Raw genomic sequence first — 56,398 nt, 5'->3', positions numbered from 1 at the left:
GCGCCTCACAGCATCCACCGGTATCGTGGGCGGGTCGGTTCTGGACACCGCGCGATGCGCGGATGGGTTTGTGAGTCCCGAGGGCCGGTTCCGTCGCAGTTCGAGCGGCGGATAGTCACACGTATGTGATCGGCCCCGGCCTGAGACAGCCCGGGTTCTCGGAGTGCACCGCCACGGAGCGGGTGCGCCGTGCTGCATGTACACGAGTTCAACCCAGGAAACACCACGATGCCCAAGAACAAGAAGCCCGCCGGCGGCCGCCCCGCCCGCGATTTCGACCCCGCCCGCGGCAAGCGCTCCGGCGGCGCCAAGGCCGGCTCGCGCAGCCCCGGCCACCGCGGCTACCGCCCCGACGAGGCCCCGAAGAAGGCCCGCTGGACTCGCGACGAGCGACTGGATGCCGGCCGCTCGCCCCACCGTGCAGACCGCGAAGGCCGCGGCGAGCGGATGCCGGAAGGTCGCCGCACCGGCGGCTCCGCCCGTCCCTCGTACGATCGCGCCGACCGCCCCTCCGGCGGGCGCGACGCCCGCGATGGGCAGCGCGACGGCCGCCGCTTCGACCGCGACGAGCGGCGCCCGTACGACCGCGGCGACCGCCCGGACCGCTCGCGCGGCGACCGTTCCTTCGACGGTGCCCGCGACGGCGGCCGGCGTTCCTTCGACGACCGCCCGCGCCGTTCCTCCGATCGGGACGACCGCGCACGTTCGTACGACCGCGGTGACCGCCCGAACCGGTTCGACCGGGACGACCGCCCGGGCCGCTTCGACCGCGACGACCGCCGCCGCTCGTACGACCGCGACGACCGCCCGCGCTCGTACGACCGCGACGACCGCCCGCGGCGTTCCTTCGACCGCGACGACCGTGCGCCCCGCACCCGCGACGAGCGCCCGCGCTCCTACGACCGGGGCGACCGCCCGCAGCGTTCCTTCGACCGCACCGACCGGACCGACCGCCCGGCCCGCTCCTTCGACCGCGACCGCGCCGATCGCCCGCAGCGCGGTTTCGACCGCGACGATCGCCGTCGCTCCTTCGATCGGCCGGGCTTCCGCGACTCCGAGCGTCGCCCCTCCTCCTACTACCCGGCGAAGGGCGAGCAGCGCTCGTTCGGTCCGGAGGACGACGTGGTGCTCGAGCGCCTCGAGGCGCAGGCCGTGCAGGCCGACGCGACCGAGGGCACGAGCTTCGCCGATCTCGGTCTCGGCCAGAACATCGTCCGCACCCTCGCCGAGCTCGGCGCCGAGTCCCCGTTCCCGATCCAGGCGGCGACGATCCCCGTCGTCCTCGAGGGTCGCGATGTGCTCGGCCGCGGCCGCACCGGGTCCGGAAAGACGATCGCCTTCGGCGCCCCGACCGTCGAACGGCTGATGCAGGACTGGGCCGCCCGGCAGCGCGACGCCGGCGGAGAGCGCGACGCGGCATCCACTGCGGGGCTCGGCAAGAACGCCCGCAAGCGCCGCGAGATGGGCCGGGCGCCGCGCGCGCTGATCCTGGCGCCCACGCGCGAGCTCGCCCTGCAGATCGACCGCACCGTGCAGCCGATCGCGCAGAGCGTCGGCCTGTTCACGACGCAGATCTACGGCGGTGTGCCGCAGGGCCGCCAGGTCGGTGCCCTGCAGCGCGGCGTCGACATCGTCATCGGCACGCCCGGCCGCATCGAGGACCTCGTCGAACAGGGCCGCCTCGACCTCTCGCAGGTGCGGATCACCGTGCTCGACGAGGCCGATCACATGTGCGACCTGGGCTTCCTCGAGCCCGTGCAGCGGATCATCCGCCGCACCGCCGACGGCGGCCAGAAGCTGCTGTTCTCGGCGACGCTCGACACGGGCGTCGCGGCGCTCGTCGACGAGTTCCTCGTCGACCCGGCCGTCTACGAGGTCGCCGGCGAAGACCAGGCCTCGTCGACGATCGAGCACCACGTGCTCGTCATCGACAACCGCGAGAAGCGCGACATCGTCGCCGCCCTCGCCGACCGCGACGGCAAGACCCTCGTGTTCTCGCGCACGCGCGCGTTCGCCGAGGATCTCACCGATCACCTCGAAGACGCCGGCATCGCCGCGGTCGCCCTGCACGGCGACCTGAACCAGTCGCGCCGCACGCGCAACCTGCAGCAGCTCACGAGCGGCCGCGTGGATGTGCTGGTCGCCACCGATGTCGCCGCCCGCGGCATCCACGTCGACGACATCGACCTCGTCATCCAGGCCGACGCGCCCGACGAGTACAAGACGTATCTGCACCGGGCCGGCCGCACGGGCCGCGCCGGCAAGGCGGGCCGCGTCGTCACGCTGATCCCGCGGAACCGGCAGCGCCGCATGGCCGAGCTCCTCGGCCGCGCCGAGATCGACGTCGACTTCGAGGACGTGTACCTCGGCGACCCGCTGCTCGCGGAACTCGCCGAGGCGCCGCTCGCGCCGTCGCCCGAGCCCGAGACTGCGCCCGAGGTGGATGCGGCTGACGCGCCCGATCCCGAGGACGCTGCTCCGTCCGCGGTGGATGCCGAGCCGCGTTCCGCATAACCGGCGCCGCGCGTCCCGCGCGCTCCATCTCTTCCGGGGGTCGTTATTCCCGGGTCTCGATACGGCGCTGCGCGCCTCCTCGACCGACGAGCACATCCGCCGGTCGAGTAGCGAGCGTCAGCGAGCGTATCGAGACCCGGGGACGACCCCCGGAACCGTTTCCGGGTGCCGCTGCCGGGTGCCGCTGCCGGCGCCGGTGCGCCGCGGCATCCACTCGCGGAAGGCGCGATCAGGCGGGCAGGCCGCGCTGGGCGCTCCAGCGACGCGCGGCCTCGTGCGCGGCGTCGTCGATGAGGCGGTCGATCTCGGGGGAGCGGCGCACGGCGAACGACACGTAGGCTCCGCGCCCGCCGGCGACGGGGCGCCCGTAGGCCTTCGCGGCGAGCGTTCCGTCGGGCAGGAGCCGCACGGTGATCGACTGCAGTTCGAACTCCTCGTCGCGGCGCGTGTCGCGCCAGCGCAACTCCTCGGGAATCGCGACGTTGAGCGCGAGCGCGGCGACCTCTGCCATGCCCTCAGTGTACGGCCCGCCCCGCCCGCCCGCCGCCGAGTGGCGCGCGGCGCGCCCGTGGGGCATACTTACTTCCTGAACGATCGGTCACTTATTCGCGGGTGCGCACGGCGCCGGCGACGACCCGGCCGGCGACCCGCGGCATCCACTGCGGGCAACGGCCCGAACACCCCCACCGACAGCGCAGTCAGGAGCAGCATTGGCGTCAGAGTCCCCCCGAACCGAGGCCTATCTCGTCGGCGGCGTGCGCACGCCCGTCGGCCGCTACGGCGGTGCTCTCGCCGGCATCCGCCCCGACGATCTCGCCTCGCTCGTCGTCGGCGAGGCCCTCACCCGCGCCGGCATGCCGGCCGAGGCGTACGGCGAGATCGACGAGATCATCCTCGGCGCCGCGAACCAGGCGGGGGAGGACAACCGCAACGTCGCCCGCATGTCGGTGCTGCTGGCCGGGCTTCCCGACAGCGTTCCGGGCATCACGGTCAACCGCTTGTGCGCCTCCGGGATGTCGGCGATCACGATGGCGGGGCAGGCGATCCGCGCCGGCGACGCCGACCTCATCGTGGCCGGCGGCGTCGAGTCGATGACGCGAGCGCCCTGGGTGCAGGCGAAGCCGGATCGCGCGTGGGCGAAACCGGGCGAGGCGTACGACACGTCCATCGGCTGGCGTTTCCCGAACCCGAAGCTGCTCGCCCGTGACAAGGCGACGTTCTCGATGCCCGAGACGGCCGAGGAGGTCGCCCGCGTCGACGGCATCACCCGTGCGGAGGCGGATGCCTTCGCGCTCCGCAGTCAGCAGCGCGCCGCCGCCGCGATCGATGCGGGCCGGTTCGAGGCCGAGATCGTGGCGGTGCCGACGAAGGCCGGCGATGTCGCGGTCGACGAGGGGCCGCGGCGCGACACGAGCCTCGAGGCCCTCGCGCGGCTCCGCCCGGTCGTGCCCGGCGGCGAGGTCGTCACGGCGGGCAATGCGAGTTCGCTGAACGACGGCTCCTCGGCGATCCTCGTCGCGAGCGCCGCCGCCGTCGAACGCTACGGGCTCACCCCGCGCGCCCGGATCGTCGTCGGCGCGAGCGCGGGCATCGCGCCCGAGATCATGGGCCTCGGCCCGGTTCCGGCGACCGAGAAGGCGCTGGGGCGTTCGGGGCTGACGGTCGGCGATCTCGGTTCGATCGAACTGAACGAGGCGTTCGCGACGCAGTCGATCGCGAGCATGCGGCGCCTCGGCCTCGACCCGGATCGGGTCAACGCCGACGGCGGGGCGATCGCGCTCGGGCATCCGCTCGGCTCGTCGGGCTCGCGCCTCGTCGTGACCCTGCTCGGCCGCATGGAACGCGAAGCCTCCCGCTACGGCCTGGCGACGATGTGCGTCGGCGTCGGGCAGGGCCAGGCCCTGATCGTGGAGCGCGTCTGATGCCCGCGGTGGATGCCGGAAGCGCCGCAGCCGGGGCGGCACGCGAGCCGGAGGCGACCGCACCCCTCCTCATCGAGCGCCGCGCCGACCGGGTGGTCGCGACCCTGAACCGCCCCGAAAAGCGCAATGCGATCGATCGGGCGACGATCGACGCCCTGCATGCGCTGTGCGCGGAGCTCGAGGACGAGCCCCGCATCCTGATCCTCGCCGGCGCGGGCGGCGTGTTCGCCTCGGGCGCCGATATCGCGCAGTTGCGGGAGCGCCGCGCGGCCGACGCCCTCGAGGGCATCAACGCGAACGCGTTCGTCCGCATCGCGGAACTGCCGATGCCGGTGATCGCCGCGCTCGACGGCTACGCCCTGGGCGGCGGCGCCGAGCTCGCGTATGCGGCCGACATCCGCATCGGTACGCCCGAGCTGAAGATCGGCAACCCCGAGACGGGGCTCGGCATCCTCGCTGCGGCGGGTGCGAGCTGGCGGTTGAAGGAGATCGTGGGCGATGCCCGGGCGATCGAGCTGCTGCTGACGGGCCGCACGGTGCGGGCCGAGGAGGCGCTGGCGATCGGCCTCGTGTCCTCCCTGCACGAGGCCGACGGGCTGCTGGATGCGGCGCACGCGATCGCCGACCGCATCGCCGGCAACGACCCGGCGGCGACGGCCGCGACGAAGCGGGCGTTCCGCGCCCCGCGCGAGGCGCATCCGGCGATCGACGGCGAGGAGCAGGCGGTGCTCTTCGAGAGCCCCGAGAAGATGCGCCGCATGACCGAGTTCCTCGAGCGCCGTGCGAGCGCCCGCGCCGCCAAGGCCGGCGCCGGCACCGACCCCGCCGACACCCCCGCCGACGGCGCGCAGACCAGCGACAGAAAGCAGACCCCATGAGCACCCCCGAAGCCCCCGCGAGCGTCGGCGTCCTCGGCGGCGGCCGTATGGGCGCCGGCATCGCGCACGCGTTCCTCCTCGCCGGCTCCCGGGTGACCGTCGTCGAGCGCGATGAGGACGCGGCGGAGGCGGCATCCACCCGCATCCGCACCTCGCTCGAGCAGTCGATCTCGCGCGGCACGACCGAGCAATCCTTCGAGGATCTCGCCGGCCGGTACGCGTCGGCGACGAACGTGTCGGCCTTCGCCGGCTGCGGGCTCGTCGTCGAGGCCGTCCCCGAGGTCGTGGAGCTGAAGCTCGAGGCGCTCACGAGCGTCGAGTCCGTGCTGGATGCCGGGGCGGCGCTCGCGACGAACACCTCCTCGATCTCGATCGGCGAGCTCGCCGCGGCCCTCGAGCGGCCGGCGCGGTTCCTCGGGATGCACTTCTTCAACCCGGTGCCGGCTTCCACGCTCGTCGAGCTCGTGCAGGGCCCGGCGAGCGATCCGGCCCTCCTCGCGGAGGCGCGCGACTGGGTGCGGGCGATCGGCAAGACCCCGATCACCGTCGCCGACGCCCCCGGGTTCGCGTCGAGCCGCCTCGGCGTCGCTCTCGGCCTCGAGGCGATCCGCATGCTGGAGGACGGCGTCGCCAGCGCCGAGGACATCGATGCGGCGATGACGCTCGGCTACAAGCATCCGGTGGGCCCGTTGCGCCTGACCGACCTCGTCGGCCTCGATGTGCGGCTCGGCATCGCCGAGTACCTCGCGTCGAGCCTCGGCGACCGTTTCGAACCCCCGGCGCTGCTTCGGCGGATGGTCGCCGAGGGCGCCGTGGGCCGCAAGGCCGGCCGCGGCTTCTACGACTGGACCGAGTCGTGAGCGCGTGGATCGCGCCCCGGCATCCGCACCCGACCCCTGAGGAGACCCGATGACCGCGAACACGCCCGAGGTGCTGCCGAGCTACGTGCAGGGCGGGTGGTGGATGCCGGATGAGGCCGCCGCGGCCGGCGCCGCCGTCATCCGCGACGCCGCGACCGGCGAGCCCGTCGCGCGCGTCACGAGCGAGGGCCTCGACCTCTCCGGGGCGCTCGAGTACGCCCGCACGGCGGGGCAGGCGAGCCTCGGCGAGCTGACCTTCCACCAGCGCGCGGTGCTGCTGAAGCGGATGGCCCTCGCCCTCACCGAGCGCAAGGGCGAGCTGTACGAGCTGTCGGCGAAGGCCGGCGCGACGAAGCAGGATTCGTGGGTCGACATCGACGGCGGCATCGGCGTGCTCTTCGCGTACTCGTCGAAGGGCCGCCGCGAGATGCCGAACGGGCAGGTCTACGTCGACGGCGCCCCCGAGATCCTCTCGAAGGACGGCTCGTTCCTCGGCCGCCACATCTTCACGCGTCTGCCGGGCGTTGCGGTGCAGATCAACGCCTTCAACTTCCCGGTGTGGGGGTCGCTGGAGAAGTTCGCCCCCGCGTTCCTGGCGGGCATGCCGACGCTCGTGAAGCCGGCGACGCCGACCGGCTACCTCGCCGTGCACATGGTGCGGATCCTCGCCGAGTCGGGGCTGCTGCCGGAGGGCTCGCTGCAGCTCGTGTCGGGCAGCGTGCCGGGCCTGTTCGAGGCGCTGCGCCTCGGCGACATGGTCGGCTTCACCGGTTCGGCGTCGACGGCCGAGAAGCTGCGCGCGCACGAGTCCGTGCAGACGGGCGGGGTCCGCTTCACCGCCGAGACCGACTCGATCAACGCGAGCGTGCTCGGCCCGGACGCGTCGGCCGGCACCCCCGAGTTCGACGCGTACGTCAAGCAGCTCGTCGCCGAGATGACGTCGAAGGCGGGGCAGAAGTGCACCGCGATCCGCCGGGCGATCGTGCCGGCGGCATCCGTCGACGCGGTGGTGGATGCCGTGACCGCACGCCTCGCGGAGCGCGTCGTCATCGGCGACCCCCGCGCCGAGGGCGTCACGATGGGCCCGCTGGCCTCGCTCGCGCAGCGCGACGAGGTGCTGCGGCAGCTCGGGCGGCTGGTGGATGCCGGGGGCACCGTCCTCACCGGCGGCGCCGCCCCCGCCGAGGTGCGCCTCGCCGACGGTTCGACGGGGGAGGCCGGCGACGGCGCGTTCGTCGAACCCACCCTGCTGCGCTTCGCGGATGCATCGGCCGATGCCGTGCACGAGATCGAGGCGTTCGGCCCGGTGTCGGCGGTGCTCGGCTACGACACCATCGAGGAGGCGGCTGCGCTCGTCGCCCGCGGCGGCGGTTCGCTCGTGACGAGCATCGCCACCCACGACCCGGCGACGGCCGCGCGTCTGACGGTCGCGATCGGCGCCTACAACGGCCGCGTGCTCGTCCTGGACCGCGACGACGCCCGCACCTCGACGGGGCACGGCTCCCCGATGCCGCAGCTCGTCCACGGCGGCCCGGGCCGGGCCGGCGGCGGCGAGGAGCTCGGCGGCGTGCGCGCCGTGCTGCACCACATGCAGCGCACCGCGGTGCAGGGCACCCCTGAGATGCTGACGGCGATCACCGGCGTCTGGCACCAGGGCGCGACCGCCCGGCCCGAGGGCACGCATCCGTTCCGCAAGCCCCTCACCGAGCTCCGCATCGGCGACCAGGTCGTCTCGGGCTCGCGCACGGTCACGCTCGACGACATTGAGACGTTCGCGGCGTTCACGGGCGACACGTTCTACGCCCACATGGACGAGGAGGCCGCGGCGGCGAACCCGTTCTTCCCGGGGCGCGTGGCGCACGGCTACCTGCTCGTGTCGTGGGCGGCCGGTCTCTTCGTGGAGCCGGCGCCGGGCCCCGTGCTCGCCAACTCGGGCCTGGAGAACCTGCGTTTCGTGACGCCCGTGTCGCCCGGCGACGCGATCCGCGTCGAGCTCACCGCGAAGCAGATCACCCCGCGCGAGACCGACGAGTACGGCGAGGTGCGCTGGGATGCGGTGCTGAAGAACCAGCGCGACGAGCTCGTGGCGAGCTACGACGTGCTGACCCTCGTCGCCAAGCAGTAGCCCTCGGGTGCGGATGCCGGTGCGCGCCGGCATCCGCGCCGCGGCCTCCCCGCGTCCGTGCTCACGGGCCGAGCAGCGCGAGCGGCACGACGACGACCCCGTCTCGGCGGCGGTAGGCGAATTCGCCCGTCGTGACGACGACGCGTTCGACGACCCGATCACCGAGCGATTCCTTGAGCCAATTCAAGTGACGGACGTCGTGATCGCCGACCGTGCCGGCGAGCTTCACCTCGATGGCGACGACCTTGAACCCGTCTCCTTCGACGATGAGGTCGATCTCGCGGTCGGAGTTGTATGTGCGCAGGTGTCCGAGGTTCGCGTGTGCCGCCGTCGCGTACACGCGCACCGACTGCGTCACCAAGGACTCGAACAGGGCACCGAGCCAGGTGCCGCCGATGTTGGACGGTCGGTCGCCTTCGCCTTGCAGGAGGCCGGCTCTGCCGACGCCGACCAATCGTGCAGCGAGCGCTGGGTCGACGAGATGGTGTTTCGGGGCCTTCGTGAGTCGTCGTAGCGGCGCGAATGTCGGACTCCAGGCTTGAACCGGATCGACGATGAAGAGTCGGTGCAGTTGCTCGCGGTAACCGTCGAGCGTCTGGCGGGTCGGTTTCTCTGCGAGGCCTGCGGTCGCGGCGTTCAGCAGCAGGCTGTAGGAAGCGTCGGTCGAGGTGGCGGCAGCGTAGGCGGCGAGCCATGAGCGCAGCGCCAGCGGCCTGCGAACTTCGACCCCGTTCTCCGGGAGTTCGTGGGTGACGAGCCGTTCGATGTATCCGTCGAGTTGTGCGCGTCTGGCTTGTTCGGGCAGGTTTCGGATGCCCGGAAGGCCGGACCTCAGGATCTCGTCCGTGTAGTCGGCGAGCCGGACGTCCGTGCGCCCGCCGATGTCGGCCCCGCCGTCGAGGAGCTCTCGGAGGGACACGGTCGGGCGTTCGATATCGCGTTCGGCGACCGACAGAGGGTGCATGCGGAGGCTGACGATGCGGCCGGCTCCGGAGTGGATACGGGTCCCCGGTGCCACCCCGGCCGATCCCGTCAGGAGGAAGCGGCCGCCTGCCGCATCGTCGTCGACGGATCTGCGCACACTGTCCCACACCGGTGGAAGCAGCTGCCATTCATCGATGAGAACCGGAGCCGGCATGCGATTGATCGCATCGGGATCGGCGCCGAGTGTTTCGAGCTGACGTTCTCGGTCGAGGGCGAGGATGGTTGCTGCTCGCTGCTTCGCCGTTGCAGTCTTGCCGACCCCCTTCGCGCCTTCGAGTGCGATCGCCGCGAGGTGCGGGAACAGCTCGTCGAGGGTGTCGTCCACGATGCGGCGGCGATAGACCATGTTCGGCAACCTTACATGTCAACGAGATTGAAACGAACAACTCAACGGCAACCTATCATGCATCTCAACGCCTCGCAGTCGAACAAGTGAACACGGGAGCCGAGCGCGAACAAGATTTGCCGGGTGCGGATGCCGGTGCACTCCGGCATCCGCCGGTCGAGTAGCGACGAAGGAGCGTATCGAGACCCGCTCACCAGGTCTCGATACGGCCGCGAGCGGCCTACTCGACCGACGGGGGTCGCCGGTCGAGTAGCGACGAAGGAGCGTATCGAGACCCGCTCACCAGGTCTCGATACGGCCGCGAGCGGCCTACTCGACCGACGGGGGTCGCCGGTCGAGTAGCGACGAAGGAGCGTATCGAGACCTCCTGTCGAACGCCCAGGCGACGCGATCCGAATCCTCGGATGCGCCCTCCCTGGGGTAATGTGCCCTTTCGTGCCCCGGTCAGGGCTTGCGAGGAGGTGGCGCGATGGGCAAGACGGTGGAGTCGTCGCGCCTCGCCTCCCTCGACGGGCTGCGCGGGCTCGCCGCGGTCGTCGTGCTCGTCCACCACACGCTCCTGCTCGTGCCCGGCCTCGCCGCGCCGTACTTCGGCCAGCCGACCCCGCCCGGGCTCGCGAGCATCCTCGTGCACACGCCGCTGCACCTCGCCTGGGCCGGCACCGAGGCGGTGTTCCTGTTCTTCGTGCTCTCGGGGCTCGTGCTCGCCCGCTCGGCGGGCTCGGCGGGCTTCTCGTGGGCGGGCTACTTCCCGTCGCGGATCGTGCGCCTCTACCTCCCGGTCGCCGCCGGGGTGCTGTTCGCGCTCGCCGTCATCCTGCTGCTGCCCCGCACCGGCCCGACCGAGAGCGCCTGGCTCGCCTCACGGCCCGACGGATACACGCCGGGTGGCATCGTGAAGGACCTCATCCTCATCGGCGGCTCCTCCGACACCGTCAGCCCGTTGTGGTCCCTGCAGTGGGAGGTCCTGTTCTCCCTGCTGCTGCCGGTGTACCTCTACGCGTCGCGGCGGATGCCGGTGGCCCTGCAGTTCGCGATCTGCATCGCCGCCTCGGTCGCCGGCAACATCGTCGGCAACACCTCCCTGAAGTACCTGCCGATGTTCGGGCTCGGGGTGGCGCTCGCCGCCGTGTGGGACCGGATCCCGGCCCTCGTCGCCCGCATCCCGCACCGCATCGCGCCGCTCGTGTGGACCCTGTTCACCCTCGCCTGCCTCGTCGTGGCCGGCTCGTGGTGGTACCTGGTGCCGGTGCTCGGCCTCGGGCGTGCTTCGGCGGTCACGCTCGGCCCCGTACTGCTGGCGATCGTGGGGCTCGTGATCGCGGCAGTGCACGCACCCGGAATCCGCACCCTGCTGTCGAGCCGGCTGTTCCGCCGGCTCGGCGCGATCTCGTTCAGCCTGTACCTCGTGCACGAGCCGCTCGTCATCGCGGTCGGCCATATGCTGCCGCACCCCGAGTTCGCCCTGCTGCTGACGGTGCCGGTATCGCTCGCGGTCGCGTGGGCGTTCCAGCGCCTCATCGAGCTGCCCGCGCACCGGCTGGCCCGCCGGGTGCGCCGCGACGCCGCCCGCCGCGAGCAGCCGGCCCCGGCCGAGGTGCGCTGAGCCTCAGCCGCCGGCGCGGAAGGTCTCGGCGAGCAGGCCGAAGGCCTCGTCGATGAGCGCGATGAGTTCGGCGTCGTCGTCGGCGAGCCAGCGCTCGTAGGCCGAGAGGGTGACGCCGAGGCAGGCCCAGGCGACGGTCTGCGGGGTGAGGTCGGGGGGATCCAGCCCCAGCCGGTCGGCGACGAATTCGGCGACGACCCGTCGCCAGTCGGCGTAGCGCACGGCGGAGTGGGCGACGAGGCTCGGCGAGTTCAGCAGCAACTGCATCCGCTGCTTGTGGAACGGGGTCTCGGCCTCGGGAAAGGTGTTGAAGTGCTGGGTGCCGAGCCGCAGCGCGTCGAGCATCGGCATGTCGGGCGGCACCTCGGCGAAGTAGTCGCGCATCCGTTCGAGGAGCATGCCGAAATCGCCCCACGGCAGGTCGTTCTTCGACGGGAAGTAGCGGAAGAAGGTGCGCCGGCCGATGCCGGCCTCCTGCGCGATCTCGTCGACGGTGACCTCGTCGAATCCGCGCTCGATGAAGAGCCGGAGGCCGACGTGGCTGAGCTCTGCGGAGGTGGTCGCGGGGGCACGGCCGACGCGCGGGCGGTCCGCGGTGGATGCCGTCTGCTCCGCCGTTCCGGGTGCCGCCGCCTCCGGCATCCGCTCGCCGCCATGATCGGTCACGAAGACCCCTTCCATTCGGCACTGGGTGCCATTAGTATCGTCCCCAATCGGACCGGATCGCCAATGGCGGTGAACCCAGATGAGGAGCATCTCATGTCGTACAACGAAGTGAACGTCCCGCAGCGTACCGACGACCAGGCGGTGATCGAGGCAGACTCGCTCGTCGAGGAAGTCTCCATCGACGGCATGTGCGGCGTCTACTGAGACGCCGATGCCGAGCCTCGACCCCGAGGCGGCCTGGCAGTTGCACCCGCAGGTCTCGGTTCGCCCCGAGCCCTTCGGGGCGCTGCTGTACCACTTCGGAACCCGAAAGCTGTCGTTCCTGAAAGACCGCGTGCTGCTCGACATCGTCGAGGGGCTGTCGGAAGCCGCGACCGCACGCGAAGCGTGCGACCGCGCCGGCGTCGCCGCGGAACACCGGGCGACCTACCTGCGCGCCCTCGGCACCCTCGCCGAGTCGCACATGATCCAGGAGCGTGCCGCATGACCCTCGTCGAACCGTCCACCCGCCCCGCAGCCCCGCCCGCGCCGACCCGCCTCGTCGACCACTTCGAGCACGGACTCGACGCCCCCATCTGCCTCACCTGGGAGCTCACCTACGCGTGCAACCTGAGCTGCGCGCACTGCCTGTCGTCCTCGGGGCGCCGCGACCCGCGCGAGCTCAGCACCGAGGAGTGCAAGGCGCTCATCGACGAGTTCGAGCGGATGCAGATCTTCTACGTGAACATCGGCGGCGGCGAGCCGACCGTCAGGCCCGACTTCTTCGAGCTCATCGACTACGCCACCGCCCACCATGTGGGTGTGAAGTTCTCGACGAACGGGGTGAAGATCACCCCCGAGGTCGCCGCCCGGCTCGCCGAGAACGACTACCTCGACATCCAGATCTCCCTCGACGGCGCCACGCCCGAGGTCAACGATTACGTGCGCGGCCCCGGCTCCTACGACACCGCGATCCGGGCGATGCAGAACCTGAAGGATGCGGACTTCGGCGAGTTCAAGCTCTCCGTCGTCTGCACGAGCCAGAACATCGGCCAGCTCGACGACTTCAAGGCCATCGCCGACGAGTACGGCGCGCAGCTGCGGCTCACGCGCCTGCGCCCGAGCGGCCGCGGTGCCGACGTGTGGGATGAACTGCACCCCACCCAGGCGCAGCAGAAGGAGCTCTACGACTGGCTCGTCGCCCACGGCGACAACGTGCTCACGGGCGACTCGTTCTTCCACCTCTCCGCCTACGGCGAGACGCTTCCCGGCCTGAACCTGTGCGGCGCCGGCCGCGTCGTCTGCCTCGTCGACCCCATCGGCGACGTGTATGCGTGCCCCTTCGCGATCCACGACGAGTTCCTCGCCGGCAGCGTGCGCGACGAGAGCGGCTTCAAGGGCGTCTGGCAGGAGTCGGAGCTGTTCCGGAAGCTGCGGGAGCCGCAGTCCGGCGGCGCGTGCACCTCGTGCCAGTTCTTCGACACCTGCAAGGGCGGGTGCATGGCCGCGAAGTTCTTCACCGGCCTGCCCCTCGACGGCCCCGACCCCGAGTGCGTGCAGGGCTACGGCGAACAGCTGCTCGCCGAGCGCGACGCCGAGGCGCTGCCGAAGTCCTCCGTCGACCACTCGCACCGCACCGCGCCGTACTCGAAGTCCGGCAAGGTGTCGCTGACCCTCACCCGTAAGCCCGGCGCGAAGATGCTGCCGGGGCTCTCGGCACGCGATGCGTACGCGCAGCAGACGACGAAGACGAAGCAGGGCGTCGACATGCGCGCGGCCCTCGACATCAAGCCGAACCTCCTGAATCGCACGGGCGGGATGCCGATGAACGACCTCGGCGACGACCCGCTCGCAGACTTCCGGCCGAAGCCGGACTGAACACCCGATGCCGCCGCGTGCGGCATCCGCTCGACGGCGACGGGCGCGAGCCGCCCGCCGCTCCTGCGGTGTACCCCGCGGGTATCCGAAGAGAAGGAGAGGACGCAATGGGGCGTCTGGAAGGCAAGGTCGCGCTCGTCTCGGGCGCGGCGCGCGGTCAGGGGCGTTCGCACGCCCTGCGGCTCGCGGAGGAGGGCGCGGACATCATCGCGTTCGACATCTGCGAGGCGATCCCCGAGAACAGCTATCCGCCGGCGACCGAGGCGGACCTCGCCGAGACCGTCCGGCTCGTCGAAGCGCTCGACCGCCGGATCGTGGCCGAGAAGGCGGATGTGCGCGACGCCGCGCAGGTCACGGCGCTCGTGGATCGCGGGGTCGCCGAGCTCGGCCGGCTCGACGTCGTGTCGGCCAACGCGGGCATCGGCGGCGCGTTCAACCGTTCCGAAGACATCCCCGACGACGAGTTCATGAACATGGTGAACATCAACCTCACGGGCGTGTGGCGTACGGCCAAGGCCGCCATCCCGCACCTGAAGGCGGGCGGCAACGGCGGCGCGGTGATCCTCACGAGCTCCGACGCGGGCCTGTTTCCGTACGAGAACATCTCGCACTACGTCTCGGCGAAGCACGGTGTGATCGGCCTCATGCGCACGCTCGCCCTCGAGCTCGCACCCGACATGATCCGCGTGAACGCGATCTGCCCGACGACGGTGAACACGCCGATGGTGAACAACGAGGGCACGTTCAAACTGTTCCGGCCCGATGTCGAGAACCCGACGGTCGATGACTTCAAGCAGGCGGCGACGACGATGAACGCCCTGCCCATCCCGTGGGTCGAGGCCGTCGACATCTCGAACGCGCTCGTGTTCCTCGCCTCCGACGAGGCGCGGTACATCACGGGCGTGGCCCTGCCGGTGGATGCCGGCGCCGCGATCAAGTAGCCGGACGAAGGACTGGACATGGGCAGAGTCGAAGGCAAGGTCGCCTTCATCACGGGCGCCGCGCGCGGGCAGGGTCGCAGCCATGCGATCCGTCTCGCCGAAGAGGGCGCCGACATCATCGCCGTGGATCTCTGCGACGAGATCCCGAACGTCACCTATCCCTCCGCGACGGAGGCGGACCTCGCCGAGACGGTCCGCCAGGTCGAGGCGCTCGATCGCCGCATCGTCGCCCGCAAGGCCGACGTGCGCGACCGGATCGCGCTGCAGGCGGCGCTCGAGGAGGGGCTGGCCGAACTCGGCGGGCTCGACATCGTCGTCGCGAACGCGGGCATCATGATCATGGCCGAGTGGCAGGACACCACGCAGGAGATGTGGGATCAGACGATCGGCACGAACCTCACGGGCGTGTGGAACACGATCATGGTCTCGGCCCCGCACCTCGTCGAGCGCGGCGGAGGGTCGATGATCCTCACGAGCTCGGCGGCCGGTATCAAGGGGCTGCCGTTCCTGCACCCGTACGTCGCCGCCAAACACGGCGTCGTCGGGCTCATGCGGGCGTTCGCGACCGAGCTCGCCGAGCACAGCATCCGCGTGAACACCATCCACCCGACGGGCGTGAACACGCCCATGGGCGTGGAGGGCGGCGACGGCTACATGGGCTTCCTCGAACGCCACCCGCGGGTGGGCGCCATGATGACGAACCTGCTGCCCGTCGAGATCTCGGAACCGCGCGACCAGTCGAACGCGGTGCTGTTCCTCGCCTCGGACGAGTCGCGCTACGTGACGAGCCTCGAGATGACCGTCGACGCGGGCAACACGCAGTACTGAACCGCGGCGCGGGTGGATGCCGGGAGCCCCGGCATCCACCCCGCCGATCGAAACGCAAAGGAGCGGAACATGACCGGACGGGTCGCAGGCAAGGTCGCCTTCATCACGGGTGCGGCGCGCGGGCAGGGGCGGGCGCACGCGCTGCGCCTCGCCGAAGAGGGTGCCGACATCATCGCGATCGACATCGAGGAGCAGGTCGAAGGGGTGCCGTATGCGACGGCGACGGCCGCGGATCTGCAGGAGACGGTGCGGCAGGTCGAGGCGCTGGATCGCCGGATCATCGCCGAGACCGCGGACGTGCGCGATCTCGCGCGCCTCGAGGAGGTCGTCGCCAAGGGCGTCGCCGAGCTCGGCCGCCTCGACATCGTCGCCGGCAACGCGGGCATCGACATCGTCGGCCCGTGGCAGACGATGACCCCCGAGATCGTGCGCACGACCATCGACATCAACCTGATCGGCGTCTGGAACTCGGTGATGGCGTCGCTGCCGCACATCCTCGCCGGCGGCCGCGGCGGGTCCATCGTCCTCACGAGCTCGGCGAACGGACTGAAGGCCGGCCCCTTCAACATGGCCTACAACATGGCCAAGTACGGCGTGACCGGCATGGCGAAGTCGTTCGCGATGGAGCTCGCAAAAGACAACATCCGGGTCAACAGCGTGCACCCGGGCGGCGTCGACACGCCCATGGCGCAGGGGATCCTGAACGTTCCCGACAGCGGGTTCACCCAGGGCCAGAAGGAGAACCCGAACCTGTTCGGGATGCTGAGCCAGTGGATCCCCGGTTCGATGCCCCCGCGGGAGATCTCCAACGCCGTGCTCTTCCTCGCATCCGACGAGTCGACGTGGGTCACCGGGCATGCGCTCGCCGTCGACGGCGGCATGACGCAGTACTGAACCGATCGAGCACACGAGATGAAAGACGAGGGAGCAATCATGACCGGACGAGTCGCAGGGAAAGTCGCATTCATCACGGGCGCTGCCCGGGGGCAGGGGCGCAGCCACGCGCTCCGTCTGGCGCAGGAGGGAGCCGACATCATCGCGGTGGATGTCGCCGAATCGTTGCCCGGCATGGAGCGGTACTACCCCGGAGCGAGCGAGGAAGACCTCGCGGAGACCATACGGCAGGTCGAGGCGCTCGACCGCCGTATCGTCGCGCGCAAGGCCGATGTGCGCGACTTCGAGCAGCTGAAGGCGGCGCTCGACGAGGGCGTCGCCGAGCTCGGGCACGTCGATATCGTGTCGGCGAACGCAGGCGTCTTCACGTTCGGCGTCGAGTCGCAGGAGGTCACGGATGAAGAATGGGATCTCACGAACGACATCAACGCGAAGGGGGTTTGGCATACGGCGAAGGCCGCGATCCCGCATCTGATCGCTCAGGGCACGGGAGGGTCGATGATCCTCACGAGTTCGACCGCCGGGATCAAGGGCACGCCGAACGTCGCCGCCTATACGGCGTCGAAGCATGCGGTCGTCGGCATCATGCGCACCCTCGCCCTCGAGTTGGCGCCGCACCGGGTGCGGGTGAACACCGTGCACCCGACGGGGGTGGCGACGAACATGATCCTCAACGAAGCGACCTTCCGCCTGTTCATGCCCGACGCCGAGCACCCGACGAAGGAGGATGCCGCTCCGATCTTCGAGTCGACGAACGCATTGCCGACGCCGTGGGTCGAACCGGTCGACATCTCGAACGCGGTGCTGTTCCTCGCTTCCGATGAGGCTCGCTACGTGACCGGCACCGAGCTCAAGGTCGACGCGGGGTACACGGTCAAGTGACGAACGAGCAGACCGCCGAACGGGCGGCGGGTGCGGATGCCGGGGCTCCCGGTTCCGCGCCCGCGGCCCCCGCGGCCGGCGCCGCGCAGGCCGCCGCCCCCGGGATCGTCGAGCAGCACGAGCGCATCGCCCGCCACCTCGTGGGGCGCGAGCGGGAGCTCGAGCTGACCCTCGCGGCCGTCGCGGCGGGCCGCGACATCGTGCTCGAGGGCCCGCCCGGCACGAGCAAGACGACGATGCTGACGGCGATCACGGCGGAGTGGGGGATCCCGCTGCTGTTCGTCGAGGGCAACGCGGATCTCACGCCGGCCAAGCTCGTCGGCCACCACAACCCGGCGCGGGTGCTCGCCGAGGACTACAACGCCGACAACTTCGTCGCCGGCCCCCTCGTCGAGGCGATGCAGCAGGGCGGGTTCCTTTACATCGAGGAGTTCAACCGGGCCCCCGAAGACACGCTGAACACGCTGCTGACGGCGATGGCCGACCGTTCGATCGCGATTCCGCGGGTGGGGCGGATCCGTGCCGTTCCGACGTTCCGGGTGATCGCGTCGATGAACCCGTACGACAACATCGGCACGACCCGGCTGTCGACGAGCGTGCACGACCGGCTGAACCGGCTCGCCGTCGGCTACCAGGACGAGGCGGCCGAGGCGGCGATCGTCGAGCTCCGCACGGGGGCGGCGGGGCCGCTCGGGGCGAAGCTCGTCGCCGATGGGGTCGCCGTCACGCGGGCGACGCGGCGGCATCCGGATGTGCGGCAGGGTTCGAGCGTACGCGGTGCGATCGATCTGGTGCTGGTCGCGAGCGAGCTCGCGGGGCTCCGCGGCATCCGCTCCTCGGACGAGGAGGCGTATCCGCCGCTCGTGCTCGACGCGATGATCGTCGCCCTCTCGGGGCGCATCCACCTGGACGAGGCCGCCGAGACGAGCCCCGAGCAGGTGCTGCGCGAGATCTGGGAGGACCGCTTCGTGCTGGAGCCGCATCAGGCCGCTCCGGGATGAAGAGCCGTCGAGGCCGATAGCCCGATCCGCCGCCGCTCCGAGACGGCGCGGCGGCCGCTGGGTCGGAAGCCGAAGCAGCTCGACGAGGCGCCGACGGTGTTCAGCGCCTCCTCGGGGGCGGGCGGCCTGGTGCTCCGTGCCGAGCGCGGGCCGGGCCGGCCGGGCGGGCCGAAGCGGCCGGGGGCCGAGGCGCCGGGGTTCACCGACGACGCCGGCGAGCTCGTCGTGCCCGACGAGGAGGCTTCGGGTGTGGATGCCGAGGCGCGCGCCCGGGCCCGCCGCATCGCCGCCCGGCTCGCCGTGCCGCGCCCCAAGCGCGATGCGACCGCCCGGCGGGGCGCCGGCGAACTCGGCAGCCTGCCCTACCGCGGCGGGTCGGACGAGATCGACCTCGATCGCACGATCGAGGTGCTCGCCGAACGGCCGGTGCCCGAGGATGAGGACATCGTCGTGCGCGACCGCATCCGCACCCGGCGTTCGGTGGTGCTCGCCGTCGACGTGTCGGGGTCGATGCGCGGCGAACGGGTGAAGACGGCCGGAGCGGTCGTCGGCGCCCTCGCCGGCGAGCTCGAACGCGACGACCTCGGTGTCATCGCGTTCTGGTCGGATGCGGCGGTGCTGCTCGGCCTCGGCGAGCGCATCGAGCCGATGACGTTGCTCGACCGGGTGCTCAGGATGCCGGCGAAGGGGCTCACGAACGTCGCGTTCCCCCTGGAGCTGGCCGCGCGGCAGCTCGCGCGGGTGCCGGCACGGGATGCGCGGGTGCTGCTCCTGTCGGACTGCGTGCACAATGCGGGGCCGGATCCGAGGCCGCTCGCGGCTCGCCTGCCTCGGCTGGACGTGCTGCTGGATGCCAGCGGCGAGCAGGATGCGGAGCTCGGGCGCGAACTCGCCGCGGCCGGGCGGGGGATGTTCCGCCGGGTGCGCGGGTATCGTGACGTGGCACCGGCGCTGAGCGCGATCTTCGGCGGCTGAGGCGGCAGCCGAGGCGGCGGCCGAGCGGCGGCGGGCGGCGCGCCCGGGCATCCACTGCGGAAAGACGAAGGCGCCCCGGGCATCCACCCGACCCCTGTTATTTGGCACCCGGTGCCATTATGATTGACGGTACCCGAGAGCGCGAGCGAACCGCTCGCCGCCTGCAACGAAGCAGAAAGAAGACACCATGGGAACACTCGACGGCCGAGTCGCCTTCATCACGGGCGCGGCCCGAGGCCAGGGCCGCGCGCACGCGGTCAAGCTCGCGAGCGAAGGCGCCGACATCATCGCCCTCGATATCGCCGGCCCCCTGCCGCTCGTGCCCTACGACTCGCCGACGATCGACGACCTGAACGAGACGCAGCGCCAGGTCGAAGCCCTGGATCGCCGCATCATCGCCCGCCAGGGCGACGTGCGCGACCTCGACGGCATGCGCGCGATCGTCGACGAGGGCATCGCCGAGTTCGGCGGCCTCGACATCGTCGTCGCCAACGCCGGTATCTGCATCCCCGCGACCTGGGACGCGACGACCCCCGAGATCTTCACGACGACCATGGACATCAACGTCACCGGCGTCTGGAACACGGTCATGGCCGGCGCCCCGTACCTCGTCGAACGCGGCGGCGGCTCGATCATCCTCACGAGCTCGTACGCGGGCAAGAAGGTGCAGCCGTTCATGGTGCACTACACCGCATCCAAGCACGCGATCACCGGCATGACCCGTGCCTTCGCCGCCGAGCTCGGCAAGCACAGCATCCGCGTGAACAGCGTCCACCCCGGCGCCGTCATGACGCCCATGGGCTCGGGCGGCATGCAAGCCGCCCTCGCCGAGGCCGGCGCGACGAACCCGCCGCTGAACCAGATGGGCACCCCGTTCCTGCCGAAGTGGGCGATGGACGCCGAGGACATCGCCGATGCCGTCGCCTTCCTCGCCTCCGACGCGGCGAAGTTCATCACCGCCGAGCACCTGAGCGTCGACGCCGGCATGCAGTACTTCTGAATCGGCGACACAGGAAGGAAGGCACACCATGCCCTGGAAGCAGAACCCCTGGTTCGAAACCGTGCTCGAGGCGCAGCGGCGCGCTGAGAAGCGCCTGCCGCCCTCGGTCTACGCGGCGCTCGTCGCCGGCAGCGAGCGCGGCCGCACCCCGCAGGACAACACCGACGCGTTCGCGGAGCTCGAGTTCGCCCCGCACGTCGCCGGCCACTCGCCCGAGCGCGACCTCGCGACGACCGTCCTCGGCATCCCGGTCTCGATGCCCGTGATCATCTCGCCCACGGGCGTGCAGGCCGTCCACCCCGACGGCGAGGTCGCGGTCGCCCGGGCCGCCGCGAACCGCGGCACGATCATGGGGCTCAGCTCCTTCGCCTCGAAGTCGGTCGAAGAGGTCGCCCAGGCCAATCCGAACACCTTCTACCAGATGTACTGGACGGGTTCGCGCGAGCAGATGATGCAGCGCATGGAGCGTGCCCACGCGGCCGGTGCGAAGGCTCTCATCGCGACGCTCGACTGGTCGTTCTCGATCGGCCGCGACTGGGGCAGCCCCGCCATCCCCGAGCGGCTGAACTTCAAGGCCATGGTCGACATGGCCCCCGAGGCGATCCGCCGGCCGAAGTGGCTGACGTCGTACCTGAAGTCGGGCACCCTGCCCGACCTCACCACGCCGAACCTGCAGGCCCCCGGCCAGGCGGCGCCGACGTTCTTCGGCGCGTACGGCGAATGGCAGCAGACGCCGCCGCCCACGTGGGAGGACGTCGAGTGGCTGCGCAAGGAGTGGGGCGGCCCGTTCCTGCTGAAGGGCGTCACGCGAGTCGACGACGCCAAGCGCGCGGTGGATGCCGGGGTGCACGCCATCTCGGTCTCCAACCACGGCGGCAACAACCTCGACACGACCCCGGCGACGATCCGCTGCCTGCCGGCCGTCGCCGACGCCGTCGGCGATCAGATCGAGGTGCTGCTCGACGGCGGTGTGCGCCGCGGCGGCGACGTCGCCAAGGCCCTCGCGCTCGGCGCCCGCGCCGTGATGATCGGCCGCGCCTACCTGTGGGGCCTCGCCGCGAACGGGCAGACGGGCGTCGAGAACGTCCTCGACCTGCTGCGGATGGGCCTCGACTCGGCGGTGCTCGGCCTCGGGCATTCCTCGATCGGCGAGCTCTCGCGGGACGACTTCTACATCCCCGAGGACTTCGAGCGCGTGCTCGGCGCGGGCTCCGTTGCCGCCCCCGTTGCTGCTCCGGCCGCGGATTCGGCGGCGGCCGCCGAGGTCTGACACGGTGGAGGCATGAAGCACGACGCCCCGACCGCCGGTGATCCTCCCTCCGGCGGCCGGGGCGTCGGCGTGCCCGGCGCGGGCGATTCCGACAGCGCCGGCGCGCCCGCTCCCGGCGCTCTGCCGCGGCAGGATGCGTCGGGGGAGCCGGCCCGCCTCGCCGATCGCCGCTGGGTCAACGCCGGCGGCGCGACGTTGCTGGTGCCCGTCGGCTCCTTCGAGCAGCACGGCCCGCACCTGCCCTTCGACACCGACACGGTGATCGCCGAGGCGCTGGCCGAGGCGCTGGCCGCGCGGCTTCGGGGTGCGGATGCCGTGACGGCACCCCCGATCGCCTTCGGCGCGAGCGGCGAGCACGCCGGCTTCGACGGCACGGTCTCGATCGGCACCGCCGTGCTCGAGGCGGTGCTCATCGAGATCGGCCGCTCGGTCGACTGGGCCGCCCGCCTCGTCTTCGTCAACGGTCACGGCGGCAACCTCGCGGCGCTCGCCGCCGCCGTGCCGCGCCTCCGCTTCGAGGGCCGCGCCGCCGTGTGGCTGCCCGCCGACCCGGGCCCGGCCGGCGCCGGCGACCTGCACGCCGGCCGCGACGAGACCTCCCTCATGCTGCACCTCGACCCCTCGCGAGTGGATGCCGCGCGCCTCGAACCGGGTGCGCCCGGCACCGCCCGCGAACTCCTGCCCGCCCTGCAGCGGGGCGGCGTGCGCGCGGTGTCGCCGAACGGGGTGCTCGGCGACCCCCGCGGGGCGAGCGCCGCGGAGGGCGCCGCGCTTTTCGCCGCGATGACGGAGGCGGCCCTCGGCCGCCTCGAACGCGACCGCCCCCGCGAGAACGGGTGCCTCGGATGAGCGGGGGAGCCGGCCCGGCCCGGCAGGCCGGGCCGCCGGCCGGCCTCGATCCGCACCCCGAGGCATCCGGCGCGGAGGCGCCCCGCAGCCCCGCGCCCGGCGCCGCCCCGACCGCCCGCCCGGGCCTGCCCGACGGTTTCGTCGTGCGTCTGAACCGCCACACCCGCCGCACCGAAAGCGGGCGGGTGCTGATCGGCGGCTGGCCGACCCGCGTCTCCCGGCTGAAGCCGCTCGCCGCGGCGCTGCTCCGAGGCCGCCGGCTCCGGGTGCGGGACGCCGCGAGCCGCGCCCTGGCCGAACACCTCCTCGAGGCCGGCATGGCCGATCCGGTCGCCGCCGAACTGCCGGCGGCCGATCTCGCCGCCCTCACGGTCATCGTCCCCGTCTACGAGCGGCCCGCCCAGCTCGCGCGCCTCCTCGGAAGCCTGACCGCCGAGATCCCCGGGGAGCGCGTCATCGTCGTCGACGACGCCTCCCCGGGCGCCGCGGCGATCGCCCGTGTCGTGCGGGCGGCCGGCGCCCGCCTCCTCCGGCAGCCCGAGAACCGCGGCCCGGCGGCCGCCCGCAATGCGGGGCTCGCCGCCGCATCCACCCCCTTCGTCGCCTTCGTCGACTCCGACGTCGTCATGGAGCCGGGCGCCCTCGAGACGATGCTCCGGCACTTCGCCGACCCGGCCGTCGCGATGGTCGCCCCGCGCGTGCTCGGCCTCGCCGCCGAGCGCCCGAACTGGATCACCCGCTACGAGAACGCCCGATCCTCGCTCGACCTCGGGCGCGAGTCGGCGGCCGTGCGCCCGCGCACCCCGCTCAGTTGGGTGTCGAGCACCTGCCTCGTCGTGCGGGTCGATCGGCTCGCGGCCGGCCCGGCCGGCTTCGATGAGGCGATGCGCGTCGGCGAGGACGTGGATCTCGTCTGGCGGCTCGTGGATGCCGGGCACCGGGTGCGCTTCGAGCCCGCCGCGGTCGTCCGCCACGAGCATCGCACGACGCTCCGCAGCTGGCTCGGCCGCAAGGCTTTCTACGGCAGCGGCGCCGCCGCGCTCGCCGCGCGCCACCCCGACGACATCGCCCCGGCGATCCTCACCCCGTGGAGCGCGGCGGTGCTCGTCGCCCTGCTCGCGCAGCGCCGCTGGTCGGTGCCCGTCGCCGCGGGTATCGCCGCCGTCACCACGTGGCGGATCGCGAAACGCCTGCCGCCGCTCGAACACCGCGTCGCCGTCGCGACGCGCCTGACGGTGACCGGATTCGTCGCCGCGATCGGGCAGGGCTTCGCGCTGCTGCTCAGGCACTGGTGGCCGCTCGCCGCGCTCGGCTGCCTCGTATCGCGGCGGATGCGGCGCGCCGTCGTGATCGCCGCCCTCGCCGACACGGCCTGGGAGCACTCCCGCACCCGCGCCGAGCTCGACCCCGTGCGCTTCGGCATCGCCCGCCGTCTCGACGACCTCGCCTACGGCGCCGGCGTCTGGTGGAGCGCGATCCGCGCCCGCTCTCCGCGCGCCCTGCTGCCCTCGATCACCTGGCGCCGCCGCTGACCCCCCGAACTCGGGATGCCGCGCGCCGTCGCGCATGTGGTGAGATCATCCCGCCCGGCCCCGACGCCCACCACGGAACCCACCGCCTCCGCCTGAGGCGCCTCTCCCTCCCTCCCTCCCCGCCGTGTGTGTGCGCCGGCACTCTCCTGCCCCTGCGCAATGCAGGAGTGCGCGCGTGTCGCGGGCGGTTCTGCCGCATGGGCGCGGCGACACGCCGTGCGCGTTCCTGCATTGCGCAGAAATCGCGGGGGTGCGGCGCGCGCGGGGGTGCAGCGCGGAATCGGGTGGTGGATGCCCGGCGGCGGGCGGCGGCGCAGGCGGCGGTGGATGCCGGGCGCAGTGGATCCCGGGGCTCAGCGCCGCGGAATCGGGCGGTGGATGGCGGTGCGGCGGATGCCGGGGTCAGCGCCGGGGGAGGAGCTCCTCGACGCGGTTCGAGGTCGGCATCCGCAGGCCCTCGAGCGCGATCGTCGCGACGTCGTCGGCGAGGGTCGCGGCGTCTTCGGGGCCGTTCGGCCGGTACCACTCGACGATCGAGTTGACCATGCCGAACAGCAGCCTCTCGGTGACACGGGGGCTGATGTCGCTGCGGAGCGAACCCTCGGACTGGGCTTCCTGCACGAGCTCGGTGACGGCGCGGTCGAAGGCGCGCCGGCGGGCGACGGCGTCGCGTTCGACGCGGGTGTTGCCGCGCACCCTGAGCAGCAGCGTCACCTCGGGCAGGCGTTCGACGAGCACGTGGACGGCGTGCCTGAGCACCCGCTCGAGGCGGTCGACGGCGCGCGCGGGCAGCGGCCCGGCCGCGCGGGCGCCGGCCGTGCCCCCGGGCGCCGCAGCGCCCACGGGCACGGCAGCCGGGCCGGCCGGGGCGGGTGCGCCCGCGGCATCCGGAGCCGGATCTTCGAGCACCCCCTCAAGGGCCGAGAGGGCCGCATCGAGCGCGGCGCCGAGGATCTCCTCCTTCGACGCGAAGTGGTGGTAGATCGCCGACTTCGACAGGCCCAGCCGGTCGGCGAGCATGCCCATCGAGGTCGCGTCGTACCCGTGCTCGTTGAACGCCGCCACGGCGATGGCCATGACGCGCTGTCGGTCGTAGCCGGGTCGGCCGCGACGGGGTGAGCTCATCGACATGCGATCCAGTCTGTCAGCGGAGGTCGTAGACGCGCTGGTACTTGCCCTCGCTTCGCGGAAGTACGCCGGGCTCTTCGAGCTGCACGCGCACAGTCGAGCCGATCTGCTGCTTGATGCGCTTGGCGAGCACCCCGCCGGCGGCCTCGCAGCGTTCGACGGCGTGCGAGGGGTGGCGCTCGATGCGGACGGTGAGGTCGTCCATGCGGCCGGTGCGGGTGAGCTCGAGCACGAAGTGCGGGGTGAGTTCCTCGATGCCGAGCGCGATCTCCTCGATCTGCGTCGGGAAGAGGTTCACGCCGCGCAGGATGATCATGTCGTCGTTGCGGCCGGTGATCTTCTCCATGCGTCGCATCGCCGGGCGGGCGGTGCCGGGCATCAGCCGGGTGAGGTCGCGCGTGCGGTAGCGGATGACGGGGAAGGCCTCCTTGGTGAGGGAGGTGAAGACGAGCTCGCCGAGTTCGCCGTCGCCGCGCACCTCGCCGCTGTCGCCGTCGATGACCTCGGGCAGGAAGTGGTCCTCCCAGATGTGCGGGCCGTCCTTCGTCTCGACGCATTCGTTGCCGACGCCCGGGCCCATGACCTCCGAGAGGCCGTAGATGTCGACGGCGTCGATCGCGAGGCGTTCTTCGAGCTCGCGGCGCATCTCGTTCGTCCACGGCTCGGCGCCGAGGATCGCGACCTTCAGGCTCGTCGATCGCGGGTCGATGCCGGCGGCCTCCATGGCGTCGGCGATGGTGAGCAGGTAGCTCGGGGTGCACATGATCGCGTCGGGGGCGAAGTCGGTGATGAGCTGCACCTGCTTGGCGGTCTGCCCGCCCGACATCGGGATGACGGTCGCCCCGAGCTTCTCGATGCCGGCGTGGGCGCCGAGTCCGCCGGTGAACAGGCCGTAGCCGTAGGCGTTGTGCACCTTCCAGCCGGCTCGGACGCCGCTCGCGCGGAGGCTGCGGGCGATGAGGTCTGCCCACACCTCGAGGTCGGCCTTCGTGTAGCCGACGACGGTGGGCCGGCCGGTGGTGCCGGAGGAGGCGTGGATGCGGGCGACGCGCTCCATCGGCACGGCGAACATGCCGAAGGGGTAGGTGTCGCGCAGGTCGGCCTTCGTCGTGAAGGGCAGCTTCGCGACGTCTTCGAGGGTGCGGATGTCGACGGGCCGGACGCCGGCGTCGTCGAACTTCTGGGTGTAGAGCGGCACGTTGGCGTAGGCGTGGTGCACGGTCTGCTTGAGGCGTTCGAGCTGCAGTTCGCGGAGTTCGGCGAGGCTCAGGCGCTCGGCATCGTCGAGGAGGGGCGCGGGGGTTGCCGGGGTTTCGGGGTGCTCGGACAGGAGGGACATCGTCGTCGCTTTCGGGGTCGGGGGCCGGCTCAGGCCGGCAGGGTGCGGTTGGTCGTGATGCTGCGGCCGCGGAACTCGGCGACGGTGTCGCCGGTCTCGTCGGTCACGGTCACGTCGTAGAGGCCCGTGCGGCCGCTGCGGATGCGGCGGATCGCGGTCGCGGTGAGGGTCTGGCCGGCGTGCGTGGACTTCAGGAAGGTGATGTCGGCGCCGCCGGCGACGGTGATCTGCTCGTCTTCGTTGCAGGAGATGGCGAAGGCGGTGTCGGCGAGGGTGAAGACGAGGCCGCCGTGGGTGATGGCGAAGCCGTTCGTCATGTCTTCGCGCACGCGCATGGAGACGACGGCGTGGCCGGGCTCGTCGCGTTCGACCATCATGCCGAGGGCGGCGGATGCCAGGTCGCGATCCATCATCGCGCGGTTGGGACTCGGGGCGTTCGCCTGTCCGGTGGGTCGATCTCCGGTCGCGGTGGCCTCGGTCATCCATTCACTCCTCATCGAGTCGGTCCGCGCCGTTGCCCGCCGCGGTGATCCGACTATATACTAACTGAACGATCGGTTAGTAATACCGGTCGCCCGAGAACGACAGGAGTCGACGATGACCACCCCTGCTGACCTCGCCGCGGTGCCGGCGGAGCCGAGTGCCGAAGAGCGCCGCTTCGCCGAGATCATCGAGGCGGATTCGCGCATCGAGCCCCGCGACTGGATGCCCGAGGCGTACCGCAAGACCCTCATCCGCCAGATCAGCCAGCACGCGCACTCCGAGATCATCGGCATGCAGCCCGAGTCGAACTGGATCACCCGGGCCCCGAGCCTGAAGCGCAAAGCGATCCTCATTGCCAAGGTGCAGGACGAGGCCGGTCACGGGCTCTACCTCTACTCCGCCGCGCAGACCCTCGGCATCGGCCGCGAGGAGATGAACGAGCAGCTCCTCGCCGGCAAGGCGCGCTACTCGTCGATCTTCAACTACCACACGCCCAGCTGGGCCGACATGGGCGCCATCGGCTGGCTCGTCGACGGCGCGGCGATCTGCAACCAGGTGCCGCTTTGCCGTGCCTCCTACGGTCCCTACGGCCGGGCGATGGTCCGCATCTGCAAAGAGGAGTCGTTCCACCAGCGGCAGGGCTTCGAGATCCTCCTCGAACTCATGCAGGGCACCCCGGCGCAGCGCGAGATGGCGCAGGATTCGGTGAACCGCTGGTACTGGCCGAGCCTCATGATGTTCGGGCCGCCCGACGACGAGTCGCCGAACTCCGCGCAGTCGATGGCGTGGAAGATCAAGCGTTTCTCGAACGACGAACTGCGCCAGCGTTTCGTCGGCATGCTCGTGCCGCAGGCCGAGGCGCTCGGCGTCACCCTGCCCGATCCCGAGCTGAAGTGGAACGAGGAGAAGCAGGCCTACGACATGAGCGAAATCGATTGGACCGAGTTCCAGGAGGTGCTCGCCGGCCGCGGCCCCGCCAACGCCGAGCGGATGCGCCGGCGTCGCGAGGCGCATGAAGACGGTGCCTGGGTGCGCGAGGCGGCCGCCGCCTACGCCCGCACGCAGGCCGAGCGGAAGGCGGTCGCCTGATGAGCACACCCGGTGAGATGGGAACCGAGGCCTGGCCCCTCTGGGAGGTCTTCGTGCGTGCCGGTCGCGGCCTCTCGCACGTCCATGTCGGTTCGCTGCACGCGCCCGATGCCGACATGGCCGTGCGGAACGCGCGCGACCTCTACACGCGCCGCAACGAGGGCGTCTCGATCTGGGTCGTGCCGGCGGATGCCGTGACGACCAGCGACCCCGACGCGAAGGGTTCCTTCTTCGAGAGCCCCGCCGGCAAGAACTACCGGCACGCCGTCTACTACACGAAGTCCGAGGGGGTGAAGCACCTGTGAGCCACGACGCCCACGGCGACGTCACCGTCGACGTCCTCGAACTCGCCGATGAGCTCGCCGGCGCCGGCGGCACCGCGAGCGAGGAGGCCGCCGAGTACGCCATGCGGCTCGGCGACGACGCGCTCGTGCTCGCCCAGCGCCTCGGCGCGTGGATCTCGCGGGCCCCCGAGATCGAGGAGGACGTCGCGCTCGCGAACATCGCCCTCGACCTCATCGGCCACGCCCGCTCCCTGCTGCACTACGCCGGGACCGCCTCGGGCCGCAGCGAGGACGATCTCGCCTACTTCCGCGATGAGCCCGAGTTCCGCTCCGCCTGGCTCTTCGAGCAGCCGAACGGCGACTTCGGGCACACCATCGCCCGCCAGCTCGTCGCCGCCGTGTACCTCTTCGAGCTCTACGGGCGCCTCACGGCATCCGCCGACCCGACGCTCGCCGCGATCGCCGCGAAGGCCGTCAAGGAGGTCGACTACCACCGCGACCACGCCGTGCAGTGGGTGCTGCGCCTCGCCGGCGGAACCGAGGAATCGCGCCGCCGCATGATCGTCGCGCTCGCCGACATCTGGCCCTACGTCGACGAACTGTTCCGCGACGACGAACTGCACGACGCCCTCGGCGAGGCCGCCGTCCGCCCGTCGACCCTCCGCGAACCCTTCGACGCCGCCATCGCGGCCGTCTTCGCCGAAGCCGGCCTCGACGAGCCGCGCACCTCCATCGCCCGCGGCGGCGGGCGGCGCGGCATCCACACCGAGCACCTCGGCCCCATGCTCGCTGAGATGCAGGTGCTCGCCCGAGCCCACCCGGGGGCGTCGTGGTGAGCGTGCGCGAGCGGCCCCGGGCCGCGGCCGCCGACGGGCGCGACGCGGCATCCACCCGCGCGTGGGAGGTCGCCGCGACCGTCACCGACCCCGAGATCCCCGTGCTCACGATCGAGGACCTCGGCGTGCTCCGCAGCGCCGAGGCCGACGGCGACCGCGCGCACGTGACGATCACGCCCACCTACAGCGGATGCCCGGCGATGGACGCGATCCGCGACGACGTCGTGCTCGCCCTCACCGCAGCCGGCTACACCCGGGTCGACGTCGACCTCGTGCTGAGCCCCGCGTGGACGACCGACTGGATGACCGAGACCGGCAAGGAGAAACTGCGCCGCTACGGCATCCAGGCCCCCACCGGCCGGGCCGCCCACCGCGACGGCCCCGTCCGCGTGCAGCTCGCGGTCAAGTGCCCGCGCTGCGACTCCCTCGACACGCGCGAGCTCGCCCGCTTCGGCTCGACGTCGTGCAAAGCCCTCTACGAGTGCCGCAGCTGCCTCGAACCCTTCGACTACTTCAAGGTGATCTGATGCCCGCCCGCAACATGGGGTCGACGGCGACCCCCGCCCCGGCGCGCAAGCGCGCCCGCTTCCACGAACTCGAGGTCGCCGAGGTGCGCCGCCTCACCGAGCAGTCCATCGAGGTCACCTTCGCCGTGCCCGACGAGCTCGCCGGCGACTACGACTACCTGCCCGGGCAGTACGTCGCCCTCCGCCGCGAGATCGACGGGCAGGAACTCCGCCGCTCGTACTCGATCTGCCGGCCGCCGCGCCGCGGCTCGGTGAGCGTCGCCATCAAACGCGACCTCGGCGGCCGCTTCTCGACGTGGGCGAACGACGAACTCGCCGCCGGCGACCGCATCGACGTCATGAGCCCGCAGGGCACCTTCACGACCGCGCTGGCGGACCTCGACCACCGGCACATCGTCGGCATCGCCGCCGGCAGCGGCATCACCCCGCTCATGTCGCTCGCCCACACGGTCCTCGCCGGCAGCGACACCTCCCGGTTCACGCTCGTCTACACGAACCGCTCCACGCTCGACGTCATGTTCCTCGAAGAGCTCGCCGACCTGAAGGACCGCTACCCGGCCCGCCTCGCCCTGCACCACGTGCTCTCGCGCGAGCAGCGCAGCGCCCCGATCCTCTCGGGTCGCATCGACGAGGAGAAGCTGCGCACCATGCTCGGCACCCTCATCCCGCCGGCCGCCGTCGACGAATGGTTCCTGTGCGGGCCGTTCGAACTCGTCCAGCTCGCCCGCGACACCCTCGCCGACGTCGGCGTGCCCACGTCGGCCGTGCACTTCGAACTCTTCACCACCGACGGGCCCGTGCCCGAACGCGGCCGCCCCGTCGAGGTGCGCACGGGCGAAGACACTTGGACGCTCGAGTTCACCCTCGACGGCCTCTCCGGCCGCGTCGAGAGCCCCGTCGCCGCGCAGGAATCCATCCTGAACGCGGCCCTCCGCGTGCGCGGCGACGTGCCCTTCGCCTGCGCCGGCGGTGTGTGCGGCACCTGCCGCGCCCGCGTCGTCGAGGGCAGCGTGCAGATGACGGAGAACTACGCCCTCGAACCCGACGAGCTGGAACGCGGCTACGTGCTCACCTGCCAGTCGCACCCCAAGGGCGAGCGCGTCGTGGTCGACTACGACGTGTAGCCCGCCCGCGGGGCGTTGCCCCCGCGCAACCCGCTCCGCGCAACCCGCTCCGCGCAACCCGCCCCCCGCAACCCGCCCGCGAGATCCACCCGCGGGGCGCTGCCCCGCGCAACCCGCCCGCCAAATCCTTGCGGGGGTCATTTCCTGCCACATCCAAGCCCGAAAACGCGGAATCGTGGCGGGATTCGACCCCCGGAACGCGGAGAAGGTTGCCGGATTGGGCCGACCGCCCGGATGATGACGTATGACCGAGAAGAGGACCCGATGATCGAACTCGAGATCGCCGACGGCGTCGCGACCGTCGTGCTGAACGCCCCCGAGAAGCGCAACGCCCTCGACGAGACCGCCGTGCGCGCCCTCGACGACGCCTATGCGGAGGCGGCCCGTGCCGCCGAGGCCGGCGAGGTGCGCGCGCTCGTGCTGCGCGGCGAGGGCAAGGGCTTCTGCGCCGGCCGCGACATCTCCGGCGTCGACCCGGCCGACGACGACGTCCTCGGCTACCTCGGCGGCCTTGTCACCCCCCTGATGCAGCGGATGAGCGCGTTCCCGGCGCCCACGTTCGCCGTCGCGCACGGCGCCTGCCTCGGCGTCGGGCTCGGCCTCCTCATCGCGAGCGACATCGTCTATGTCGCCGACGACGCGAAGATCGGCTCGCCGTTCGCGAACCTCGGTGCGACCCTCGACTCCGGCGGCCACGCCCTCTTCGTCGACCGCCTCGGCGCGCACAAGACGATGGATCTCATCGTCACCGGCCGCCTCATGTCCGGCGATGAGGCGGTCGCGTCGGGCTTGTTCTCGCGGGTGTTCCCCGCCGCCGAGGTGCAGCAGGCCGCAGTGGATGCCGCACGCGCCGCAGCCGCCGGCGCCACCGCCGCGTTCATCGCATCCAAGGTCCTCGTGGCCGCCCTCCGCGATGAGCGGCTCGGCCTCTGGGCGTCGATGGATGCCGAGAACCGCGCCCAGGCCGCGCTCTGCGATACCGAGGATTACCGGGAGGGCTTCGCCGCGTTCCAGCAGAAGCGGCGCCCGGTGTTCGCCGGGCGGTGAGGCGCCTGCAGCGCGCCGGTGCCCGGCCGCGCCCTACGTCCCGATCCCGCGGGTGTCGATGTCGCGGGCGAGGACGTCCTCGATGAGCAGGTCGCGGCGGAGGTGCTCGGTGCGGTAGGCGCTGCGTCCGAGCATGTGCGCCGTCATCGGCTGCGTCAGCAGCTGGAAGGTGAGCACGAGGATCGCCGTCGTGATGACGCCCCAGTGCGGGTCGGCGATCGAGATCGCCAGCAGCACCGTCGCGAGGCCGAGCACCTGCGGCTTCGTGCCGGCGTGCAGGCGCGTCAGCACATCGGGGAAGCGGACGATGCCGATGCCGGCTGCCATCGAGAGGAACGCCGACACCAGGACGAGGATGCCGATCGCGAGTTCGGATCCGCTCATGATGCGTCCTGCTTCGCCATGAACCGGGCGATCGAGATCGACCCGACGAACGCGAAGATCGCGAGCACCAGCAGGATCACCAGGGTGTCGGTGTGCCGGTTGATCGCCATCTCGGCGCCGAGGACGCACATGCCGATCGCGAGCAGCACATCGGTGGCGAGCGCCCGGTCGAGGATCGACGGCCCCTTGATGATCCGCCATACCGCGCAGAGCGCACCGATGCCGAACATGATGCCGGCGGCGACGCTGATCCAGTTGAGGAACGTCATGCCTGTCCTCCGTTCGTTCGTTGCCGGGCGCGCCGGGCCCGGCGCTCCTCCCGGACGATCTCGGCCTCGTGATGCGTGCCGATGGCCAGCACGATGCGCTCCTCGGTGCCGAGCACGTTCCGTCGGGTGCGTTCGGCCTCCTCGACGGTGCGCGTGCCGAGGGCGTGCAGGTACAGCACGCCGCGTTCGCGGTCGACGTCGACGACGACGGTGCCGGGCACCACCGAGACCGCCTCGGCCGTGAGCGTCATCACGAAATCGCTGCGCGTGTGCAGTTGCACGGCGACGATCGCGTTCACCGGCTTCCACCACGGATTGATCGCCATCACCGCGACCTGCAGCGACGCGAACACGACGTCGACCATCATCCTGAGGCCGAGGAGCAGGCCCCGCCACGGGTTGAAGCGACCCGACAGCAGCACCGCAGGCAGGTACAGCACGCGCGTGACGAGGTAGGCGAGCAGCAGCCCGGTGACGAGGCTCATCACCGACAGCTCCTCCCAGAGGAGCAGCCACAGCAGCACGAGGGCGAGCAGCAGCGGCAGCTGCCGCCACAGCGACTTCCAGGACGAGAACTCCTCGGGCGACCTCATCGGATGCCCCCCGGGTAGACGAGCCCGACGTAGACCGACGGGTCGAGGAGGCCCCCGGCCGCCCGCCCGGCGAGATCGAACAACGGCCCGGCGAAGACCGTGAGGGCCACCGTGAGCAGCACCAGCACCGCCGTCGCGACCGTCATGAGCGCCGGCGTCGTGCCCGTCGCCGTGCGCACCGCGCCCGTCGGCGCCTCCTGCACCGAATCGAGCAGCACCGACTCGTACCCCTCGAGCTCGCTCCGCCGACGCCAGAACGCCATGTTCCAGAACCGGGTCAGGGCGTACAGGGTGATGAGGCTCGTCGCAGCCCCCGCGGCGATCACGATCCACACGAGCCAGCTCGCATCCTCCGCCCCGGCCAGGAACAGGCCCGCCTTGCCGAGGAAGCCCGAGAACGGCGGGATGCCGCCGAGGTTCAGGGCCGGGATGAAGAACAGGATCGCCAGCAGCGGGCTCGCCTTCAGAAGCCCGGCGAGCCGGGTGATCGACGTCGCCCCGCCGAAACGCTCGATGAGGCCGGTCGTCAGGAACAGTGCCGTCTGCACCGTGATGTGGTGGACGACGTAGTAGATCGTCGCCGTCATGCCGAGCTCGGTGCCGAGGGCGATGCCGAAGATCATGTAGCCGATGTGGCTGACGAGCGTGAACGACAGCAGACGTTTGATATCGGCCTGCGAGAGCGCGCCGAGGATGCCGACGAGCATCGTCAGCCCGCCGACGACGAGCAGCACGATCGAGAGATCGCCGCCGGGGAACAGGACCGTCTCGGTGCGGATGATCGCATACACGCCGACCTTCGTCAGCAAGCCCGCGAACACCGCCGTGACCGGCGCCGGCGCCGTCGGATACGAGTCGGGCAGCCAGAACGACAGCGGGAAGATCGCCGCCTTCACCCCGAAGCCGATGAGCAGCAGCAGGTGCAGGATGAGCCGCACATCGTCCGGCAGTTCGGCGAGCCGTTCCGAGAGCTGCGCGATGTTCACCGTGCCCGTCGCGCCGTAGATGAGCGCGAGCGACGACAGGAAGAACAGCGAGGAGACGAGGCTCACGATGATGTACGTGACGCCCGCGCGGATCCGCTCGCCCGTGCCGCCGAGCGTCAGCAGCACGTAACTGGCCGACAGCAGGATCTCGAACGCGACGTACAGGTTGAACAGGTCGCCGGCGATGAAGGCGTCGAACACACCCGCCGACAGGATCAGATAGCTCGGGTGGAAGATCGAGACCGGCGTCTCGCGGTTGCGGTCGGCGATGCCCTGCCCGACGGCGTATACGAGGACGACGATGAGCACGATCGCCGAGATCAGCAGCATGACGGCCGCCAGCCGGTCGACGACGAGGGTGATGCCGAACGGCGCCTGCCAGTCGCCGATGTGGACGACGAGGCCGCCGGCGGTGTCGACCGTGACGAGCAGCACGATCGCGATGATCGCCACCGCCGACAGCACGGTGCTGCCGACGGCGATCTGGGCGCGCGGATGCCGGCCGAGCATGAGCGACAGGCCGGCGCCGAGCAGGGGCAGCAGCACGACGAGGGGGACGAGCGGGGTGGCGTTCATCGGGTGCTCCCTTCGTCGTCGGGGTGCGGATCGGCCCGCTCCTCGAGCACCGACTCGTCCTCGGGCTCGCGGTCGATCTCGGCCTCCGCGGAGTCGAAGTCGTCGTCGAACTCGTCGTCGAACTCCTCGTCGCTCGCATCGATGAGCGACTGGATCGCCTCGTCGTCCTCGTGCGAGGAGCGCACGAGCTCCTCCGCCTCCTCGGCGTCCTCGAGATCCTCGTCCTCGTCGTCGATGAGGTCGCCCTTGTCGCCCAGTTGCGCCAGCCACCAGGAGCGGTAGATGAGCGCGAGCATGAACGCGGTGATGCCGAGGTTGATGACGATCGCCGTGAGGATGAAGGCCTGCGGCACCGGATCGGAGATCTCGGACTCGTCGACGCCCTCGTGCATGAGGGGGGCCAGGCCGGGCGCACCGCTCATCAGGTAGATGAGGATGTTCACCGCGTTGCCGACGAGGAGGAAGCCGATGAGCACACGGGTCAGGCTCCGCTCCAGCATCACGTAGATGCCGGAGCCGAACAGCACGGCCATCAGCACGAGCAGGGTGAGGGATGCCGTCATGCGGGCACCTCCTCAGACTCTTCCTGCTGGCGGTCGACCTCGGCGCCGAGCGAACGCAGGATGTCGAGCACGAGGCCGACGACGACGAGGTAGACGCCGATGTCGAAGAGGGTCGACGTGCCGATCGAGATCGTGCCGAGCACGGGGATCTCGGCCTCGAACCAGCTCGACTCGAAGACGGTGAGCCCGAAGAACAGGGAGGACGTCGCAGTGCCCGCAGCGAGGAAGAGCCCCGTGCCGAGGAGCACCCCGGCATCCACCGGCGCCGCCTCGCCGAGCTCGTACCGGCCGCCCGCGAGATACCGGGCCACGAGCGCGAGACCCGCGACCAGACCGCCCGCGAAACCGCCGCCCGGCTGGTTGTGGCCGACGAACAGCAGGTAGATCGACACGACGATCGCGGGGTGGAAGAGGAGACGGATGAGCACCTCGATGAGGATCGAACGACGCGAGGGGTCGAGCGTGCGGCCCGCGAGCAGCCACGTCTGTCGGGTCTCGGCGGCATCCGCCCGCTGATCCTCCTCGCCCTCGACGTCGGCCAGGCGCGGCCTGGGCGCGCTGATCGACCAAGCCGGCTCGGGCACCGGGCGGAAGCGGTTGCGGCCGCCCGGCGTCGCATCCAGACGCGGGGCGCCGCCGGCCCGGCCGGTGATGAACAGCAGGCTCGCGATGCCCGTCGCGACGGCGACGAGCACCGAGATCTCGCCGAGCGTGTCCCAGGCTCGGATGTCGACGAGCATGACGTTGACGATGTTCTTGCCGTGCGCCTCGAGGGCGAGCGCCGGCAGGCCCTCCGCGATCGACGGGCGGATGCGGGCGCCGAGCGCGATGAAGCCGATGATGCCCATCACGAGGCCCGCGGCGATGCCGATGACCGCGCGCAGCACATGATGCGTCGCCCGGTTGCGCTGCGCGATCTTCGGGGGCAGGCGGCGCAGCACGAGCACGAAGACGACGAGCGTGATCGTCTCGACGAGCGCCTGCGTGAGCGCGAGGTCGGGCGCCCCCGACATGCCGAACAGCAGCACGAGGCCGTAGCCGGTGACGCTCACCAGCAGCACCGCGGCCACCCGCTGCCGCACGACCGCGGCCGCGATCGCCGCGACGCACATGACGAGGGCGATGAACGGCTGGGCCGGGTAGTCGATCAGGCGGATGTCGTCCGGCCAGGTGCCGTTCAGCAGCACCGCAGTGCCGAGCCCGCCGATGAAGACGAGGAGGGTGACGCCGATATAGCCCGGCAGGCCGCGCTGGGCGATGAAGGTGGTCACGCCGGCCGCGAGCCGGTCCACGACGCCGACGATGCCGAGGTAGCCGCGCGAGGTGTCGATCACCGGCGGCAGCGCGGCCTGCATGCGCGAGACCCGGCGCCGGCCCCATACGAGGAGCGCGGCCAGCGCGAACACCGCCGCCGACAGGCCGAGCGCCGGTTCGAACCCGTGCCAGATCGCCAGGTGCGGGGCGTGGTCGCCGGGCAGCTCGTGCGCGTAGGCGGCCAGCAGCGGCTCGACCCGGGAGATGACGAACGGAAGCACGAGGGTGAGCCCGGCGAGGATCGCCGGCACGACCGAGATCGCCGGGCCCTCGCGGTGCAGCGGGGTGAGCGGCTGGTTCGGGCGGGTGAAGAACGCCCCCCACAGGAACCGGAAGCTGTACGCGGCCGTGAACACCGAACCCAGGAAGACGCCCGCGAGTGCGAGCCACGGCCAGAAACCGCCCTCCACTGCGACGTCGTCGAGCAGCGCGCCGAACACCGACTCCTTCGCGACGAAGCCGAGCAGCGGCGGCACACCGGCCATCGACGCGGCGGCGATCGTCGCGATCGTGGCGACCACCGGCATCCGCCGCCCGAGGCCCGACAGGCGCCGCCAGTCGCGCGTGCCCGCCGAATGGTCGACGATGCCGACCACGAGGAACAGGGTCGCCTTGAACAGGGCGTGCGCGAGGAGCAGTGCGACGCCGGCCAGCGCACCGGCCTGCGTGCCGAGCCCCGTGACGATCACGAGGAAGCCGAGCTGGCTGACCGTGCCGTAGGCGAGGAGGAGCTTCAGATCGTACTGGCGGAGCGCGCGCCAGCCGCCGGCGAGCATCGTGAGCACGCCGAGGCCGATGACGATCGGCGCCCAGACCGACGCATCGTGGTAGCCGGGGGCGAGGCGCGCGACCAGGTACACGCCCGCCTTCACCATCGCCGCCGCGTGCAGGTACGCGCTCACCGGCGTCGGGGCCGCCATCGCCGCCGGCAGCCAGAAGTGGAACGGCACCAGGGCGCTCTTCGAGATCGCCCCGATGAGCACGAGCGCCACGGCCCACTCGCCGGCCGCCCCCGTAACGGGGTTCGCGACGATCTCGGCGAGGGAGGTCGTGCCCGCGTTCGCCGTCATGATGACGAGCCCGACGAGCATCGCGAGGCCGCCGAAGGTCGTCACGGTGAGCGCCTGCAGCGCCGCACCGCGGCTCTCCTTGCGGCCCGTGTAATGGCCGATCAGAAGGTACGAGAGCACGCTCGTGAGCTCCCAGAACGTGAACAGCACGAACACGTCGTCGGAGGTGACGAGGCCGAGCATGACGCCGGCGAACAGCAGCAGCAGCGCCGCGAAGCGCCCGAGCGCCGGCTCGTCGTCGGCGAAGTAGAACGCGCAGTAGACGAGCACCAGCGCACCCACGCCCGTGACGACGAGCGCGAGCAGCAGCGAGAGCGCGTCGAGCCGGAACGAGAGCTCGATGCCGAGCTGCGTGATCCACGCGAAACGCTCGAGCCGCTCGTGCCCGTCGAGGACGGCCGGCAGCCACGACAGCAGCACGCCGAACACGGCCGCCGGAAGCACGGCGATGAGGAGGAACACGCGGCGACCGAGCCAGCGGGTCAGTAGCGGAGTCGCCAGCGAGAGCGTTGCGAACGCTGCGAGGCTGACGATCATCCAGCCTCCTCAGTTTCGCGCGTATGTCCGAAAGCATCCTACCGGAGCGCCGAAGCGCGAGGCCCGGAATCGCCCAGTCCCGTCTGATACATGCGCGCGGCGGCATGGGCAGGGGGGCGGATGCCGGATGCCGGGCGCGGTGCGATGGCGCGCTATGGCCGCTCCGTGGCGAACGGGTCGCCGGGTTCGCGCGGAGTCCGTCAGCTCCGGGACGAACTCGACATCGGCGTCTTCATGCACGATTTCGCCATGACCATTTGATCATTATTTATGATCATGTACGTCGAGTACAGGCCCGCGCGGAACTCATTCGTGGGGGTGCGGATGCCGGGGCGCCCTGAAGGGGGCGGGGCGCCCCGGCATCCGGGTCGGTCAGGCGGCGGCGCCGCCGAGGTAGGCGTTGCGGACCTCGGGCAGCTCCACGAGCTCGGCCGGGGTGCCCTCGAGGACGACGCGGCCGCGCTGCATGACGACCGCCCGGTCGGCGATGCCGAAGGAGGCGCGCACGTTCTGCTCGACGAGCAGAACCGCAAGGCCCTGGTCGCGCAGGCGCCCGAGCACCCGCATGATCTCGGCGACGACCTTGGGGGCCAGGCCGATCGACGGTTCGTCGAGCATGATCGCCTTCGGCGCCGCCATGAGGCCGCGGCCGATCGCCACCATCTGCTGCTCGCCGCCGGAGAGGGTGCCGGCCGCCTGGTTCAGACGGGGCTCCAGCCGCGGGAACAGCTCGAGCACTGCGGCCTCGTCGCCCTTGCCGCCGCGCGCCCAGGCGCCCAGCATGAGGTTGTCGCGCACGGTGAGGGTCGGGAAGCAGAGGCGGTTCTCGGGCACGTGGGTGAGCCCGAGCGACGCCATCCGCTCGGTCGGCTTGCCGGTGATGTCGGTCCCGTCGATCTTCACCGAGCCCGCGGTCGGCCGGATGAGGCCGTTGACCGCGCGCAGCAGCGTCGTCTTGCCGGCGCCGTTCGCGCCGACGACGGTGAGGATCTCGCCGGCGTCCACGCCGAGCGACACGTCGTGCAGCACCCCGAGCTTGCCGTACCCGGCGTGCAGGCCGGACACTTCGAGCATCATGCCTGCTCCTCCAGTTCCATGAGTTCGGCCTCGGCCTCTTCGGCATCCGTGCCGAGGTAGGCGACGATGACCTTCGGGTCGTTGCGGACGGTCTCCGGGTCGCCGTGGGCGATGAGCACGCCGTCGTCGAGCACCGCGACGGTGTCGGCGAGCGACATGACCTGGGCGACGTCGTGCTCGACGAGCACGATCGTGAGCCCCGCGTCCCGCAGACGCCGCAGCAGGGCGGCGAGCATGTCGCGTTCCTTCCCCGACAGGCCCGCCATCGGCTCGTCGAGCAGCAGCAGCGCCGGCTCGGAGGCGAGCGCACGGCAGACCTCCATCATGCGCTGCCGGCCGAAGGGCAGATCGCTCGCGCCCGAGCCGGCGACGTCGCCGAGGCGCATCGCCTCGAGCACCTCGCGGGCGATCTCCTCGTGCGCGTACTGCTCGCGCCCCTGCAGGCCGAGCATGCCGCGGACGATGCCGGCGCGGCCCTTGCGGTAGCGGCCCATGTACACGTTGCCGACGACGTCGGTCGAGGCGAACACCTGCAGGTTCTGGAAGGTGCGGGTGAGGCCCTTCAGCGCGCCCACGTGCGGCTTCCTGCCCTGGATCTCCTCGCCGAGGAAGCGCACGGTGCCCGCGGTCGGGGCGATCGCGCCCGAGATCATGTTGAAGCACGTCGTCTTGCCGGCGCCGTTCGGGCCGATGAGGCCCATGATCTTCCCGGCCGGAACCGTGAAGCCCACGTCGTCGACGGCGACGACGCCGCCGTAGCGCTTCGTGAGGCCGGCGACCTCGAGGATGGGTTCGCCGACGGCCAGCGGTGTCGACACGGCAGGCAGGGGCGTGTCGGGGGTGGATGCCGCGGGCGCGGCATCCGTCGCGCCGCCCGCATCGGGCGCGGTCGACACCGCCGCCGCGGAGGGCGCGGGTTCGGGGGAGGGGGCCGCACCGGCATCCACTCGCGAACCCCGATGCCGGATGGCCCGCCACGCCGACATGACCGCCTGGTACAGGCCGCCCGGCAACAGGATGATCACGAGCACCAGCACGAGGCCGTAGCCGATCAGCTGGACCTCGCCGGTGGCACCCGGGATGAGCGCCGGGATGAGGTCGCGCAGGCCCTCCGAGAGGAGCTCCACGATGAACGCGCCCGCCACGGCGCCCCACACCGAACCGAGGCCGCCGATGACGACCATCAGCAGGATCTCGACCGAGACGTGGAACTCGGCGACCTGCGGCGAGACGATCTGCACCTGGTAGGCGTAGAACACGCCTCCGAGGCCGGCGAACGCCGCCGACAGCACGAAGACCTTCAGCCGCAGGATGTAGGTGTTCACCCCGAGCGACTCGGCGGCCAGCTCGGAGTCGTTCACCGCCGACAGGGCGCGGCCCGCACGCGAACGCGTGAGGTTCAGCGCGAGCACCAGCGCGATCAGCACGAACGGCGCCACGAACCAGAAGAAGAAGCCGTTGTTGTCGATCGGGATGCCGAACACCTCGGGCCGGCCGAAGCCGTAGATGCCCGTCGTGCGGCCCGTGAAGTCCCACTCGCGCACCGCGATCATCACGATGAAACCGAGACCCAGGGTCGCCAGGGCGAGGAAGTGGCCGCGCAGGCGCAGCATCGGCAGGCCCACGAGCAGGGCGGCGAGCATCGCCGCGACGACGCCGCCGATCGCGGCGACCGGGCCCGGCATGTCGAACTTCGACAGCAGGATCGCATGCGTGTACGCGCCGATCGCGAAGAACGACGCCTGGCCGAGGCTGACCTGTCCGGCCAGGCCCATGAGCAGGCTCAGACCGATCGCCGGCAGGGCGAAGATGAGCGTGAACACGGCGATGTTCATGAGCGAGGAGCTCGCCACGAACGGCAGCGCGAGGATCCCGACCGCGAGCAGCACGATGCCGATGATCGTGTTGCGGTTGTTCGGCCAGAAACCCGTGCGCGACGGGACGGTGGACTTGTTGAGGAGCGACACGTCAGACCCTCACGGCGTTCGGGCGCAGCACGAGGCCCGCCGGGCGGATGATGAGCACGAGGATGAGGATGAAGAACGCGACCGCGTCCTTCAGGCCGCTCGCGACGTACCCGGCGACGTAGGACTCGATGACGCCGAGGAGCAGGGCGCCGACGATCGCCGCGCGGAACGAGGTGAGCCCGCCGAGCACGGCCGCCACGAAGCCCTTCAGGCCGAGCAGCAGGCCGCCCGACCAGAGCGAGAGGTAGATGGGGGAGGAGACGACGCCCGCCGCGGCGCCGGCGAACCCGGCGACGGCGAACGCGATGATCGAGGCCACCGCCGGCGAGATGCCGACGATGCGGGCCGCGACCGGCTGCTCGGCGCTCGCGCGGAGCGCCTTGCCCCAGCGGGTCTTCTCGTAGAAGAGCAGGATGCCGCCGCCGACGACGACGAGCGCGCCGAGCATCCACAGCTCCTGCGCGCGGATGCTGACCCCGCCGAGCATGAGGTCCTCGCCGCCGAACGCCGGCAGGCGCTTGCCCTCGGCACCCCAGACGAGCAGCATGATCGCCTGCATCAGGGTCGAGACGCCGAGCGTGAGGATGATCGATACGAGCGTCGTGAGGTGCTTGACGCGGGAGATCACGAGCCGTTCGACGAGGATCGAGGCGGCGGTGACGGAGACGAGCGCGACGAGGATCGCGACGGGCAGCGGGAGGCCGGCGCTGAGGAGCGAGATGCTCCCCAGGCCGGCCAGCGTCGCGAAGTCGCCCTGGGCGATGTTCACGACGTGCCGCACCGTGTAGGTGGCGATGAGGCCGACCGCGAGCAGGGCGTATACGGAGCCCTGCGACAGGCCGGCGACCGTCAGTTGGAGGAAATCGGTCACGGTGCGGTGTTCCCTAGGTGCGTTACTTGACGAGGTTCCAGCGGCCGTCGCGACCCTCGGCGAGGATGAGCGCGTCGGTCGAGAGGCCCGAGTGGTCCTCGGCGGTCATGTTGAACACGCCCGAGACGCCGACGAGGCCCGTCGTGCCCTCGATCGCGTCGCGGAGCGCCTCGGGGTCGGTGCCGGCCTCTTCGAGCGCGGCGATCGCGACCTGCCAGGCGTCGTAGGCGTGGCCGGCGAAGCTCGACGGCGCGTCGCCGTAGGCCTCGGTGTAGTCGGCGACGAACTGCTCGATGACCTCCTTCTGGGGGTCGTCGGCGGACAGCTGGTCGTGCACGAGCAGGCGGCCCATCGGGGCGATGACGCCCGTGGCGGCGTCGCCGGCGGCCTCGAAGAACGCGGCGTTGGCGACGCCGTGCGACTGGTAGACGGGCTTGCCGACGCCGAGCTGGGCGTAGGCGGCCTGCGCGAGGCCGGCCGAGGGGGTGATGCCCCAGATGACGACCGCGTCGGAGTCGGTGCCGCGCAGGTTCGTCATCTGCGCGGTGAAGTCGGTCGCGCTCGGCTCGAAGGCTTCGACCTTGCCGAGCTCGATGCCGCGCTCGGCGCCGAGCTCGGTGATGATCTCGGCGATGCCCTCGCCGAAGCCGGTCGCGTCGCGGGCGAGGTCGACCTTCTTGTAGCCCTTTGCCTTCGCGTCGTCGAGCATGACCTCGAGCACGACGAGGTCGTTCTGGGCGGTCTTGAAGAGCCATTCGCTGCCGTCGACGATCGAGGCGTTGGCGGCGACGGAGATCGTCGGGATCTTGGCGGCCTCGGCGATGGGGCGCATCGCGAGCGAGGGGCCGGTGCGGCTCGCGCCGATCAGCAGGTCGACGTCCTCGTTCTCGATGAGCTCGCTGGTCGCCTTGGCGGCGCCGTCTTCGGTGGACTGGTTGTCCTTGATGATGAGCTCGACCTCGCGGCCGTCGATGCCGCCGGCTTCTTCGAGCTGCTCGGCGAGCATCTTGAGCGTGTTCTGCTCGGGCACGCCGAGGTTCGCGCCGACGCCGGTGATGTCGAGCACGGCGCCGATCTTGATGGGGCCCTCGTCGTCGCCCTTCGCTGCATCGCCGCCGCCGAAGTTGGAGGAGGAGCAGCCGGTGAGGGCGAGTGCGAAGGTCGCCGCCGCAGCGGCAGGGATGAGCAGACGGCGGTGTGCGCGTTGCATGTGAACTCTCCTTTGAGCCCGGTTCGGGTTCTCGTCACTGAGTCGCCGGCATCGGATTTGGTGACCGAACATTCGGTCACTATTACCGGCTGAGACGACGATAGAGTGCGCGGATGCGCGCCGCAAGCCGACGTTATGCAACCGATGCATGATCCGTGCACACCCGCGTCATCGCCGCGTCACGTGGCGGTTCGCCGCCACCCCGCGTTCGGGGGTGGATGCCTCGGGTCGGCCCTCGGGGTGAGCGTGTCTTCCGCGTGTGGATGCCGCGGCTCGGTGCGATGATCGGGGCATGCCCATCCTCATCCGGCCCGACGAGCTCGCCGCGCGCATCGCCGCCGGAACCGCGCCCCGCATCCTCGACGTGCGCTGGTCGCTCACCGCGAGCCGCGCCGGGGCGGGGGCGCCCGTCGGCCGCGACGCCTACCTCGCCGGCCACCTGCCCGGCGCCGTCTTCGTCGACCTCGAACGCGAACTGGCCGGTTCCGGCCCGGCCGGCGAGGGACGGCATCCGCTTCCGGGCGAAGCCGATTTCACCGCCGCCATGCGCCGCTGGGGTCTGGCCGACGGCGACGAGATCGTCGTCATGGACGACCTCGGCAACCAGTCGGCCGCACGCGCCTGGTGGTTGCTGCGGCACGCGGGGCAGGAGCGGGTGCGGATGCTGGACGGCGGCCTGGCCGCATGGCGCGACGCGGGGCATCCGCTCGAGACCGGCGACGTCGCCCCGGCCCCGGGCACCGCGACCGCGCAATTCGGCGCCATGCCCGTCATCGCCCTCGACGAGGTCGCCGCGGCCGCCGCCGACGGACTGCTGCTGGACGCGCGCGCCGGCGAGCGGTACCGGGGCGAGACCGAACCCGTCGATCCCGTCGCCGGCCACATCCCGGGCGCCGTGTCGGCGCCGACCGCCGCGAACCTCGACGAGACGGGGCGGTTCCTGCCCGCCGAGGTGCTGCGCGAACGCTTCGAACGCCTCGGGGTCCGGGCGGATGCCGGCATCGCCGCCTACTGCGGATCCGGCGTGACCGCGGCGCACGAGATCGCCGCCCTCGCCATCGCCGGCTTCGACGCGGCGCTGTTCCCCGGCTCCTGGAGCGCCTGGTCGAACCACCCGGAGCTGCCCGTCGCGACCGGCCCCGACCCCGGCGCGGCGTAGCCGCTCCGTCGCTCCCGCCGCGCCGGTGCTCCCCGCTCCCGCCGCGCCGGTGCTCCCCGCTCCTTCTGCGCAATGCAGGAGTGCGCGCGTGTCGCGGGGCGTTCTGCCGCATGGCGGGTGCGACACGCCGTGCGCGTTCCTGCATTGCGCAGGATTCGGGCCCTGACGGTCTGGTGCGGCGGCGTGGGTGCGGCGGGTCCCCGAGCGGTGGCCTGGGTGCGGCGGTCGCCGCGTGGCGGGCATCCACTGCGCAATGCAGGAGTGCGCGCGTGTCGCGGGGCGTTCTGCCGCATGGCGGGTGCGACACGCCGTGCGCGTTCCTGCATTGCGCAGAGAATCGGTGCGGGTGCGGGTGCGGGTGGATGCCCCGGGTTGCGGACGGCGGGTGGATGCCCCGGGTTGCGGACGGCGGGTGGATGCCCCGGGTTGCGGACGGCGGGTGGATGCCCCGGGTTGCGGACGGCGGGTGGATGCTCCGGGCCGCGGGCCGCGGGCCGCGGTCAGCGGTGGATGCCGGCGCGGCGCTCAGGCCGGGCGGCGCGCCGCGGCGATGAGCATCGTCAGGTCGAGGCTGCGGATGCCCTGATCGGCGAGGGCCGCATCGAAGCGGGACCGCGCCTGGGGGAGATCGTCGGCGGCGACCTCGAAGGCGGCGACCATGCCGGTGCGTTCGGCGAGTGCCCAGGCGGCATCCGCACCCGACGCCCCGTCGAGCTCGAAGCGGCGCGGAACCGCCTCGGCGCGCACCTGCGCGAGTCCGAGCTCGCCGAGCGCGAAGGCGAACGATCCGGCGGTGTCGGCGCCCTCGATGACCGGGGTGATATCGGCCGGGTCCTCGACGGGCGTATCGCCCGTCTGCACCGGCGCGAGGGCGCCGAAGACGAGGGCGGGCAGCGGTTCGAGCGCACCGCGCGCCCACACCGCGAGCACGAGCCGGCCGCCGGGTCGGACGAGATCGGCGAGCCGTTCGGCCTCCTCTTCCGCATCGCCGCCGGCCTGCACGGCATCCGGGATCCCGAGCACCGACTGCACGAGGTCGTACCCGGGCTCGCCGGCCACACGGTCGATGCGCGTCAGCGTGAGCGACTCGGCGGCCTCGGCCGCCTCGGCGACGCCTTCTGAGAGCACTCGTTCGCCGAAGGCCGGCCGGCTGCGCACGAGCACGGCGTCGGCGATGCCCTCGCGGAGGACGGCGCCGAGCGGGTGCGGCCGGGCCGGCGTCGGGGCCGGCGGGGCATCCGCTCCGGTTGTCTCATCGGGTGCGGATCCGGCATCCGCCTCCGAAGCGCCGTCGGTCGCCTCGACGGCATCCGTCTCCCCCGAAGCGGCCTCGCCCGCGGCATCCGCACCCGTCGTCGGCACGTCGGTCTCGCTGGTATGCACCGGCGCCTCCCCCTCGGGGTCGCCGGAATCGTCCCCCATCCCCATGCGCCCCATTGTGCCGCGATCCGGCGCCCGTGCGAAACCCGCCGCGCCCGGGCATCCACTCGCCCCGCCCCATCGAGACGACGATTCTTGCGGGAATGCCGCCGTCCGTTCCCGCAAAGCGTGTCGTCTCGGCGAGTGGATGCCGGGGCGCCCCGCATCAAGAGGGCGCCGCACCACGCGGGCACCTCCATCTCCTTCCGGGGGTCGAATCCCGCCACGATTCCGCCGAAATGGCACCGAAGGTGGCGGGATTCGACCCCCGCAAGGGGTGGTGGAGTGCGAGCCCGGCGGGGGGCAGGGGATGTGCAGGGAAGGAGGATGAGTTCGCGAGCGCGCGCGGGGTGGATGCCGCTGCACCCCGAACGGGGCGCGCCGCGCAGGTTCAGGGAACGCGTAGGCGCGAGCGGCAGACTGGGCGGACGCCTACGACGAACGGATATCCGACTCATGACTCGTGCTTTCCGCCGCGGCGCGCCCCTCGCGCTCGCCGCAGCAACCGCCCTTCTCCTCGCCGGATGCGCCGGCGGCGGGGATCCGGAGCCGAGCGAGACCGCCTCCGCCGAGGCCTGCCCGACGGCGAAGCCCGGTGAGGCGAGCGATGCCGTGAAGGTCTCGGGCGAGATCGGCGCCGAACCGAAGGTCGAGTTCACGGCCCCGGTCACGGTCGAAGAGACGCAGCGCACCGTCGTCACCGAGGGCGACGGCGATGAGACGGTCGCCGGCGACCAGGTCAGCGCGCAGATCAGCCTCTACAACGCGACCTCGGGCGAGCAGGTCTTCACCGATCGCGGCACCCTCACCTCGGGCGATTCGCAGCTCATGCCCGCGTTCCTCTCCGGCATCGATTGCATCGCGGTCGGGTCGCGCGTCGTGACCGTCGTGCCGCCCGCCGAGCTCTACGGCGAGACCGGCAACGAGAGCCTCGGCTTCGCCGGCGAGGACTCGGCCGTGATCGTGACCGACATCGTCGAGATCGTCCAGCCGCCGAAGGCGAAGGAGTGGACCGAGAACGTCCCGAAGGTCGAGAAGGGCGACGACGGTGTGCCGAAGGTCACGATCCCGAAGGCCGACCCCTCACCCGAACTCGAGCTCAAGGTTCTGAAGGAGGGTGACGGGGAGGCCGTCGAGGCCGGCGGCCAGGTCACGGTCGACTATCAGGGCACGAGCTGGAACACCGGCGAGGTCTTCGACCAGTCCTTCGACAAGACCGAGGACCCGCAGCCCTTCTCGACGAACGGGCTCATCCCCGGATTCACTGCGGCGCTCGTCGGGCAGAAGGTCGGCACGCAGCTGATCGTCACGATCCCGCCGGAGTACGCCTACGGCGAGGAGGGCGGCGAGCACGAGCTGGCCGGCCAGACCCTCGTCTTCTACGTCGAGATCCTCGACACGGCGCCGGCAGCGGGCTGAGTTTCGGCGAGTGGATGCCGGCGCGCGCCCCGTGAGCGGGTGCGCCCCGGCATCCACTCGCTGCGTGCGCCCGCACCGCGTGCGGTCGGTCTGCGCTCCCCGAACCCCACCGCGCCCTGCCGCGCTCTGCCGCGCCCTGCCGCGCTCTTGCGCAATGCAGGAGTGCGCGCGTGTCGCGGGGGCTTCTGCCGTATGGGCGCGGCGACACGCCGTGCGCGTTCCTGCATTGCGCAGAAGTGAGCGCGCAGGACTGGAGCGCGCAGGACTGGAGTGCGCAGAAGTGAGCGCGCAGGACTGGAGTGCGCAGAAGTGAGCGCGCAGGACTGGAGCGCGCAGGACTGGAGTGCGCAGAAGTGAGTGCGCAGGACTGGAGTGAGCAGGAGCAGGAGCAGGAACAGCAGCGGGAGCGGGAGCGGGAGCGGGAGCCTCAGGCGATGGATGCCGCGAGCCACCAGACGGCGACGCTCGCCGCCCAGAACAGGGCGATGAAGACCCAGTCGCGGGTCCGCCACGGGACCGGGTGCCGTTCGGTGCGCGTCGGGTGCGCGCCGAACGCGCGGGCGTCCATCGCGAGGGCGACGCGTTCGGCGTGCCGGATGGCGCTGGCCAGAAGCGGCACCGCGTAGCCGAACCAGCGCCGCACGGCGGCGGCGGGGCCGCGCCCGGCATCCGTTCCGCGCACCCGGTGGGCGGCCCGGATGACCTCGAGCTCGTGCCCGAAGCGCGGCACGAAGCGATACGCGGCGAGCGCGGTGTATCCGATCCGGTACGGCACGCGGAGCGTCTGCACCGCGGCGCGCACGAGCTCCGGCCCGGTCGCGGTCATCCCGGCGATCAGGGCGAGCACGAGCAGGGCGGCCAGGCGCGCGGCCGTCGCGAGGCCGACGAGGTACATCGCGGCAGTGAAGCGGAGATCGCCGATGCGGGCGAGCACGACATCCGCCCCTGGCACGTCGCCGACGCGCGCCGGGTCGACCCAGACGCCGATCGTGATCCCGAGGAGGGCGGCGACGAGCGGGATGCCGACGACGAGCGCGAGCCCGATGCGCCACGGCATCCGCGCCCCCGAGAACAGCACGAGGAGCCCGAACACGGCGAACGCCGCGGGAACGGCGATGCCGTCCGAGAACACGACCGCGACCATCACCGGAAGCGGCGCAGCCAACTTGGCGACGGGGTTCAGATGGTGCAGCCAGCGCCAGGCGGGTTCGCGGTCGGGCGCGAAGGGGTCGACGGGCGTGCCCGCGTCGGCGGCGCGCACGGCGGCCTGCTCGCCGGCGGTCACGAGGCGCCTCCGGCGGGGTCGGGGGTGGATGCCGTGGCGCCGCGCTCCGCGGGCGCGGGCGCGCCGGGCGCGGCGCCGGGGGCGCCGGGTGCGAATGCCGCCGAGCCGGATCCTGCGGCCGTGGCGCCGCGACCGGGCAGCTGCGCCATGCGGGTGACCGCGCGCCATCCGGGGTGCCGGGCGAGGGCGCGGGTCGCGCGGGCGAGCGGCGGGGGCCGGAGCCCGGCATCCACGATCGCCGGGCCCGCGAGCACCTCCTCGGCCGGCCCGTGGGCGGTCAGCCGCCCGCCTTGCATGACGGCGATATGGGTGGCGTGCTCGGCGACGAGCTGCAGGTCGTGGGTGACGACGATGACGGTGGTGCCGGCGCGGTTCAGTTCGGTGAGGATGTCGAGGAGCTCGGCGGCGCGCTGCCGATCCTGCCCGAAGGTGGGTTCGTCGAGGGCGAGCACGGGGGCTCCGGCGATGAGCGCGGTGCCGACCGACAGGCGGCGCTTCTGCCCGCCGGACAGCAGGAACGGGTGCCGGTCGCGTTCGGCCTCGAGCCCGAAGCGGCGGAGCATCGCGTCGACGCGGGCGGTGCGGGCATCCACCCCCTGGATGCGCAGGCCGTGATCCAGTTCGTCGGCCACGCGGTGGGTGATGAACTGGTGCTCCGGGTTCTGGAACACGAAACCGATGCGGCGGGCCAGCTCGCGCGGCGGCGTGCGGGCGGGGTCGGCGCCCTGCACCGAGACCGTTCCGGGCGGCGGCGGCACGACGCCCGCGATCGCCTGCAGCAGGCTCGTCTTGCCCGCGCCGTTCGCGCCGACGATCGCGAGGAACGACCCGGCCGGCACGTCGAGGGAGACGTCGTGCACGACCTCGCGGCCGCGCCGGCCGCCGCGTCGCACCGAGAGCCCGCGCACGGCGACGGCGGGGGTGGATGCGACTGCGCCCGGGGCGGATGCGGCGGCGTCGCCGGATGGGCCGGATGCGCCGGGTGCGGATGCGGCGGCGTCGCCGGATGCGCCGGATCCGGCCGCGTCGCCGGGTGCGGATGCTGCGCCGGCGCCCCCTGCGGCACCCGGCAGCGCCGGCAGCACCGGCTGCGCATCCAGGGCCGCGGCGAGCTCGGCGGGGGTGAGCGGCAGCGGGTCGATCGGCACCCCGGCATCCACCAGGCGGATCGCCGCGAGCGTCGAGACCGGCAGCCAGACGCCGAGAGTCAGCAGCTCGCGGGCGCGGCCGGCGAGCACCTCGCGCGCCGGGCCGTCGAAGGCGAGCCGGCCGGCGGCGTCGAGCACGATCACCCGGTCGACGATCGCCGCGGCGGCATCGAGCGAATGCTCGACGAGCACGATCGCCCGCCCCTCGTCGGCGGCGAGGCCGGCGAGCACGGCGTAGACCTCTTCGACCCCGGCCGGGTCGAGATTCGCGGTGGGCTCGTCGAGGACGAGCAGCGGTGCCTCCATCGCGAGCGCGCAGGCGATCGCGAGGCGCTGCCGCCCGCCGCCGGAGAGCCGGTCCGGGTTCTCGCCGCGCCGCTCCCAGAGGCCGACGCGCCGAAGCGCCCGTTCGGCGCGCTCGCGGACCTCGGCGACCGGCACCAGCTGGTTCTCGGGGGCGAAGCACACCTCGTCGAGCACGGTTCCGGTGACGATCTGCGCATCCGGATCCTGGAACACCATCGCCGCATGCTCGGCCAGCCGGCCGACGGGGGTGGATGCCGTGTCGAGCCCCGCGAGCCGGACGGTGCCCGTGAGGCTCGCCGGAACATCGTGCGGCACCAGGCCGTCGAGGGCGAGCGCGAGCGTCGACTTGCCCGATCCGCTCGGCCCGAGGAGGAGGACCACCTCGCCTGCGCGCACGGTGAACGACACGTCATGCGGGGTGTCGCGCTCCGCCCCGGCATGGCGGATGCTCACATCCTCGAGCTCGAGGAGGGGGCCGTCGGTCATTAGGCAAGCCTAAGCTGTGCGACCCCGGCTCGCCCGGAATACCGCGGCCCCCGACCGCGTTGCACATGTTTCGGGGAGTGCATCCGACACCGATCCCGGCCCCCGGATCGAGGCGCCCCCGAGAGAGGAGACCCGATGGGCATCAGCTATGTCGAATTCGAAGACGACGCCGGCGTCCTGCAGCGCTACCGCAAGCACGTGAACGGCCGCGGCCTCGTCGCCACGACCGCCAAGGTCGACCCCACCGCGTTTATCGACAAGACCGCCTACGTCGACCCCGGAGCCCAGGTGCACCGCCACGCCCACATCGGCCCCGGCGGGTGGATCGACCGCGACGCGGTCGTCGCCGAACGCGCCGTCGTCGGCGTCAACGCCCATGTCGGCCGCCGCGCCGTCGTCGGCCGCAGCGCCGAAGTCGGCTCGCACGCCGAGATCGGCGCCGACGCGAAGGTCCACAACGGCGCCCGCGTCGCCCGCGACACCGTCGTGGAAGCCGGCTCCGCCGTCGAACCGAGCGTCAGCGACCTGCGCAGATTGGGCCTCGCGGCGTAACCTGCGGCGCCCGCCGGACGGCCGGCTGCGGATGCCGCGGCGCGACCCTACCGGCGCGCGGCGAGCGCCCCGGCGAGCAGCTCGAGGGTCTGCTCGCGGCCCGGCGTCGCATCCGCCGGCTCGGATGCGTAGGAGCCGGCGACCGGCGCGACCATGACCTCGTCGACGCCGGTGCGTTCGGCGAAGCGGGCGAGTTCGTCGGCGGCGGATGCCGGATCGGCGACGATCCACCGCGACGCCATCGCGCGCATGATCGGCTCCGCATCGGAGTCCGCCGGTGCCGCGAGGGCCTCGTCGACCGTCTCGAGGGCGTGCATCGGCCGCCCGAGGCGCAGCCTCGCCATCGACCGCTGCTGCGGCAGGGCGCGCTCGCGCGCCTCCTCCGCCGTCGGCGCGACGACCGCGTTCAGGGTGAGGAAGGTGCGCGGCTCGGGGTGCGCCTCGCTCGGCCGGTACCCGCCGCGATACAGCGCGAGGGCCTGCTCGAGCCCCTCGCCCGAGAAATGGTTCGCGAACACGTACGGCAGCCCGAGCTCGGCCGCGAGCCTCGCCGAATAGTCGCTCGAGCCCAGCAGCCACACCGGCGGGGCGGCGCTCGCCGCAGGCGTCGCATGCACCTCGTACTCGCGGCCGCTCGTCAGGCGCAGCGTCGCGCCCTCCGGCGAGAGCAGCGCGAGGATGTCGGAGACATGGTCGGGGAAATGCTCGACATCGGCCGTCGGGCCAGACACGCGCAACAGCTGCGTGACCACCGGGTCGCTGCCCGGCGCCCGGCCGATGCCGAGGTCCACGCGGCCCGGCGCGATCGCCTCCAGCGCCGCGAACTGCTCGGCGACGACGAGCGGCGCATGGTTCGGCAGCATCACCCCGCCCGAACCGACGCGGATCCGCTCGGTCTGCGCGGCGATCGCCGCCGCCAGCACCGGCGGCGTCGTCGACGCCACCGCCGGCATGTTGTGATGCTCGGCGAACCAGTAGCGGGTGAAGCCGAGGCGGTCCGCGAGCCGGGCGAGGCGCGCGGATGCCGCGACGGCACCCCCAGAGCTCTGCCCGCTGCGCACGGGAACGAGGTCGAGAACGGAGAGCGCGGGAATCGTCACCTCGAATGCAACCGGCGGCGGCGCCCGCTTGTTCCCGGCGGTCCGGCATCCACCGCGAACACGGGCTCGGCGCCCGCGGCATCCACCGCGAACACGGACTCAGGGCGGATATGGGGGATACCCCCCAGTGACTCCGCCAGCCGCGAGGGGTATCGTTGCGCCTCTGGGGTGAATCGGGCACGTCCCGCCCCCGAGAACGTCCGCTTCGGGGGGAGAGACGGATGAGCCGCATCGGCGACACGCTCACCACGCTCGGCGGTGCCCGGGCCGAGGTGCTCGAACGCGCACCGGGCGACCGGCAACGCTACCTGGCGATGGGCCTCGTGCTGCTGACGACCGCGGCCGTCTCGGCCGCATCCGCCTCGTTCGCGCTCGCCATGGCGCTCTCCGCACCGCTGCCCGTCGCGATCCTCATCGGCATCTGCTGGGGCGGGATCATCCTCGCCATCGACCGGATGCTCGTCGTCGGCCTCTCACGGCAGCCGAGCGCCTGGGCGAACGTGCTCCTCGGGCTGCCGCGCGTCGCACTCGCCCTCGTCATCGGCGTCGTCGTCGCGACCCCGCTCACCCTGCAGATCTTCGACCGCGAGATCAACGCCGAAGTGCAGCTCATGAACCAGGAGGCCAAGCAGGCCTTCGAAGAGAAGCTCGCCACCGACCCGCGCTACACGCGGATCCCCGAACTCCAGGCATCCATCGCCGAACTCCGCACCACCATCGCCGACGGCGGCCGCACCCCCGTCGACGACGACCCCGACGTGGCCGCGGCCGCCGAGGCCGTCACCGCCGCACAGGCCGCCTACGACGAAGCCAACCGGGTCTGGGTGTCGGAACTCGACGGCACCGAAGGCACCGGCATCGTCGGCGACGGCCCCATCACCCAGTCCAAGAAGCTCGACCGCGACGGCAAACTCGCCGCCCTCGAAACCGCCAAGGCCGCCCTGGCCGACGCCCGTGCCGCCGCCGAAGCACGCATCGAAGACGAATCGGCGACCACCGTCGCCCAGGCGACGGCCGACCTCGAGACGCAGACCGCCCAACTCGCATCCATCACCGCGGCCCGCGACGCCGAAGCGGCCACCTTCGACACCGCGGCAGACGAATCCGGCGGCATGCTCGCCCGCCTCGAAGCCCTCGGCCGCATCGGCGACCGCAACGCCATGCTCGGCTTCGCACACCTCATGATCGCGCTGCTGTTCGTCTGCATCGAGCTCATGCCCGTGCTCATGAAAACCCTGCAGAACCTCATGCGGCCCACCGCCTACGAGCAGATCTCCGGCATCGGCGACGGCGTGCTCGTCGAGAACGCCCGCAACCGCGCCGAACAGGAGATGCGCCTCGTCAAACAGGAGACCCTGCCCCGGCTCGACCTCGCCGAATACCGCGCCGAACTCCGCCGCGAATCCGGCCGCCGCGTCAGCGAGGCCTACGTCGCCAAACAGGAGACCGCCGAACTCGAAGCCGTCGACGAATGGGCCGAGCAGCGCGCCCCCTTCATCGCCGCCCGCACCCTGCGCGACTGGGAACGCGAGACCGACACCGTGCCCGTCTCGATCGAAGGCCGCCGCGACTGAGCCCGCGAGGGGATGCCCGGGCGCGCCCGCCCCGGGCGGCGGGCAGCGGCATCCACTCGGGGCAACCGCCGCCGGCACTCAGAAAGCTCCCATTCCGCGGCACGCGCGAGCGGCCTAGGCTGGGTGGACGAGGGCGACGACGATGTCGCCGGATGCCGGATCACTCGAACCAGGGGGAACGATGACCGTCCATTACCAGTTGCCGACCGCCGCAGACTTCGCCGCCCTGGCGGGCGACCATTTCCCGGCGGTCTCCGTGTACGTGTCGACCTCGCCCGTCGTCGCCGAACGGGAACGCGCCGAAGTCGCCGTGCACAGCGCCTTCGACCAGGCGATCGAACGCCTGAAGACGCTCGGCGCCGATGCGGAAGACCTCGACGCGGTGCGCGCCGAACGCGACCGCATCGTCGCCGACCAGCAACTGTGGGGCGGCCTGTCCCGATCCCTCGCCCTGTTCGTCTCGCCGGGTTTCAGCGAAGTGTTCGTGCTGCCGAACCGCCTCGACGACGCCTGGCACGCCGGCTCGCACTTCACCCTCGGGCAGCTGCTGCGGGCGCCCAGCCAAGACCAGGAGGCCTTCGCCCTCACCGTCTCGGCCAACGGATGGTCGCTGTGGCACGCGACCCCCACCGACCGCGCCGCGAAACTCGACATCGACCAGACCGGCACCGCCAACCTCGACGAGGCCACCAACCGGGAGCCCGGCGAAGACCGCCCCCGCGGCAACTTCGGCGCTGCCAGCCAGGGCGGAGCCAGCCGCCTCATCGGCGACGAGGGCAAGAAGACCCTCCTCGACCTCTACGCCAAGCGCATCGCCGACCTCGTGCGCCGCGAACTGCTCCGCATCGACGTCGACGAGCGCATCCCGCTGTTCGTGTTCGCCACCGAACCCCTCCTCAGCCTGCTCATGGAACGCGCCAAGAACGCCCGCCGCGTCATCCCCGTGGCCGGCAACCCCGACCGCTACGGGCCCGCCGAGATCGACGTCGAGATCCGCGCACAGCTCGCACGGCTGAACATCTCCGAAGCCGACGTCGCCCTCCGCGCCCTCGTCGACGGCAGCGCCGGCCGCCTCGAACGCGACCTCGCCGCCATCGCCCGCGAAGCCGCCGACGGCGCCGTCGAACGCTACTGGTTCGACTTCACGAGCTCCGTCAACGGGCGGCTCGACCGCGAATCGGGCGCCATCGAGTTCGCCGCCGGCAACGGCAGCGAGACGCTCATGCCCAACGGGGAACGCGCCGGCGACCTGCTGCCGCAGATCGCGCTGCTCGTCGCCCAGCGCGGCGGGCGCATCGTCACCGTCCGCAGCGACGACCTCGACCCGGCCGTGTGGGCCGGCCCCGCGATGGCCGAGCTGCGCTTCGCGCTCGCGTAGGGGGCGCACGGGCATCCAATCGCCGGCCGTGCCGCGTGCCCGGGCCTCCACTCGCCACACGCCACTCGCTAGGATGACGCCCATGCGATTCGGGATGTTCGTACCTCAGGGATGGCGCTTCGACCTCGTCGGAATCGACCCGGCGGAGCAGTGGAACGCGATGCGCGGCATCGCCGAACGGGCCGACGCCGGGCCGTGGGAATCGATCTGGGTGTACGACCACTTCCACACCACGCCCGTGCCGAGCGAGGAGGCCACGCACGAAGCGTGGAGCCTGATGAGCGCGTTCGCCGCCGCCACCTCGCGCGTGCGGCTCGGGCAGATGTGCACCTGCATGAGCTACCGCAACCCCGCCTACCTCGCGAAGGTCGCCGCGACCGTCGACCTCATCTCGGGCGGGCGCACCGAGATGGGCATCGGCGGCGGCTGGTACGAGCACGAATGGCGGGCGTACGGATACGGGTTCCCGCGCGCCGGCGTCCGGCTCGGCCGCCTCGACGAGGGCGTGCAGATCATGCAGCAGGCATGGCGCACGGGCACCGCGACCCTGCAGGGCGAGCACTACCAGGTGGAAGGCGCCATCGTCCGGCCGGTGCCGCTGCAGGCGGGCGGCATCCCGATGTGGATCGCCGGCTCGGGCCCGAAGGTCACCCTCCGCATCGCCGCGAAGTACGCCGACTACACGAACTTCACCGGCACCTTCGCGGAGTTCGAAGCCAAGAGCCAGACCCTGCGCGCCCACTGCGAGAGCGTCGGCACCGACTTCGAACGCATCGTGCGTTCCTCGAACTTCAATACCGTCATCGGTGCCACGGAGGCCGAGGTCTCCGAGCGGCTCGACGCGGTGCACGCGCGCCTGCTGCCGCACCTCGGGGCCGAGCGGGCGGATGCCGCGATCGCCGAATACCGGGCCCCGCACGCCATGGTCGGCACCCCCGAGCAGATCATCGAGCACCTGCAGGCGCGGCGCCTGCTCGGGCTCGGCTACGCGATCCACTACTTCCCCGAGGCCGCCTACGACACGAGCGGCATCGAGCTCTTCGAGCGAGAGGTCATCCCGGCGCTCGCCGGCTGAGCGGGGGGCGCGGCGGCCGCCGGGCGGAGATCCGCCGGTTACGCGGCGGCGGTGGCGTCGAGCTTGGCGCCGAGTTCGGCGTCGCTGGGCTCGACGAAGAAGGTGCCGTCGGGGAAGACGACGACCGGGATGTTCGTGCGGCCGCTGATCGCCTTGGCACGGTCGGCGCCCTCGGTGACGACCTCGAGGTCGACGTACTCGTAGTCGACGCCGCGGCCGTCGAGGAGGGCCTTGGAGCGGCGGCAGTCGCTGCACCAGGCAGCGCCGTACATCGTGATGCGGTCGGGCGTGGC

52 protein-coding genes (1 of these 52 running past the window's edge) are annotated in these 56,398 nt (G+C 71.8%); 31 read left to right on the top strand and 21 right to left on the bottom strand.

Translation table 11 applies throughout. The features are described 5' to 3' along the window. The first annotated feature begins 228 nt into the window (after positions 1-228). Positions 229-2,514: a DEAD/DEAH box helicase gene (locus G127AT_RS05960; protein ID WP_210901027.1), complete on the top strand. Its 2,286-nt coding sequence runs from the start codon at positions 229-231 to the stop codon at positions 2,512-2,514. Between the two features lie 229 nt (positions 2,515-2,743). Here G127AT_RS05960 and G127AT_RS05955 read toward each other — a convergent pair whose 3' ends face one another. Further along, positions 2,744-3,025 carry a hypothetical protein gene (locus G127AT_RS05955; RefSeq protein ID WP_210901025.1) on the bottom strand — a complete coding sequence of 94 codons (282 nt, stop codon included), beginning with the start codon at positions 3,023-3,025 and terminating at the stop codon, positions 2,744-2,746. A 199-nt stretch (positions 3,026-3,224) separates the two neighbouring features. Between G127AT_RS05955 and G127AT_RS05950 the strand changes: the two genes are divergently transcribed. From G127AT_RS05950 to paaZ, 4 genes are read left to right on the top strand one after another with little or no spacing between them, the layout of a single operon-like run. Beyond that, positions 3,225-4,436, top strand: coding sequence for an acetyl-CoA C-acyltransferase (locus G127AT_RS05950; RefSeq protein WP_210901023.1), 1,212 nt, complete (start codon positions 3,225-3,227; stop codon positions 4,434-4,436). Then, positions 4,436-5,314: an enoyl-CoA hydratase/isomerase family protein gene (locus G127AT_RS05945; RefSeq protein WP_210901021.1), complete on the top strand. Its 879-nt coding sequence runs from the start codon at positions 4,436-4,438 to the stop codon at positions 5,312-5,314. Before G127AT_RS05950 ends, G127AT_RS05945 begins: the two co-directional genes overlap by 1 nt. Next, positions 5,311-6,174 (top strand): 3-hydroxyacyl-CoA dehydrogenase family protein, encoded by an 864-nt coding sequence (locus tag G127AT_RS05940; RefSeq protein WP_210901020.1) that lies wholly within the window; start codon positions 5,311-5,313, stop codon positions 6,172-6,174. Before G127AT_RS05945 ends, G127AT_RS05940 begins: the two co-directional genes overlap by 4 nt. Before the next feature lie 49 nt (positions 6,175-6,223). After that, positions 6,224-8,299, top strand: coding sequence for a phenylacetic acid degradation bifunctional protein PaaZ (gene paaZ, locus G127AT_RS05935; protein ID WP_210901018.1), 2,076 nt, complete (start codon positions 6,224-6,226; stop codon positions 8,297-8,299). Between the two features lie 61 nt (positions 8,300-8,360). Here paaZ and G127AT_RS05930 read toward each other — a convergent pair whose 3' ends face one another. Continuing rightward, positions 8,361-9,629, bottom strand: a complete 1,269-nt coding sequence (locus G127AT_RS05930) for an ATP-binding protein (protein ID WP_210901016.1) — start codon at positions 9,627-9,629, stop codon at positions 8,361-8,363. A gap of 469 nt (positions 9,630-10,098) precedes the next feature. On the opposite strand from G127AT_RS05930, the gene G127AT_RS05925 reads away from it, so the two are divergent. Then, positions 10,099-11,235, top strand: a complete 1,137-nt coding sequence (locus G127AT_RS05925) for an acyltransferase family protein (RefSeq protein WP_210901014.1) — start codon at positions 10,099-10,101, stop codon at positions 11,233-11,235. A 3-nt stretch (positions 11,236-11,238) separates the two neighbouring features. Here the strand turns inward: G127AT_RS05925 and mftR are convergent, their stop codons facing one another. Continuing rightward, on the bottom strand, positions 11,239-11,901 hold the full coding sequence (gene mftR / locus G127AT_RS05920) for a mycofactocin system transcriptional regulator (RefSeq protein WP_244857765.1): 663 nt from the start codon (positions 11,899-11,901) through the stop codon (positions 11,239-11,241). A 93-nt stretch (positions 11,902-11,994) separates the two neighbouring features. On the opposite strand from mftR, the gene mftA reads away from it, so the two are divergent. From mftA to mftF, 13 genes are all read left to right on the top strand, one after another. After that, positions 11,995-12,105: a mycofactocin precursor MftA gene (gene mftA / locus G127AT_RS05915; RefSeq protein WP_210901012.1), complete on the top strand. Its 111-nt coding sequence runs from the start codon at positions 11,995-11,997 to the stop codon at positions 12,103-12,105. Positions 12,106-12,112: 7 nt separating this feature from the next. Then, positions 12,113-12,388 carry a mycofactocin biosynthesis chaperone MftB gene (gene mftB / locus G127AT_RS05910; RefSeq protein ID WP_210901010.1) on the top strand — a complete coding sequence of 92 codons (276 nt, stop codon included), beginning with the start codon at positions 12,113-12,115 and terminating at the stop codon, positions 12,386-12,388. Further along, the gene (gene mftC, locus G127AT_RS05905; RefSeq protein WP_244857764.1) at positions 12,385-13,758 is read left to right on the top strand and encodes a mycofactocin radical SAM maturase; all 1,374 of its coding nucleotides are present in this window, start codon (positions 12,385-12,387) and stop codon (positions 13,756-13,758) included. Before mftB ends, mftC begins: the two co-directional genes overlap by 4 nt. Before the next feature lie 107 nt (positions 13,759-13,865). Further along, positions 13,866-14,699, top strand: coding sequence for a mycofactocin-coupled SDR family oxidoreductase (locus G127AT_RS05900; RefSeq protein WP_210901008.1), 834 nt, complete (start codon positions 13,866-13,868; stop codon positions 14,697-14,699). A gap of 18 nt (positions 14,700-14,717) precedes the next feature. Beyond that, positions 14,718-15,527: a mycofactocin-coupled SDR family oxidoreductase gene (locus tag G127AT_RS05895; protein WP_210901006.1), complete on the top strand. Its 810-nt coding sequence runs from the start codon at positions 14,718-14,720 to the stop codon at positions 15,525-15,527. Between the two features lie 69 nt (positions 15,528-15,596). Continuing rightward, a complete protein-coding gene (locus G127AT_RS05890; protein WP_210901004.1) occupies positions 15,597-16,421 on the top strand; it encodes a mycofactocin-coupled SDR family oxidoreductase in 825 nt (274 codons plus the stop codon). 39 nt (positions 16,422-16,460) lie between these two features. Next, complete coding sequence (locus G127AT_RS05885; RefSeq protein WP_244857763.1) at positions 16,461-17,303, top strand: mycofactocin-coupled SDR family oxidoreductase; 843 nt, start codon at positions 16,461-16,463, stop codon at positions 17,301-17,303. Then, positions 17,300-18,304 carry an AAA family ATPase gene (locus G127AT_RS05880; protein WP_210901000.1) on the top strand — a complete coding sequence of 335 codons (1,005 nt, stop codon included), beginning with the start codon at positions 17,300-17,302 and terminating at the stop codon, positions 18,302-18,304. Before G127AT_RS05885 ends, G127AT_RS05880 begins: the two co-directional genes overlap by 4 nt. Positions 18,305-18,400: 96 nt before the next feature. Beyond that, positions 18,401-19,279, top strand: a complete 879-nt coding sequence (locus G127AT_RS05875) for a vWA domain-containing protein (RefSeq protein WP_210900998.1) — start codon at positions 18,401-18,403, stop codon at positions 19,277-19,279. 187 nt (positions 19,280-19,466) lie between these two features. Beyond that, entirely contained in the window at positions 19,467-20,279 is an 813-nt protein-coding gene (locus tag G127AT_RS05870; protein ID WP_210900996.1) for a mycofactocin-coupled SDR family oxidoreductase, read from the top strand. 28 nt (positions 20,280-20,307) lie between these two features. After that, entirely contained in the window at positions 20,308-21,549 is a 1,242-nt protein-coding gene (gene mftD / locus G127AT_RS05865) for a pre-mycofactocin synthase MftD (protein ID WP_210900994.1), read from the top strand. Between the two features lie 12 nt (positions 21,550-21,561). Beyond that, on the top strand, positions 21,562-22,398 hold the full coding sequence (gene mftE / locus G127AT_RS05860; protein ID WP_210900992.1) for a mycofactocin biosynthesis peptidyl-dipeptidase MftE: 837 nt from the start codon (positions 21,562-21,564) through the stop codon (positions 22,396-22,398). Continuing rightward, entirely contained in the window at positions 22,395-23,930 is a 1,536-nt protein-coding gene (gene mftF, locus G127AT_RS05855) for a mycofactocin biosynthesis glycosyltransferase MftF (protein ID WP_210900990.1), read from the top strand. The genes mftE and mftF overlap by 4 nt, the downstream gene beginning before the upstream one ends. A 402-nt stretch (positions 23,931-24,332) precedes the next feature. Here the strand turns inward: mftF and G127AT_RS05850 are convergent, their stop codons facing one another. The 3 genes from G127AT_RS05850 to paaI are packed head-to-tail and all read right to left on the bottom strand — an operon-like array spanning position 24,333 to position 26,879. Then, on the bottom strand, positions 24,333-25,061 hold the full coding sequence (locus G127AT_RS05850) for a TetR/AcrR family transcriptional regulator (protein WP_210900988.1): 729 nt from the start codon (positions 25,059-25,061) through the stop codon (positions 24,333-24,335). A 13-nt stretch (positions 25,062-25,074) separates the two neighbouring features. Next, on the bottom strand, positions 25,075-26,397 hold the full coding sequence (gene paaK, locus G127AT_RS05845) for a phenylacetate--CoA ligase PaaK (RefSeq protein ID WP_210900986.1): 1,323 nt from the start codon (positions 26,395-26,397) through the stop codon (positions 25,075-25,077). A gap of 29 nt (positions 26,398-26,426) precedes the next feature. Next, complete coding sequence (gene paaI / locus G127AT_RS05840) at positions 26,427-26,879, bottom strand: hydroxyphenylacetyl-CoA thioesterase PaaI (protein WP_210900984.1); 453 nt, start codon at positions 26,877-26,879, stop codon at positions 26,427-26,429. A gap of 115 nt (positions 26,880-26,994) precedes the next feature. On the opposite strand from paaI, the gene paaA reads away from it, so the two are divergent. From paaA to G127AT_RS05810, 6 genes are all read left to right on the top strand, one after another. After that, positions 26,995-27,969, top strand: a complete 975-nt coding sequence (gene paaA, locus G127AT_RS05835; RefSeq protein WP_210900982.1) for a 1,2-phenylacetyl-CoA epoxidase subunit PaaA — start codon at positions 26,995-26,997, stop codon at positions 27,967-27,969. Next, positions 27,969-28,274: a 1,2-phenylacetyl-CoA epoxidase subunit PaaB gene (paaB, locus tag G127AT_RS05830; protein ID WP_210900980.1), complete on the top strand. Its 306-nt coding sequence runs from the start codon at positions 27,969-27,971 to the stop codon at positions 28,272-28,274. Before paaA ends, paaB begins: the two co-directional genes overlap by 1 nt. Next, a complete protein-coding gene (gene paaC, locus G127AT_RS05825; protein WP_210900978.1) occupies positions 28,271-29,089 on the top strand; it encodes a 1,2-phenylacetyl-CoA epoxidase subunit PaaC in 819 nt (272 codons plus the stop codon). Before paaB ends, paaC begins: the two co-directional genes overlap by 4 nt. A 2-nt stretch (positions 29,090-29,091) precedes the next feature. After that, positions 29,092-29,616 carry a 1,2-phenylacetyl-CoA epoxidase subunit PaaD gene (gene paaD / locus G127AT_RS05820; RefSeq protein ID WP_210901860.1) on the top strand — a complete coding sequence of 175 codons (525 nt, stop codon included), beginning with the start codon at positions 29,092-29,094 and terminating at the stop codon, positions 29,614-29,616. Then, entirely contained in the window at positions 29,616-30,740 is a 1,125-nt protein-coding gene (gene paaE / locus G127AT_RS05815; RefSeq protein WP_244857762.1) for a 1,2-phenylacetyl-CoA epoxidase subunit PaaE, read from the top strand. Before paaD ends, paaE begins: the two co-directional genes overlap by 1 nt. A gap of 264 nt (positions 30,741-31,004) precedes the next feature. Continuing rightward, positions 31,005-31,787, top strand: coding sequence for an enoyl-CoA hydratase/isomerase family protein (locus tag G127AT_RS05810; protein ID WP_210900976.1), 783 nt, complete (start codon positions 31,005-31,007; stop codon positions 31,785-31,787). Between the two features lie 33 nt (positions 31,788-31,820). Here G127AT_RS05810 and mnhG read toward each other — a convergent pair whose 3' ends face one another. From mnhG to G127AT_RS05760, 10 genes are all read right to left on the bottom strand, one after another. Further along, positions 31,821-32,171, bottom strand: a complete 351-nt coding sequence (gene mnhG, locus G127AT_RS05805) for a monovalent cation/H(+) antiporter subunit G (protein ID WP_210900974.1) — start codon at positions 32,169-32,171, stop codon at positions 31,821-31,823. After that, a complete protein-coding gene (locus G127AT_RS05800) occupies positions 32,168-32,440 on the bottom strand; it encodes an MrpF/PhaF family protein (protein ID WP_210900972.1) in 273 nt (90 codons plus the stop codon). Before G127AT_RS05800 ends, mnhG begins: the two co-directional genes overlap by 4 nt. Beyond that, entirely contained in the window at positions 32,437-33,033 is a 597-nt protein-coding gene (locus G127AT_RS05795; protein ID WP_210900970.1) for a Na+/H+ antiporter subunit E, read from the bottom strand. The genes G127AT_RS05800 and G127AT_RS05795 overlap by 4 nt, the downstream gene beginning before the upstream one ends. Beyond that, on the bottom strand, positions 33,030-34,595 hold the full coding sequence (locus tag G127AT_RS05790) for a Na+/H+ antiporter subunit D (protein WP_210900968.1): 1,566 nt from the start codon (positions 34,593-34,595) through the stop codon (positions 33,030-33,032). The genes G127AT_RS05795 and G127AT_RS05790 overlap by 4 nt, the downstream gene beginning before the upstream one ends. Next, positions 34,592-35,158 (bottom strand): Na(+)/H(+) antiporter subunit C, encoded by a 567-nt coding sequence (locus G127AT_RS05785; protein WP_210900966.1) that lies wholly within the window; start codon positions 35,156-35,158, stop codon positions 34,592-34,594. The genes G127AT_RS05790 and G127AT_RS05785 overlap by 4 nt, the downstream gene beginning before the upstream one ends. After that, positions 35,155-38,079, bottom strand: a complete 2,925-nt coding sequence (locus G127AT_RS05780; protein WP_210900965.1) for a Na+/H+ antiporter subunit A — start codon at positions 38,077-38,079, stop codon at positions 35,155-35,157. Before G127AT_RS05780 ends, G127AT_RS05785 begins: the two co-directional genes overlap by 4 nt. A 372-nt stretch (positions 38,080-38,451) precedes the next feature. Beyond that, positions 38,452-39,156, bottom strand: a complete 705-nt coding sequence (locus G127AT_RS05775; RefSeq protein WP_210900964.1) for an ABC transporter ATP-binding protein — start codon at positions 39,154-39,156, stop codon at positions 38,452-38,454. Further along, complete coding sequence (locus G127AT_RS05770; RefSeq protein WP_210900963.1) at positions 39,153-41,123, bottom strand: branched-chain amino acid ABC transporter ATP-binding protein/permease; 1,971 nt, start codon at positions 41,121-41,123, stop codon at positions 39,153-39,155. Before G127AT_RS05770 ends, G127AT_RS05775 begins: the two co-directional genes overlap by 4 nt. Position 41,124: 1 nt before the next feature. Continuing rightward, positions 41,125-41,994: a branched-chain amino acid ABC transporter permease gene (locus G127AT_RS05765; protein ID WP_210900961.1), complete on the bottom strand. Its 870-nt coding sequence runs from the start codon at positions 41,992-41,994 to the stop codon at positions 41,125-41,127. 22 nt (positions 41,995-42,016) lie between these two features. Next, positions 42,017-43,204: an ABC transporter substrate-binding protein gene (locus G127AT_RS05760; RefSeq protein WP_210900959.1), complete on the bottom strand. Its 1,188-nt coding sequence runs from the start codon at positions 43,202-43,204 to the stop codon at positions 42,017-42,019. A gap of 292 nt (positions 43,205-43,496) precedes the next feature. Between G127AT_RS05760 and G127AT_RS05755 the strand changes: the two genes are divergently transcribed. Beyond that, positions 43,497-44,363, top strand: a complete 867-nt coding sequence (locus G127AT_RS05755; RefSeq protein ID WP_210900957.1) for a sulfurtransferase — start codon at positions 43,497-43,499, stop codon at positions 44,361-44,363. 525 nt (positions 44,364-44,888) lie between these two features. On the opposite strand, the gene G127AT_RS05750 is transcribed toward G127AT_RS05755, so the two are convergent. Beyond that, positions 44,889-45,791, bottom strand: a complete 903-nt coding sequence (locus G127AT_RS05750) for a hypothetical protein (RefSeq protein WP_210900955.1) — start codon at positions 45,789-45,791, stop codon at positions 44,889-44,891. Positions 45,792-46,238: 447 nt separating this feature from the next. On the opposite strand from G127AT_RS05750, the gene G127AT_RS05745 reads away from it, so the two are divergent. Then, the gene (locus G127AT_RS05745; protein ID WP_210900952.1) at positions 46,239-47,201 is read left to right on the top strand and encodes an FKBP-type peptidyl-prolyl cis-trans isomerase; all 963 of its coding nucleotides are present in this window, start codon (positions 46,239-46,241) and stop codon (positions 47,199-47,201) included. Positions 47,202-47,628: 427 nt separating this feature from the next. Here the strand turns inward: G127AT_RS05745 and G127AT_RS05740 are convergent, their stop codons facing one another. Next, positions 47,629-48,486 carry an energy-coupling factor transporter transmembrane component T family protein gene (locus tag G127AT_RS05740; protein WP_210902246.1) on the bottom strand — a complete coding sequence of 286 codons (858 nt, stop codon included), beginning with the start codon at positions 48,484-48,486 and terminating at the stop codon, positions 47,629-47,631. Then, a complete protein-coding gene (locus G127AT_RS05735; protein WP_210900950.1) occupies positions 48,483-50,426 on the bottom strand; it encodes an ABC transporter ATP-binding protein in 1,944 nt (647 codons plus the stop codon). The genes G127AT_RS05740 and G127AT_RS05735 overlap by 4 nt, the downstream gene beginning before the upstream one ends. 135 nt (positions 50,427-50,561) lie before the next feature. On the opposite strand from G127AT_RS05735, the gene G127AT_RS05730 reads away from it, so the two are divergent. Continuing rightward, positions 50,562-50,978, top strand: a complete 417-nt coding sequence (locus G127AT_RS05730; protein WP_210900948.1) for a transferase — start codon at positions 50,562-50,564, stop codon at positions 50,976-50,978. A 47-nt stretch (positions 50,979-51,025) separates the two neighbouring features. Here G127AT_RS05730 and G127AT_RS05725 read toward each other — a convergent pair whose 3' ends face one another. Further along, positions 51,026-52,078 (bottom strand): LLM class flavin-dependent oxidoreductase, encoded by a 1,053-nt coding sequence (locus G127AT_RS05725; protein ID WP_210900946.1) that lies wholly within the window; start codon positions 52,076-52,078, stop codon positions 51,026-51,028. 221 nt (positions 52,079-52,299) lie between these two features. Between G127AT_RS05725 and G127AT_RS05720 the strand changes: the two genes are divergently transcribed. From G127AT_RS05720 to G127AT_RS05710, 3 genes are all read left to right on the top strand, one after another. Continuing rightward, positions 52,300-53,652 carry a DUF4407 domain-containing protein gene (locus G127AT_RS05720; RefSeq protein ID WP_210900944.1) on the top strand — a complete coding sequence of 451 codons (1,353 nt, stop codon included), beginning with the start codon at positions 52,300-52,302 and terminating at the stop codon, positions 53,650-53,652. 181 nt (positions 53,653-53,833) lie between these two features. Then, on the top strand, positions 53,834-55,030 hold the full coding sequence (locus G127AT_RS05715) for a hypothetical protein (RefSeq protein WP_210900942.1): 1,197 nt from the start codon (positions 53,834-53,836) through the stop codon (positions 55,028-55,030). Between the two features lie 82 nt (positions 55,031-55,112). Further along, positions 55,113-56,105 carry an LLM class F420-dependent oxidoreductase gene (locus G127AT_RS05710; protein ID WP_210900940.1) on the top strand — a complete coding sequence of 331 codons (993 nt, stop codon included), beginning with the start codon at positions 55,113-55,115 and terminating at the stop codon, positions 56,103-56,105. 38 nt (positions 56,106-56,143) lie between these two features. Here the strand turns inward: G127AT_RS05710 and G127AT_RS05705 are convergent, their stop codons facing one another. After that, positions 56,144-56,398, bottom strand: the 3' portion of a protein-coding gene (locus G127AT_RS05705; RefSeq protein ID WP_210900938.1) for a glutaredoxin family protein. It continues 21 nt past the right edge of the window; 255 of the gene's 276 nt are visible here — the last part of the coding sequence; its start codon lies off the right edge, out of view; it ends in the stop codon at positions 56,144-56,146.

It is taken from the genome of Agromyces archimandritae, from assembly GCF_018024495.1.
GTDB lineage: Bacteria > Actinomycetota > Actinomycetes > Actinomycetales > Microbacteriaceae > Agromyces > Agromyces archimandritae.
The sequence above is the reverse complement of the archived record's forward strand: the minus strand, read 5'-3'. Positions and strand labels throughout refer to the sequence as shown.

Coding starts and splice junctions, on each gene's coding strand:
- G127AT_RS05755 (WP_210900957.1), top strand. CDS start 43,497: ATGCCCATCCTCATCCGGCCCGACGAGCTCGCCGCGCGCATCGCCGCC.
- G127AT_RS05810 (WP_210900976.1), top strand. CDS start 31,005: ATGATCGAACTCGAGATCGCCGACGGCGTCGCGACCGTCGTGCTGAAC.
- G127AT_RS05735 (WP_210900950.1), bottom strand. CDS start 50,426: ATGACCGACGGCCCCCTCCTCGAGCTCGAGGATGTGAGCATCCGCCAT.
- paaB (WP_210900980.1), top strand. CDS start 27,969: ATGAGCACACCCGGTGAGATGGGAACCGAGGCCTGGCCCCTCTGGGAG.
- G127AT_RS05925 (WP_210901014.1), top strand. CDS start 10,099: ATGGGCAAGACGGTGGAGTCGTCGCGCCTCGCCTCCCTCGACGGGCTG.
- G127AT_RS05785 (WP_210900966.1), bottom strand. CDS start 35,158: ATGACGGCATCCCTCACCCTGCTCGTGCTGATGGCCGTGCTGTTCGGC.
- G127AT_RS05790 (WP_210900968.1), bottom strand. CDS start 34,595: ATGAACGCCACCCCGCTCGTCCCCCTCGTCGTGCTGCTGCCCCTGCTC.
- paaE (WP_244857762.1), top strand. CDS start 29,616: ATGCCCGCCCGCAACATGGGGTCGACGGCGACCCCCGCCCCGGCGCGC.
- G127AT_RS05730 (WP_210900948.1), top strand. CDS start 50,562: ATGGGCATCAGCTATGTCGAATTCGAAGACGACGCCGGCGTCCTGCAG.
- G127AT_RS05885 (WP_244857763.1), top strand. CDS start 16,461: ATGACCGGACGAGTCGCAGGGAAAGTCGCATTCATCACGGGCGCTGCC.
- G127AT_RS05940 (WP_210901020.1), top strand. CDS start 5,311: ATGAGCACCCCCGAAGCCCCCGCGAGCGTCGGCGTCCTCGGCGGCGGC.
- mftF (WP_210900990.1), top strand. CDS start 22,395: ATGAGCGGGGGAGCCGGCCCGGCCCGGCAGGCCGGGCCGCCGGCCGGC.
- G127AT_RS05745 (WP_210900952.1), top strand. CDS start 46,239: ATGACTCGTGCTTTCCGCCGCGGCGCGCCCCTCGCGCTCGCCGCAGCA.
- G127AT_RS05895 (WP_210901006.1), top strand. CDS start 14,718: ATGGGCAGAGTCGAAGGCAAGGTCGCCTTCATCACGGGCGCCGCGCGC.
- paaZ (WP_210901018.1), top strand. CDS start 6,224: ATGACCGCGAACACGCCCGAGGTGCTGCCGAGCTACGTGCAGGGCGGG.
- mftA (WP_210901012.1), top strand. CDS start 11,995: ATGTCGTACAACGAAGTGAACGTCCCGCAGCGTACCGACGACCAGGCG.
- G127AT_RS05890 (WP_210901004.1), top strand. CDS start 15,597: ATGACCGGACGGGTCGCAGGCAAGGTCGCCTTCATCACGGGTGCGGCG.
- G127AT_RS05795 (WP_210900970.1), bottom strand. CDS start 33,033: ATGAGGTCGCCCGAGGAGTTCTCGTCCTGGAAGTCGCTGTGGCGGCAG.
- mftB (WP_210901010.1), top strand. CDS start 12,113: ATGCCGAGCCTCGACCCCGAGGCGGCCTGGCAGTTGCACCCGCAGGTC.
- paaA (WP_210900982.1), top strand. CDS start 26,995: ATGACCACCCCTGCTGACCTCGCCGCGGTGCCGGCGGAGCCGAGTGCC.
- G127AT_RS05930 (WP_210901016.1), bottom strand. CDS start 9,629: ATGGTCTATCGCCGCCGCATCGTGGACGACACCCTCGACGAGCTGTTC.
- paaI (WP_210900984.1), bottom strand. CDS start 26,879: ATGACCGAGGCCACCGCGACCGGAGATCGACCCACCGGACAGGCGAAC.
- G127AT_RS05870 (WP_210900996.1), top strand. CDS start 19,467: ATGGGAACACTCGACGGCCGAGTCGCCTTCATCACGGGCGCGGCCCGA.
- G127AT_RS05760 (WP_210900959.1), bottom strand. CDS start 43,204: ATGCAACGCGCACACCGCCGTCTGCTCATCCCTGCCGCTGCGGCGGCG.
- G127AT_RS05720 (WP_210900944.1), top strand. CDS start 52,300: ATGAGCCGCATCGGCGACACGCTCACCACGCTCGGCGGTGCCCGGGCC.
- G127AT_RS05955 (WP_210901025.1), bottom strand. CDS start 3,025: ATGGCAGAGGTCGCCGCGCTCGCGCTCAACGTCGCGATTCCCGAGGAG.
- G127AT_RS05800 (WP_210900972.1), bottom strand. CDS start 32,440: ATGACGTTCCTCAACTGGATCAGCGTCGCCGCCGGCATCATGTTCGGC.
- G127AT_RS05750 (WP_210900955.1), bottom strand. CDS start 45,791: ATGGGGATGGGGGACGATTCCGGCGACCCCGAGGGGGAGGCGCCGGTG.
- paaK (WP_210900986.1), bottom strand. CDS start 26,397: ATGTCCCTCCTGTCCGAGCACCCCGAAACCCCGGCAACCCCCGCGCCC.
- mftE (WP_210900992.1), top strand. CDS start 21,562: ATGAAGCACGACGCCCCGACCGCCGGTGATCCTCCCTCCGGCGGCCGG.
- G127AT_RS05780 (WP_210900965.1), bottom strand. CDS start 38,079: ATGATCGTCAGCCTCGCAGCGTTCGCAACGCTCTCGCTGGCGACTCCG.
- G127AT_RS05850 (WP_210900988.1), bottom strand. CDS start 25,061: ATGTCGATGAGCTCACCCCGTCGCGGCCGACCCGGCTACGACCGACAG.
- G127AT_RS05775 (WP_210900964.1), bottom strand. CDS start 39,156: ATGATGCTCGAAGTGTCCGGCCTGCACGCCGGGTACGGCAAGCTCGGG.
- mftC (WP_244857764.1), top strand. CDS start 12,385: ATGACCCTCGTCGAACCGTCCACCCGCCCCGCAGCCCCGCCCGCGCCG.
- G127AT_RS05900 (WP_210901008.1), top strand. CDS start 13,866: ATGGGGCGTCTGGAAGGCAAGGTCGCGCTCGTCTCGGGCGCGGCGCGC.
- mftD (WP_210900994.1), top strand. CDS start 20,308: ATGCCCTGGAAGCAGAACCCCTGGTTCGAAACCGTGCTCGAGGCGCAG.
- G127AT_RS05715 (WP_210900942.1), top strand. CDS start 53,834: ATGACCGTCCATTACCAGTTGCCGACCGCCGCAGACTTCGCCGCCCTG.
- G127AT_RS05945 (WP_210901021.1), top strand. CDS start 4,436: ATGCCCGCGGTGGATGCCGGAAGCGCCGCAGCCGGGGCGGCACGCGAG.
- G127AT_RS05960 (WP_210901027.1), top strand. CDS start 229: ATGCCCAAGAACAAGAAGCCCGCCGGCGGCCGCCCCGCCCGCGATTTC.
- mnhG (WP_210900974.1), bottom strand. CDS start 32,171: ATGAGCGGATCCGAACTCGCGATCGGCATCCTCGTCCTGGTGTCGGCG.
- G127AT_RS05710 (WP_210900940.1), top strand. CDS start 55,113: ATGCGATTCGGGATGTTCGTACCTCAGGGATGGCGCTTCGACCTCGTC.